The sequence below is a fragment of the Acinetobacter sp. AOR12_HL genome (assembly GCF_027855275.1).
In the GTDB taxonomy this organism is placed as follows: Bacteria; Pseudomonadota; Gammaproteobacteria; order Pseudomonadales; family Moraxellaceae; genus Acinetobacter; species Acinetobacter baumannii.
The window spans coordinates 1-52317 of sequence record NZ_JAKTIJ010000008.1; the positions used below are offsets into that span (position 1 = coordinate 1).

The 52317-nt window shown below is 38.5% G+C and carries 47 protein-coding genes and 3 pseudogenes; 33 read left to right on the forward strand and 17 right to left on the reverse strand.

Annotated elements, in window-relative coordinates; translation table 11 throughout:
* The 3 genes from MKL36_RS02630 to MKL36_RS02640 form a co-directional block, all read right to left on the reverse strand.
* Positions 1 to 944: aldehyde dehydrogenase family protein (locus MKL36_RS02630; protein ID WP_270908973.1), on the reverse strand; the 944-nt coding region annotated here is incomplete at its 3' end.
* 16 nt (positions 945 to 960) lie between these two features.
* Entirely contained in the window at positions 961 to 2748 is a 1788-nt protein-coding gene (locus tag MKL36_RS02635; RefSeq protein ID WP_270908974.1) for an IlvD/Edd family dehydratase, read from the reverse strand.
* Positions 2749 to 2835: 87 nt separating this feature from the next.
* Complete coding sequence (locus MKL36_RS02640; RefSeq protein ID WP_021510694.1) at positions 2836 to 4011, reverse strand: fumarylacetoacetate hydrolase family protein; 1176 nt, start codon at positions 4009 to 4011, stop codon at positions 2836 to 2838.
* Between the two features lie 111 nt (positions 4012 to 4122).
* Between MKL36_RS02640 and MKL36_RS02645 the strand changes: the two genes are divergently transcribed.
* The 4 genes from MKL36_RS02645 (at position 4123) to MKL36_RS02660 (ending at position 8522) form a co-directional block, all read left to right on the forward strand.
* Positions 4123 to 5058, forward strand: a complete 936-nt coding sequence (locus MKL36_RS02645) for a LysR family transcriptional regulator (protein WP_000774594.1) — start codon at positions 4123 to 4125, stop codon at positions 5056 to 5058.
* 210 nt (positions 5059 to 5268) lie between these two features.
* On the forward strand, positions 5269 to 6240 hold the full coding sequence (gene denD, locus MKL36_RS02650; RefSeq protein WP_021510693.1) for a D-erythronate dehydrogenase: 972 nt from the start codon (positions 5269 to 5271) through the stop codon (positions 6238 to 6240).
* 33 nt (positions 6241 to 6273) lie between these two features.
* Positions 6274 to 7650 (forward strand): MFS transporter, encoded by a 1377-nt coding sequence (locus tag MKL36_RS02655; RefSeq protein WP_005131779.1) that lies wholly within the window; start codon positions 6274 to 6276, stop codon positions 7648 to 7650.
* Positions 7650 to 8522: an NAD(P)-dependent oxidoreductase gene (locus MKL36_RS02660; RefSeq protein ID WP_270908975.1), complete on the forward strand. Its 873-nt coding sequence runs from the start codon at positions 7650 to 7652 to the stop codon at positions 8520 to 8522. The genes MKL36_RS02655 and MKL36_RS02660 overlap by 1 nt, the downstream gene beginning before the upstream one ends.
* A gap of 95 nt (positions 8523 to 8617) precedes the next feature.
* Here the strand turns inward: MKL36_RS02660 and MKL36_RS02665 are convergent, their stop codons facing one another.
* Positions 8618 to 9502 carry an AraC family transcriptional regulator gene (locus MKL36_RS02665; RefSeq protein ID WP_000013628.1) on the reverse strand — a complete coding sequence of 295 codons (885 nt, stop codon included), beginning with the start codon at positions 9500 to 9502 and terminating at the stop codon, positions 8618 to 8620.
* Between the two features lie 208 nt (positions 9503 to 9710).
* Between MKL36_RS02665 and MKL36_RS02670 the strand changes: the two genes are divergently transcribed.
* The 3 genes from MKL36_RS02670 (at position 9711) to MKL36_RS02680 (ending at position 12064) form a co-directional block, all read left to right on the forward strand.
* Complete coding sequence (locus MKL36_RS02670) at positions 9711 to 10205, forward strand: (R)-mandelonitrile lyase (protein ID WP_001989396.1); 495 nt, start codon at positions 9711 to 9713, stop codon at positions 10203 to 10205.
* A 112-nt stretch (positions 10206 to 10317) separates the two neighbouring features.
* Positions 10318 to 10947: a carboxymuconolactone decarboxylase family protein gene (locus tag MKL36_RS02675; RefSeq protein ID WP_021510692.1), complete on the forward strand. Its 630-nt coding sequence runs from the start codon at positions 10318 to 10320 to the stop codon at positions 10945 to 10947.
* Positions 10948 to 11011: 64 nt separating this feature from the next.
* A complete protein-coding gene (locus MKL36_RS02680) occupies positions 11012 to 12064 on the forward strand; it encodes an NAD(P)-dependent alcohol dehydrogenase (protein WP_021510691.1) in 1053 nt (350 codons plus the stop codon).
* 71 nt (positions 12065 to 12135) lie between these two features.
* Here MKL36_RS02680 and MKL36_RS19035 read toward each other — a convergent pair.
* Positions 12136 to 12237, reverse strand: a pseudogene (locus MKL36_RS19035) (hypothetical protein); the annotation flags it as partial.
* A gap of 256 nt (positions 12238 to 12493) precedes the next feature.
* Here MKL36_RS19035 and MKL36_RS02685 point away from each other — a divergent pair.
* Genes MKL36_RS02685 through MKL36_RS02700 form a run of 4 tightly spaced genes read left to right on the forward strand, consistent with a single transcriptional unit; the run spans position 12494 to position 15775 of the window.
* Positions 12494 to 13513: an ABC transporter substrate-binding protein gene (locus tag MKL36_RS02685; RefSeq protein ID WP_021510690.1), complete on the forward strand. Its 1020-nt coding sequence runs from the start codon at positions 12494 to 12496 to the stop codon at positions 13511 to 13513.
* A gap of 2 nt (positions 13514 to 13515) precedes the next feature.
* Positions 13516 to 14526 (forward strand): FecCD family ABC transporter permease, encoded by a 1011-nt coding sequence (locus MKL36_RS02690; RefSeq protein ID WP_086374104.1) that lies wholly within the window; start codon positions 13516 to 13518, stop codon positions 14524 to 14526.
* Entirely contained in the window at positions 14523 to 15287 is a 765-nt protein-coding gene (locus MKL36_RS02695) for an ABC transporter ATP-binding protein (protein WP_016654058.1), read from the forward strand. The genes MKL36_RS02690 and MKL36_RS02695 overlap by 4 nt, the downstream gene beginning before the upstream one ends.
* The gene (locus MKL36_RS02700) at positions 15284 to 15775 is read left to right on the forward strand and encodes a GNAT family N-acetyltransferase (protein ID WP_031945552.1); all 492 of its coding nucleotides are present in this window, start codon (positions 15284 to 15286) and stop codon (positions 15773 to 15775) included. The genes MKL36_RS02695 and MKL36_RS02700 overlap by 4 nt, the downstream gene beginning before the upstream one ends.
* Here MKL36_RS02700 and MKL36_RS02705 read toward each other — a convergent pair.
* A complete protein-coding gene (locus tag MKL36_RS02705; protein ID WP_016654060.1) occupies positions 15770 to 16558 on the reverse strand; it encodes an AraC family transcriptional regulator in 789 nt (262 codons plus the stop codon). The two genes, MKL36_RS02700 and MKL36_RS02705, sit on opposite strands and share 6 nt — an antisense overlap.
* A 98-nt stretch (positions 16559 to 16656) precedes the next feature.
* On the opposite strand from MKL36_RS02705, the gene MKL36_RS02710 reads away from it, so the two are divergent.
* The 14 genes from MKL36_RS02710 to MKL36_RS02775 all read left to right on the forward strand — a co-directional run bounded on the left by MKL36_RS02710 (position 16657) and on the right by MKL36_RS02775 (position 32804).
* Complete coding sequence (locus tag MKL36_RS02710) at positions 16657 to 17460, forward strand: sulfite exporter TauE/SafE family protein (RefSeq protein ID WP_021510687.1); 804 nt, start codon at positions 16657 to 16659, stop codon at positions 17458 to 17460.
* 181 nt (positions 17461 to 17641) lie between these two features.
* Complete coding sequence (locus tag MKL36_RS02715) at positions 17642 to 18526, forward strand: phosphoribosyltransferase family protein (RefSeq protein WP_021510686.1); 885 nt, start codon at positions 17642 to 17644, stop codon at positions 18524 to 18526.
* 11 nt (positions 18527 to 18537) lie between these two features.
* Positions 18538 to 20031, forward strand: coding sequence for a nicotinate phosphoribosyltransferase (locus MKL36_RS02720; RefSeq protein ID WP_021510685.1), 1494 nt, complete (start codon positions 18538 to 18540; stop codon positions 20029 to 20031).
* Positions 20032 to 20091: 60 nt separating this feature from the next.
* A complete protein-coding gene (ntrR, locus tag MKL36_RS02725) occupies positions 20092 to 20859 on the forward strand; it encodes an ADPR responsive transcriptional repressor NtrR (protein WP_021510684.1) in 768 nt (255 codons plus the stop codon).
* A gap of 73 nt (positions 20860 to 20932) precedes the next feature.
* Complete coding sequence (locus MKL36_RS02730) at positions 20933 to 22327, forward strand: methylenetetrahydrofolate reductase C-terminal domain-containing protein (RefSeq protein ID WP_021510683.1); 1395 nt, start codon at positions 20933 to 20935, stop codon at positions 22325 to 22327.
* A gap of 167 nt (positions 22328 to 22494) precedes the next feature.
* Positions 22495 to 22617 carry a hypothetical protein gene (locus MKL36_RS02735; protein ID WP_000737386.1) on the forward strand — a complete coding sequence of 41 codons (123 nt, stop codon included), beginning with the start codon at positions 22495 to 22497 and terminating at the stop codon, positions 22615 to 22617.
* A 759-nt stretch (positions 22618 to 23376) separates the two neighbouring features.
* Positions 23377 to 24438: an HlyD family secretion protein gene (locus MKL36_RS02740; protein WP_021510682.1), complete on the forward strand. Its 1062-nt coding sequence runs from the start codon at positions 23377 to 23379 to the stop codon at positions 24436 to 24438.
* Between the two features lie 24 nt (positions 24439 to 24462).
* Positions 24463 to 26010 (forward strand): DHA2 family efflux MFS transporter permease subunit, encoded by a 1548-nt coding sequence (locus MKL36_RS02745; protein WP_021510681.1) that lies wholly within the window; start codon positions 24463 to 24465, stop codon positions 26008 to 26010.
* A 187-nt stretch (positions 26011 to 26197) separates the two neighbouring features.
* Positions 26198 to 26986 (forward strand): hypothetical protein, encoded by a 789-nt coding sequence (locus tag MKL36_RS02750; RefSeq protein ID WP_075874782.1) that lies wholly within the window; start codon positions 26198 to 26200, stop codon positions 26984 to 26986.
* Positions 26983 to 28569, forward strand: a complete 1587-nt coding sequence (locus MKL36_RS02755) for a GH3 family domain-containing protein (RefSeq protein WP_021510680.1) — start codon at positions 26983 to 26985, stop codon at positions 28567 to 28569. The genes MKL36_RS02750 and MKL36_RS02755 overlap by 4 nt, the downstream gene beginning before the upstream one ends.
* On the forward strand, positions 28566 to 29894 hold the full coding sequence (locus MKL36_RS02760) for a TolC family protein (RefSeq protein WP_021510679.1): 1329 nt from the start codon (positions 28566 to 28568) through the stop codon (positions 29892 to 29894). The genes MKL36_RS02755 and MKL36_RS02760 overlap by 4 nt, the downstream gene beginning before the upstream one ends.
* Positions 29887 to 31050, forward strand: a complete 1164-nt coding sequence (locus MKL36_RS02765) for a hypothetical protein (protein WP_021510678.1) — start codon at positions 29887 to 29889, stop codon at positions 31048 to 31050. Before MKL36_RS02760 ends, MKL36_RS02765 begins: the two co-directional genes overlap by 8 nt.
* Positions 31051 to 31176: 126 nt before the next feature.
* Positions 31177 to 32148, forward strand: coding sequence for a 5'/3'-nucleotidase SurE (gene surE / locus MKL36_RS02770; RefSeq protein WP_086374105.1), 972 nt, complete (start codon positions 31177 to 31179; stop codon positions 32146 to 32148).
* An 11-nt stretch (positions 32149 to 32159) separates the two neighbouring features.
* Entirely contained in the window at positions 32160 to 32804 is a 645-nt protein-coding gene (locus MKL36_RS02775; RefSeq protein WP_021510676.1) for a hypothetical protein, read from the forward strand.
* A 34-nt stretch (positions 32805 to 32838) separates the two neighbouring features.
* Here the strand turns inward: MKL36_RS02775 and MKL36_RS02780 are convergent, their stop codons facing one another.
* Positions 32839 to 33279: an HD domain-containing protein gene (locus MKL36_RS02780; protein ID WP_086374106.1), complete on the reverse strand. Its 441-nt coding sequence runs from the start codon at positions 33277 to 33279 to the stop codon at positions 32839 to 32841.
* Between the two features lie 295 nt (positions 33280 to 33574).
* On the opposite strand from MKL36_RS02780, the gene MKL36_RS02785 reads away from it, so the two are divergent.
* The 3 genes from MKL36_RS02785 (at position 33575) to MKL36_RS02795 (ending at position 36488) form a co-directional block, all read left to right on the forward strand.
* Complete coding sequence (locus MKL36_RS02785; RefSeq protein WP_021510674.1) at positions 33575 to 34906, forward strand: type II toxin-antitoxin system HipA family toxin; 1332 nt, start codon at positions 33575 to 33577, stop codon at positions 34904 to 34906.
* A complete protein-coding gene (locus tag MKL36_RS02790) occupies positions 34903 to 35211 on the forward strand; it encodes a helix-turn-helix domain-containing protein (protein WP_001101308.1) in 309 nt (102 codons plus the stop codon). The genes MKL36_RS02785 and MKL36_RS02790 overlap by 4 nt, the downstream gene beginning before the upstream one ends.
* Positions 35212 to 35939: 728 nt before the next feature.
* Positions 35940 to 36488: a TetR/AcrR family transcriptional regulator gene (locus MKL36_RS02795; RefSeq protein WP_021510673.1), complete on the forward strand. Its 549-nt coding sequence runs from the start codon at positions 35940 to 35942 to the stop codon at positions 36486 to 36488.
* A gap of 67 nt (positions 36489 to 36555) precedes the next feature.
* On the opposite strand, the gene MKL36_RS02800 is transcribed toward MKL36_RS02795, so the two are convergent.
* Positions 36556 to 41169, reverse strand: a complete 4614-nt coding sequence (locus tag MKL36_RS02800) for a hypothetical protein (RefSeq protein ID WP_086374107.1) — start codon at positions 41167 to 41169, stop codon at positions 36556 to 36558.
* A 164-nt stretch (positions 41170 to 41333) separates the two neighbouring features.
* Here MKL36_RS02800 and MKL36_RS02805 point away from each other — a divergent pair, with 164 nt between their 5' ends.
* Positions 41334 to 41858, forward strand: coding sequence for a GNAT family N-acetyltransferase (locus MKL36_RS02805; RefSeq protein WP_000651608.1), 525 nt, complete (start codon positions 41334 to 41336; stop codon positions 41856 to 41858).
* A 9-nt stretch (positions 41859 to 41867) separates the two neighbouring features.
* Positions 41868 to 41942 (forward strand): annotated as a pseudogene (locus tag MKL36_RS02810) (TetR/AcrR family transcriptional regulator); the annotation flags it as partial.
* Positions 41943 to 42038: 96 nt separating this feature from the next.
* On the opposite strand, the gene MKL36_RS02815 reads toward MKL36_RS02810, so the two are convergent.
* The 6 genes from MKL36_RS02815 to MKL36_RS02840 form a co-directional block, all read right to left on the reverse strand.
* The gene (locus MKL36_RS02815) at positions 42039 to 42713 is read right to left on the reverse strand and encodes a hypothetical protein (protein WP_021510671.1); all 675 of its coding nucleotides are present in this window, start codon (positions 42711 to 42713) and stop codon (positions 42039 to 42041) included.
* Positions 42714 to 42720: 7 nt separating this feature from the next.
* Positions 42721 to 43536, reverse strand: coding sequence for a PAAR domain-containing protein (locus MKL36_RS02820; protein WP_021510670.1), 816 nt, complete (start codon positions 43534 to 43536; stop codon positions 42721 to 42723).
* 176 nt (positions 43537 to 43712) lie between these two features.
* Positions 43713 to 44414 (reverse strand): hypothetical protein, encoded by a 702-nt coding sequence (locus MKL36_RS02825; RefSeq protein ID WP_021510669.1) that lies wholly within the window; start codon positions 44412 to 44414, stop codon positions 43713 to 43715.
* The gene (locus MKL36_RS02830; RefSeq protein ID WP_000410751.1) at positions 44411 to 44623 is read right to left on the reverse strand and encodes a hypothetical protein; all 213 of its coding nucleotides are present in this window, start codon (positions 44621 to 44623) and stop codon (positions 44411 to 44413) included. The genes MKL36_RS02825 and MKL36_RS02830 overlap by 4 nt, the downstream gene beginning before the upstream one ends.
* A 124-nt stretch (positions 44624 to 44747) precedes the next feature.
* Positions 44748 to 45551 carry an SDR family NAD(P)-dependent oxidoreductase gene (locus tag MKL36_RS02835; RefSeq protein ID WP_031222611.1) on the reverse strand — a complete coding sequence of 268 codons (804 nt, stop codon included), beginning with the start codon at positions 45549 to 45551 and terminating at the stop codon, positions 44748 to 44750.
* Between the two features lie 17 nt (positions 45552 to 45568).
* Positions 45569 to 46489, reverse strand: coding sequence for an alpha/beta hydrolase (locus MKL36_RS02840; protein WP_005131840.1), 921 nt, complete (start codon positions 46487 to 46489; stop codon positions 45569 to 45571).
* A 190-nt stretch (positions 46490 to 46679) separates the two neighbouring features.
* Between MKL36_RS02840 and MKL36_RS02845 the strand changes: the two genes are divergently transcribed.
* Positions 46680 to 47708 (forward strand): AraC family transcriptional regulator, encoded by a 1029-nt coding sequence (locus MKL36_RS02845; protein ID WP_031222609.1) that lies wholly within the window; start codon positions 46680 to 46682, stop codon positions 47706 to 47708.
* Between the two features lie 73 nt (positions 47709 to 47781).
* Here the strand turns inward: MKL36_RS02845 and adeT1 are convergent, their stop codons facing one another.
* Positions 47782 to 48777, reverse strand: coding sequence for a putative multidrug efflux protein AdeT1 (gene adeT1 / locus MKL36_RS02850; protein ID WP_000373596.1), 996 nt, complete (start codon positions 48775 to 48777; stop codon positions 47782 to 47784).
* A gap of 231 nt (positions 48778 to 49008) precedes the next feature.
* Between adeT1 and MKL36_RS02855 the strand changes: the two genes are divergently transcribed.
* Positions 49009 to 49422, forward strand: coding sequence for a hypothetical protein (locus MKL36_RS02855; protein ID WP_021510667.1), 414 nt, complete (start codon positions 49009 to 49011; stop codon positions 49420 to 49422).
* A 25-nt stretch (positions 49423 to 49447) separates the two neighbouring features.
* Here MKL36_RS02855 and adeS read toward each other — a convergent pair whose 3' ends face one another.
* Positions 49448 to 50533 (reverse strand): two-component sensor histidine kinase AdeS, encoded by a 1086-nt coding sequence (gene adeS / locus MKL36_RS02860; RefSeq protein WP_021510666.1) that lies wholly within the window; start codon positions 50531 to 50533, stop codon positions 49448 to 49450.
* A 31-nt stretch (positions 50534 to 50564) separates the two neighbouring features.
* Positions 50565 to 51041: pseudogene (locus tag MKL36_RS02865) on the reverse strand (winged helix-turn-helix domain-containing protein); the annotation flags it as partial.
* A 70-nt stretch (positions 51042 to 51111) separates the two neighbouring features.
* Here MKL36_RS02865 and MKL36_RS02870 point away from each other — a divergent pair.
* A protein-coding gene (locus MKL36_RS02870) for an IS3 family transposase (protein WP_085944219.1) occupies positions 51112 to 52256 on the forward strand; the annotation gives its coding sequence in 2 pieces (ribosomal slippage) (positions 51112 to 51376 and positions 51376 to 52256; 1146 coding nt in all).
* The last annotated feature ends 61 nt before the right edge of the window (positions 52257 to 52317 follow it).

A 52317-nucleotide genomic window follows, 5' to 3' on the forward strand; every position in this document is an offset into this window, starting at 1 on the left:
CTAAATTCAGCTGATTTAATTCCCAAGATTAAACCCGGATTGGTACAGAACTGACCACAGCCTAAAACTACTGAATCAGCCAAGTCCTGTGCAATTTTTTCACCACGGTTTTTTAAGGCTTCGGGCAACATCAACATCGGGTTAATACTACTCATTTCAGCAAACACCGGAATCGGTTGTGGTCGGGCTGCGGCCATATCACATAAAGCACGACCACCACGCAGTGAACCGGTAAAACCAACTGCCTGAATTAAAGGATGCTTAACCAGTGGTTCACCCACACCATTACCGTAGATCATATTAAACACACCTTTTGGCATATTTGATTTTTCTACGGCACGTTCAATTGCCTGCGCTACAAAGTCTGCTGTCGCCATATGTCCACTATGGGCTTTCACCACTACAGAGCAACCTGCTGCCAGTGCCGAAGCAGTGTCACCACCCGCAGTTGAGAATGCTAAAGGAAAGTTACTTGCCCCAAAGACTGCAACAGGGCCAACACCGATTTTAATCTGGCGCAGGTCTGAGCGAGGTAAAGGCTGACGCTCAGGTAAAGCAGTATCAATACGGGCACCTAAAAAATCACCACGGCGCAATACTTTGGCAAACAAACGCATTTGCCCACTGGTACGGGCACGTTCACCTTGTAGGCGTGCAATTGGCAAAGCGGTTTCCTGTGAGACAATTTCAAGAAAATCTGTACCCAAAGCATCGAGCTCATCGGCAATATTTTCTAAAAAAACTGCACGCTGTTCAGGTGAGGTATGGCGGTAAGTCTTAAAGGCTTGACTGGCTGCTTCACAGGCCTGATTAATCTCTTGCTCGGTTGCATGGTGAAACTCATAAGGCAAAGTTTCACCAGTCGTAGCATGAATACTTTTTAATAAAGTTGTACTTTGTGCGCTGCGTGAACCGCCAATAAAGTTGTGTCCGATAATGGTCATAACAAATATCCTGAAATTAATGAGAGTGTCTTGGAAGGTTGTCTTGGTTTACGACTCGCATATATAAAGTTGCGGGTTCCAAACAACCACCAGTAGATAATTGACCTACCATGTTGCGATACATTTCTTGCCAAGGTGTTTGAGATGGAGATACCGTCGGTTTCCATTCACGGCGGCGTTGTTCTAACTCTTCGTCAGAAATGAGTACGTTCACAGAACGTTTATTTAAATCAATACGTAAACGGTCATTGGTTTTAAGTAAGGCAATTCCACCGCCTACAGCCGCTTCGGGTGACATATTGAGAATAGATGGGCTGGCAGAAGTTCCACTTTGGCGGCCATCTCCTAAGCAAGGCAGTGAATCAATCCCTTTTTTAATTAACTCTGCTGGTGGAGCCATATTGACGACTTCAGCACTGCCCGGATAACCCACTGTACCTGCGCCACGAATGACTAAAATACAATGTTCATCAATGTTTAAGGCAGGGTCATTGATACGTGCGTGATAGTCTTCGGGACCTTCAAAAACGATTGCACGTGCTTCGAAACTATTTTCATTGTTTGGATCTGATAAATAGGTTTTTTTAAATGCTTCGCCCACTACAGACATTTTCATAATGGCACTGTCAAAAAAATTGCCGCTGAGCACAATGAAACCAGCACCGTGTTTAAGAGGTTGTTCATAAGGGAAAATGACATCTGCATTTGAGGTTTTTGCATTTTTGGCAATTTCCCCAATTGTTTTACCGCTAACCGATGCACAATCTTCGTGTAATACACCAGCTTTTTGTAATTCGTGTAAAACGGCAGGAACACCACCCGCACGGTGGAAACCTTCACCCAAATATTTACCCGCCGGCATACAGTTCACAATGAGCGGAATGTTTTCACCCACACGTTGCCAGTCTTCTAAACTCAGCTCAATACCCATATGACGGGCAATTGCAATGAGGTGAGGAGGACAGTTACTCGATGCACCTAAAGCTGAGGCTACTGCGATTGCATTTTCAAAAGATTGTTTGGTCATAATTTTAGAAGGACGTAAATCTTCTAAAATCATTTCACATATTCTTTTGCCGGTCATATAGGCCATTTGCCCACGTTCACGATATGGCGCCGGAATACTTGCACATGTTGGTAAAGACATACCCAATGCTTCTGCCAAAGCATTCATGGAAAGTGCAGTGCCCATGGTGTTGCAATGCCCGACCGAAGGTGAAGCAGAAGTGGTCATTTCCATGAACCCTTCATAGTCAATTTCACCAGTGGCAAGTAAGTTTCTTGCATGCCAAAGCACAGTGCCGGAACCAATTAACTCACCTTTAAAATGACCATCTAGCATTGGCCCACCAGACAACACAATTGCAGGTATATCTGTTGTGGCTGCTGCCATTAAACATGCAGGGGTAGTTTTGTCACAGCCAGTAGTCAGCACTACACCATCAAGCGGATAACCATGCAAGATTTCAACCAAACCTAAATAGGCCAAGTTGCGGTCAAGTGCAGCAGTTGGACGACGGGTTTGTTCTGCAATTGGGTGGACGGGGAATTCCATTGGAATACCACCCGCGTCTCGAATACCCGCTTTAACGCGTTCAGCAAGTTCTTTGTGATGACGGTTACATGGGGTCAAATCACTACCGGTTTGTGCAATTCCAATAATCGGGCGACCTGATTGTAACTCGGCGCGGGTCAAACCATAATTCATGTAGCGCTCAACATATAAAGCGGTCATGTCGGCATGTTCAGGATCATCAAACCATTCTTGGCTACGTAAAAAAATCCGTTTATTTTGATCATTCATTTTTTGATCCTTTCACTCATACTTTTTGAAATTTAGTTTATTTACGGGATGAATCTTGCAATTCAACCGATCGATAATACGTGAAAATTATAGTAATTCACGCTGCTTCAAATTACGCATCAAAGCATTTATTCCAAAATTCCACGGCGTTGCTTTATCACTGGTCATAACCGTGTTGTACAAAGTACCAAGTTTAGGTGAATGAATACGGACGACATCTCCGACTTTATGGGTAAAGCCAGCCCCAGCTTGTTCTCGATCTTGAGTCGGTGCAAATAAAGTACCTAAGAACAAAACAAAACCGTCTGGATATTGATGGTTTTCATTAAGAGTTTGTTGAATTAAATCTTCAGGATCTCGGCTAATTTGCGACATAGAACTTACCCCATTTAACACAAAGTTATCGGTGCCTTGAATTTGCAGTTCAACATCGCAAGTACGAATATCATTTAAAGTAAAAGTATGGTCAAAAAGGCGAATAAATGGGCCAATCGCACAAGATGCGTTGTTATCTTTCGCTTTGCTTAACAAGAGGGCGCTACGTCCTTCAAAGTCCCGTAAATTCACATCGTTACCTAAAGTCGCGCCTAAAATTTTACCTTGGCTGTTGGCAACTAATACGACTTCCGGCTCTGGATTATTCCACTCAGACTTTGGGTGAATACCAATATTTTGTCCTGTGCCTACAGCTGCTAAAACAGGGGCTTTAGTAAAAATCTCGGCATCTGTACCAATACCCACCTCAAGATATTGAGACCACATTTTTTGTTCGATTAAATATTCTTTGAGTTGTAGCGCTTTTTCAGAGCCGGGTTCGATTGTTTTTAAATTATCACCGATTACACCTTGTACAACTTCACGAATCGATTGAGCTTTTTGTGCATCGCCACCGGCTTGTTCTTCAATCACACGTTCTAACATACTTGCAGCAAAGGTAACACCTGCTGCTTTAATTACTTGTAAATCAATAGGGGCTAAAAAATATGCCTTGTTGGTATCTGGCTCGGCGACAGTATTACCAAATAATTCATCAATTGAACCAACTGGTCTTCCTTCAATTTCAGATAAAGCTTTTAAAGGATCTGAACTCTCAAGTAACTCGGAAATAGTATAAAATTTTTCCGAGATATCAAAAACTTGATTGCCTCTTAAAATAATAGGGGATGGACCCGAAATTTGACTTGGAATCCACGCACGGCCAATTAAGCATCCTTGAGTTGCATCATCTGGTAATGAGTTCTGGGAATTTAACGTAAAGTTCATTTAAAGCTTCCTTCTTTTATTTGAAATCATGATATGTTTCTTATTTAATAAACACCAATCGTAATAATTTAATTATTAATAACCAGTGGTTATCAAAAAGGAATTTTAAAAATGGCAGATTTGACTTACTCAAGTTTAAATAACTGGCTTAAATTCAAGCACTTGGTTTTGTTAGAGACGTTAGCTCGAACCAATAACATGCATTTGGCTGCCGAGCAGATGAATTTAAGTCAACCTGCCGTAAGTAAAATGCTAAAGGAAATTGAGGGCCTTCTTGGGTTTCAGGTCTTTGAGCGATTGCCCCGAAATATGCCCGTAACGGCATTGGGTGAACATGTCATTCGTTATGCCCAGCGGGTTTTGAATGACGCAAAGCATTTTGTCGAAGACATCGAGATTTTACGGTTGGGTGGACATGGGTTTTTAAAAGTAGGAGGAATATTTGCAGCAACCGCCGTGGTAATTCCAAACTCAATTATCGAAATTAAGAAACAATGGCCGCTACTTTCTATCGATGTTGTTGAACAGACCAGTGACCATTTAATGGAAATGTTGAGTGAACATACTCTAGATTTAGCCATAGGGCGTTTTACTGATGTTACGCAAAGCCAGTTTTTCGATTTCCAGCCGTTAGGCCCTGAACCGTTCTGCATTGTTGTCAATAATGCGCACCCATGTGCCCAGAAAAAGTTTTGTACATTAGAAGAATTATTAAAATGGCCGTGGGTACTTTATCCTAAAGGCACCCCCATTCGGGAGCGCATGGAAGGTGCATTCGCCCGAGCTAAAGTCAAAATTCCTTTAAATACGGTAAATACCATGTCGATGCAGACCTTTTTACAGATCTTAAAAGGGGCACCTATGGTGGGCATGTTGCCAGAAGCAATGGTGATTGATCAGGTGAAAGAAGGACAACTACAGATTTTAGAAACAGACCTGATTTTAGATGCCCAAGATTATGGAATTTTGACACGTAAAGATGAACCAGTGTCTGATATAGCCGCAGCATTTATTAATATTTTACTTAAAAATGCAAAACGTAAGTAAAGTCCTCAGCCTCAAGTCATAGAAGACTTGGGGCTTTTAAATTAAAAGAAAGCCTATTTAATTTAGTCAAAGTTTCATCATAAAACTGATATTAAAAAGTTATCAATATTTAGAAATTATTCATTGGAAATTATTGCAGGGACTCCTTATCGTTTAATTCATGATGATTAAAAATCTTTAAGTGAATAAGAATTAGGAAAGGATCCCTGTATGAATGTGTTAATTACTGGCGGCACGGGTTTTATTGGAAAGCAAATCGCCAAAGAGATTTTAAAAACCGGAAGCCTGACTTTAGACGGTAAACAAGCTAAGCCCATCGATAAAATTATTTTGTTTGATGCGTTTGCTGGTGATGATTTACCGCAAGACCCAAAAATTGAAGTGGTGATTGGCGATATTACCGACAAAACCACAGTGGCAAATATTACAGAAAAAATTGATGTTGTTTGGCACTTAGCCGCCGTGGTGAGTTCGGCAGCAGAGGCCGATTTTGACTTGGGAATGGATGTAAACCTTTATGGCCTTTTAAATTTATTAGAAGAATTAAGAAAAAAACAAACAATGCCTCGAGTCATTTTTGCGAGTGGCTGTGCTGTATTTGGTGGTCAATTACCAGAAGTTGTAACAGATGATACGGTGGTTACACCAAAATCCTCTTACGGTATGCAAAAAGCAATAGGAGAATTGCTCGTTTCAGATTATTCGCGTAAAGGCTTTATTGATGGCCGTGTTTTAAGATTACCGACTATTGTGGTTCGTCCGGGTAAGCCTAATAAAGCCGCCTCTACATTTTTTAGCTCAATTATCCGCGAGCCTTTAAAAGGGGAAACGGCAGTTTGTCCAGTCCCGCCAGATACCCCGGTTTTCATTACTTCACCACGACGCTGTGTTGAGTCAATGATTAAGGCTGCGTCAATTTCTTCAGATGCACTCCAAGATAACCGAATTATTCCTTTACCGGGATTGACCGTTACCGTTAAGCAAATGCTTGAGGCTCTTGAAAAAGTTGCCGGTAAACAAGCAACTGATTTAGTGCAGTGGCAAGAAGATAAAACGATTCAAAGGATTGTTCAAAGTTGGCCGGTTCAAGTGAAAGCTGAATATGCCGAATCTTTAGGTTTCCAAGCAGATGAGAATTTTGAAAGCATCATTCAGGCACATATAGAAGATACCCAAAATTAATGGCAGTGATCGCCAATTCATGTGAGAGTTATTATGGAAGATATCAAAAATGTCACAGCTCTCGAAGAGCAGACAATTAAGCGTATTTCGAGTCGAATCATCCCGTTTCTTATTATTTTATTCATTATGGCCTTTCTAGACAGAACCAATATTGGTTTTGCTGCGCTACATATGAATGATGCAATTGGAATTACCCAAACTATTTTTGGCTTAGGTGCGGGTGTATTTTTCTTGGGATACTTTATTGCAGAAGTACCGAGTAATGTTTTACTTCATCGGTTTGGTGCACGGATCTGGATTGCCCGAATCATGATTACTTGGGGAATTATTGCCGGACTTATGGGATTTATCCATAGTGGGACTCAATTTATTATTTTACGGTTTTTACTGGGTATTGCAGAAGCGGGTTTCTTCCCGGGGGTTATTTTTTATTTAACCTTATGGTTTCCTGCAAAATATCGTGCCCGAGTTTTTGCCACATTTTATCTTGGATTGCCAATTGCTCAAATTATTGGAGCACCAATTTCAGTCGGCCTTATGCAATGGGGCAATACCATTGGCTATGAAGGTTGGCGTTTAATGTATATTTTAGAAGGGATTCCTTCCATTATTTTAGGACTGGTTTGCCTAAAATATTTAACCAATAACCCGAAAGAAGCACAGTGGTTAACAGCTGAGCAGCGCCAATGGCTTATGAATACGCTTGAACGTGAAGAAAGAGAAAAAGAGCAATCTACCGATGCTGCTTTAACTAAAGGTGAACTCATTAAACAAGTATTTAAAAATCCTTTAGTTTGGATTATGGCGGTTGTTTATTTTGGAATTACTTCCGGTTCAAATGCAATGTTCTTCTTCTTACCAAGTGTTTTAGAGTCATTCCGTAACACATTTGGTATGCAGATTAGCCTTATTCAAAATGGTTTACTTACAGCAATTCCATATGCATTTGCAGCTGTTGGAATGGTTTTATGGAGCCGCCGTTCTGACCGTAAACAAGAACGTTATAAACACGGTGCTTGTGCTGCACTTATGGCGGCGTTAGCCATTGCGATTGCACTTATTGTGAATCAGCCTTGGGCAATTATTGTCGGCTTTATTCTGCTCGCAATTGGTGTATTTAGCGCAATTAACATTTTCTGGACTATTCCTGGGCAAACATTAACAGGAGTGGGTGCCGCAGCCGGTATTGGCTTAATTAACTCTGTAGGTAATTTAAGTGGTTTTACTGGTCCATATTTAACAGGCTATTTATATACCACCACGGGCACCTATACAGTAGCGTTCCTTGCTATTGCAGGATTTGTCGCCATGGGCGGTTTAGGGTTACTGCTTTTGGCAAAGTTAAAGTCTGATAGCCTAAAAGTAGAACAACAGCGACTTAAAGTGCGGACTGCTACGGAGATGAAATAATGGCTCGGATTGGTTTTGTTGGAACTGGCATTATGGGAATGCCAATGGCCATGAACTTATTAAAAGCTGGTCATCAAGTTAAGGTCTGGAATCGAACTTCATCTAAAGCAGAAAGTTTAAAAGAGGCGGGTGCTCATGTTTGTAGTGAACTTGAACAAGTCGGAAAAGATGTAGAGTTTCTGATTTGTATGCTCAGTGATGGAAAAACCTGTAATGAAATTTTATTTCAAGAACGTGGTGCAATTTCACAGCTAAAACCCGAAAGCACGGTCATAGTGATGAGTTCGATACCTGTTGAATTTGCAAAGACACAAAGTGAAAAATGTAAAGAAAGAGGACTTAGATATTTAGATGCACCTGTTTCTGGCGGTGAAAAAGGTGCTCAAAATGCAAGTCTGGCAATTATGGTTGGCGGCGATGCTCAAACATTTTCACATGCTGAACATGTTCTATCTGCCATGGGGCGACCAGTTTTAGTCGGAGATGCCGGCTGTGGAATGTTGGCAAAACTCGTCAATCAAATGATAGTCGCATCTACCATCGCAACCGTGAGTGAGGGTTTATTGCTTGCCAGTAAAGCAGGAGCAGATCCGATAAAACTCAAACAAGCATTAACAGGCGGTTTTGCAGATTCTACGATTTTGCAACAGCATGGCGAACGCATGTTAAATAGAGATTTTAAACCAGGAGGTACAGCTCGAAACCAGCATAAAGATATTCATACAGCCGTTAGCTATGCTAAATCGCTTGAGTTGAATTTACCTATAGCCCAAAAAGTCAGTCAATTATTTGAAAATATGCTTGCTGCCGGAGATGGTGAGCTTGATCATTCTGGTTTAATTCGTGAGCTTGAACGAATGAATCATGTGTAATATTGCTTTAATTTTAGCGGTACTTGATGAATAGACATAATCAAGTACCGCTTTTTTTCTGGTATTAATTTTTTAATAGTCCACGTTTATTGCTTTTATATATTCTTAATATCTACTGACGGAGAAACCCCAAAAAAGCGTTTATATTCTCTGGAAAATTGGGACAAGCTTTCATAACCGACTTGCATGCTGGTAGATGAAATATCGTATTCTTCGGTCATTAGCAAACGCCGTGCTTCGGTCAATCTCATTCTCTTTTGATACTGTAAGGGACTCATTGAGGTTATATCCCTAAAATGTTGATGAAAACTTGATGCACTCATCCCCATTGTGCTTGCCAGTTCTTCAATACTAAATGGTTTCGCAAAATTTGTTTTCAGCCATTCAATCGCCTTCACAATTCGATGGCCTGTAGTGCCTGCCGCTACAATACGTTTAAGACGATCGCCTTGCGGGCTCATCAATAAACGATAAAAAATTTCCTTAATAATAAGAGGAGACAAGATGGGGATGTCTTGTGGCGTATCTAGTAATTTTATTAACCGTATAAACGCATCATTCAGCTCTGAATTGACTACTCCAACAGCCATTCCTTTTTTCTCAGTATTTACATCTTTAAAGGGAATATGGGCCTCAAGCATGATTTGAGCAAGTAAATATGGGTCTAGCCTTAGCACAATTGAGAGATAAGGTTGTTCAACAGAAGCTTCAAGCACTTGAGCAATTACAGGCAGGTCAATTGCAGTAAAAAGGAAATGGTTAGAGTCATAAGTATAAGTCTCTTCGCTAAGAATCACCTGTTTTTTGCCTTGAGCAATCATACATAGACTCGCATCCATCATGCTGCTATTTGGTTTGGTCAATGTCTCTGCACGATATAAAGTCAGTCCTGTAATAGCAGTTTCGAATGTGCCTTTTTCTCGTGTCCATTGATCGACAAGTTGAGCCAATTCTTGATTATGGTTAGACCTATTCGCCATTCAGATTCTACCGATTACCCTCTGTATTTTTATTGTAGGCATTTCAAATAAGAAAAATAGTGAGAAGTGCAACAATTCGGAGGATTAGGCAAATCTGTGAGAGGAATAGAACAACACCTTACAACTTTCATTTTTATACTGTTTGAAAAACGCTTAATCCTGCATCCCTCATTAAATTGAGGGCATTGGTATCAATCTAGGAAAAAAGATGAATGTTAAGGCAGTCACGTTTGTGACCAGTTTATTTATCTCAATGGGAGTACCCGCAATGGATAAAAAATCAGTCACAGCATTTCAAACCGTTAAAAAAGCCAACCAACAACAGGTAATTACCGGCCTAGATAATATTTTCACGGGTCAAGTTGCAATTAAACCATTAACTGATGTTACTGACAGTATAAATGCTTCCAGTGCTTATGTAAGTTTTAATGCCAATGCCCGTTCATTTTGGCATACCCATCCTAAAGGGCAATATCTCATTGTTACAGAAGGAGAGGGACTGGTGCAAGAATGGGGTAAACCTGCGGAAAAAATTTCTGTAGGAGATGTGATTTATTGTCCACCTGGAGTGAAACATTGGCATGGTGCAAGTGGAAATTCTGCGATGACACATCTTGCTTTAACTGCAACTGATGAACATGGCAAAAATGTGGACTGGTTAGAGCCTGTATCAGATGAGCAATATAAAGAGGCGGGCCACTGAAATTATAAAGTTCCTATTTCTAGCCATCAGTTTGTTGGCGCTGAATCAACAGATTTATGCAGCTACCCATATGGTCCAGCTTCCTTTATCTCAAAAGAAGGAAATAACACAAATGCAAAATTCTTTATCCGAACAGCAACAGGCAATCATACCGATTGCTGCCTATGCTGCAAATGGTGACCTAGCTAAACTCAGTCAATCATTAAAAGATGGTTTAGATTTAGGGTTAACCATTGCAGAAATTAAGGAAGTTTTAGTTCAAACCTATGCCTATGCAGGTTTTCCTCGAAGTTTGAATGCCCTTACAACATTTATGCAGGTGCTAGAGCAGCGTAAAGAAAGCGGTATTCGTGACATAGAGGGTAAGACTAACAGCACTCTACCGAAAGATTATCAGGCACTTTTACAAGGTACTCAGAATCAAACTCAGTTGGTGGGTCAACCTGTAAAAGGTGCACTTTTTGAGTTTGCTCCAGCTATAGATGAGTATTTAAAGGCTCATCTTTTTGGCGATATTTTTTCAAGGGATGTGCTGAATTGGCAAGATCGTGAGATTGCTACTTTGAGCATGCTTTCGGCTCTAGAAGGTGTAGATAGCCAACTTCAATCCCATCTTAATATTGCAAAGACTCAAGGTGTTAGTTCTCATCAATTTGAAAATATACAGAAAATACTTGCTGAAAAAGTAAGTCTGCAAGTGGGTCAAAGGTTCCAAAATGTATTGACCAGTTTTCACAATTAATCGCTCTAAATGAGCTCCCAGCGAAAAAATCGTCTTCATTTACATTAAGCATGAGAGAAAAAATATGACAACTGAAATTTTAGGTTATGCCGCGCTGTCATCAGAAACTCCTTTAGTTCCGTTTAAATTTGAACGTAGAACCCCACGTGAAGATGATGTTGTCATTCAAATTGAGTATTGTGGTGTTTGTCACTCTGATCTACATCAAGCTAAAAACGATTGGGGATTTAGTGCTTATCCATTAGTTCCGGGCCATGAAATTGTTGGACGTGTTACCTCAATTGGTCCTAAAGTCACAAAGTATAAAGTTGGTGATTTAGTGGGCATTGGCTGTATGGTTGATTCGTGCCGTACTTGTTCTGCTTGTCATTCAGGACTCGAGCAATATTGTGAAGAAGGTAACATCCAGACTTATGGCGGCGTAGATCGCCATGACCAACGCCCAACTTATGGTGGATATTCACAAAGCATTACCTGTAGTCAAGATTTTGTATTAAAAGTACCTGAAAATCTGGATGCTCAAGCTGTACCACCACTACTTTGTGCGGGTATTACCACATGGTCGCCGCTACGTCACTGGAATGTTGGAAAGGGCAGTAAAGTTGCTGTCGTTGGTTTAGGTGGTTTAGGACACATGGCGATTAAACTTGCCAATGCTCTAGGCGCTGAAGTGACACTATTTACTCGCTCAGCAAACAAAGAACAAGATGCAAAACAACTTGGCGCACATCATGTAGTCTTATCAACAGATGAGAATCAAATGAAGTCGGTATTAAATCAATTTGATTTAATTGTTGATACTGTGCCTTATAACCATGATTTGAAGCCTTATATTCCAACTTTAGCTTTAAATGGAACCATTGTATTAGTTGGATATTTAGGTGAAATTAGCGCAAATTCAGTACCTATGATTTTAGGTAGAAAATCAATTGCAGGCTCGGTTATTGGTGGAATTAAAGAAACACAAGAACTACTCGATTTTTGTGGTGAGCATAATATCGTTTCTGAAGTAGAGATGATTAATATGCAAAACATTAATGAAGCTTTTGAACGTATGCTAAAGAGCGACGTGAAGTATCGTTTTGTGATTGATATGAAAACTCTATCTGAAGATTAATTCAGACATTATTTGAGCTGTGCATACTATAGCTATGTGTGCACAGCCCATCAGGTTAATTGATGCGAGCGCTATGATTTAGAAGGTATATATTTACGCATAGCAAAGATAAGTAGCTTAAATAAAATACTAAATCCAAAAACAGGTAAGCTGAGTCCTAACACGAGACTCACCGCTATAAACATGATTAAATTATTTGACTCGCTTTTATAGACTTTTTGCCCAATCATTAAATAGTTTTTATTAGTTGGTAAATTTGGCGTTTTTTTTGCTTACTATCTAAGGCGTTATCTAACATACTTAATTTGATTGTTGTATAAATGATGATTCAAACCGTCTTGCTCTCTTATGGTGTTTTTTTCACATGAAAAATGCACTAAATAAACACATCTTTTTATTTTGCACTTTATTTGTGCACGGGGTGTCATAATGAAGTTATTGGCTTCATTACTCACTTTACTCATTCTATGTGGATGTTCCTCATCTGAGCACCATAGAAAAACTCAAGAAAACTCAACCTCTCCTTCAATATGTGTCTTTGATAGTACAAATACAAAAGTCTGTGTAGCCAAACCTGCCCAAAGAATTGTCTCTTTGTTTGAGTCGGGTTTAGATGGCCTCTATATGCTAGGGCAAGGCGACAAAGTAATTGGTATACCTGCCGAAGTATACATTCAACCTTTATTATTTAATGCCTATTCAAAAATAGATAAACGCATTGCTAATAAGCATCTTGCAGCACCTTCGCAAGGAGCCAATGCAACCAATATTGAAAGTCTGGTGCTGTTAAAGCCTGATCTGGTAATTGTAGGAAGCGGGCAGACTCAAACGATTGAACTGTTACGGCAGTTTGGCATCGCTGTATATGTAATGGAGTCAGGCACCTATAAACAAGTGAAAGAAGAACTGTCTGAAATTGCTATTCTGAGCGGCGCCCAAAAGCGAGCTCAGGAAATTTTAAATTTCTCTGATGAAATTGTGGCAGAAGTCGCAGCCAAAACGGCCCGTCAGCCAAATAAACAATCGATTTACTATGCTTGGTCTGGTGGACGAATTTTTTCTACCTCGGGACGAGAGTCGATTACCAATGACTTTATTGAACTCGCTGGTGCGTACAACATTGTTCAGACCGCTGCTAACCAACCTAACGTAAACCCCGAGACATTAATTGAATGGAACCCTGACAATATTGTGCTTTGGAATACCAATCCTAAACTGATTTATGAACGAAAAGAATTACAGGGTTTAAGCGCTGTACAAAACCGAAAGGTATTTAATTTGAGTCCTGCATTTATATATAACCCGCACACCATCAAAATCATTATTACGGCGATTTATCTAAATCACGGTATTTATCCTGAACAGTCTGATTTACCAGTAAGTACTTTACAACAGCGTATTTTAACCAAGTTGTATGGTGAGCAGCTTGCTAAAGCGTTGGTGCAATGAATATGGAAAAGCTGAAATATTATTGGTTTTACCCGTTACCTTTCATCATGATTTTTATCTCATTGCTTATTGGGCCAACTCAAACATTGAGTGCATGGGATTATTTGCTTTGGGGTGTACAAGCAGTTTTTGGTACACCTTATTTTGATGCAGAACAATTTAGACTGATGCAAAACATTTTAGTAAATGTCAGGCTGCCTAGAATTTTACTGACCTTTATGGTGGGAGCTGCATTGGCAACCGCAGGTAATGGCCTGCAGGCCTTGTTTCGTAATCCATTGGTTGATTCTTATGTACTTGGTATTTCATCTGGCGCCGCGTTTGGTGCAGCCTTGGCACTTTCTTTAAGTTGGCTTTCACCCAATCTATCAGCCTTTATTTTTGGCGTTTGTGCTGTTGGCTTAACGTATTTATTTGCACATCAAAAACATGAAAGCCAGACGTCTTTAGTGATGGTAATTTTATCGGGCATGATTGTTTCGGGACTGTTTTTAGCAGGACTTACGGTTATTCAATACCTAAGTGATCCATTTAAATTACAAGCGATTGTGCAATGGACGATGGGCAACTTACATCAGGTTTCTTGGCAAAAGGTTCAATACGCCGTGCTTCCGATTTGTATTGGTCTTGCCGGATTATTTGCGATGCGTTGGCGCTTAAACTTAATGGCACTCGGTGCTGAAGAAGCACAGGCGGTGGGTGTTAACCCAAGGTGGGAACAACTTCTTTTAATTGCTCTGGTGACTGTATGTACGTCAACTTCTGTGGCTGCGGCAGGCATTATTAGTCTATATGGGCTGTTTATGCCACATATTGTGAGAATGTTGGTTGGGCCAGATCATCGCTACAGTATTCCTGCCAATATGGTGTTAGGTGGCAGTTTTCTACTGTTGATTGATAACTTTTCTCGGGTTTTACTGACGTTTGAAATACCGATTGGTATTTTTACTATGCTACTTGGTGCGCCATTTTTCTTATTATTAATGAAAACACAGAGGACTCATTGGGCATGATACAAATTGATCAGTTAAATTATGCCTATGGGCACAAACAGGTTCTCAAAAACATTCATCTGGAGTTTCCTGAAAATCAATTTTCCGTAATTTTAGGGCGTAATGGTTGCGGAAAATCGACACTTTTTAAATTGATGGCTGGCCTAGAACCTGTAAAAGATGGCTTGATTCGTTACTCTGGAAAAGCACTATCGGACTTTAAAGGGAAAGATCGGGCTGCATTACTCGGTTTTTTACCGCAGTTTCATAAAACCGTATTTCCATTTTTGGTTAAAGATGTCGTGATTACGGGGCGTGCTGCTTTTAGCCGATATCGTCCTTCAAAATCAGACTGGGAACGTGTAGACCAAGCTTTGCTTGATTTAGATATTGAGCATTTGCGTGATCGTCCTTATACCGAGTTATCGGGTGGTGAACGGCAATTGGTTATGATTGCGCGTATTTTAGTGCAAGCACCGAAAGTCATTTTGCTCGATGAGCCAACCAATCATCTCGATGTTTATTACCAGTCTTATTTAATGAAAAGATTGCGTCAGTTGTCGCGGCAAAATTTTACGGTGATTGCGATTATGCATGATCCTAATTTAGCTTTTTTATTTGCAGACCATTTGTTTTTTATGCGCCAACATGAGGTGGTTAAGCCTGAGTCTAAAACACGTATCACCGATCCGAAGTTTTTAAAAAGTGTCTACGATGTTGAGTTCCATGAAGCCATGATTCAAGACAAAACCATTGTGATTCCTGATCATTCTTGGCTATGAATATGTTGAATTATCAGTTAGTAGACAAATCAGACTATGTGTCTGCGGTAGAGTTTGCGCTTTATACAAGAGAGCTGTTATTCCCAGAAATTTATCATGGGCAAGTCCCCAAAGATTTACAAAATTTTGAGCAGCATTATGTCCATGATCCACTGGGCTGCTTCATTACAGTAAAAGACCAAAACCGCATTATTGGCACGATTGCATATCGGGCTTATGACCATCGTTTTGATTTAAATTTACCGTCTAATACGGTTGAGGTGGTTAAGTTATTTGTATTGCCTGAATACCGCCGTAAGGGCATCGCGACCCAGCTATGTGACATGTTGTTTAGCCATGCCAAAAACAGTGAAATTACGACTTTGTATTTGCATACTCATCCATTTTTACCGGCGGCTGAAGAGTTTTGGACTCTACAAGGTTTTGAGGTTATTCAACGCGAATGGATCGATACGTATGACACGATTCATATGAGTAAATCTTTATAGCGTCTTATTATACGCATGAAATCTTTTTTGAAAATGGGTAGGCGGATAACCCATAATTTTACTGAACATTGCGGTAAAAGCTGTCGAGTGTTCATAGCCCAAATTAAAAGCAATTTCCGTAATTGAGATATTCTCTTTTAAGGCATTTAAAGCATAAATAATGCAGACTCGATTACGCCAAGCCTGAAAGGACATACCTGTTTCTGACTTAAACCAACGATGAAAAGTTCGTTCACTTTTATTGTGGTCATTTGCCCAATCTTTAGGGCTGCTATGAATATCAGGATGCTCCATAAACTCAGCACATTGTTTAGATAACAATGTGTTGTGAGGCAAAGGAATAAACAGAGGTAGGGCTGGTGCAGCTTCTAGCTCATATAACAATAAATCGATAAGAGCACCATCACGGCCTGCACGTTGGTAGTCTATAGGCAGTTGATTTGCCTGAATGAGCAATTGATGTAACAAAGGCGAGACTTGTATAACCTCGCAATATGTTGCCTGTCTTGGTGCACTATTCGCTTCTATGTACAAACTATAAGTACTGACTTTAGATAGCCATACCCGATGTGGTTTACCTGCGGGTATCCATACACCGCTGTACGGTAACACGAGCCATTGTCCATCTTCAGTTTCAACTTTCATGAGGCCTTCGGGTGCATATAAGAACTGTGCACGGCGATGGCTATGCGTATCTAATAAGGTATCAGCAGGATAATCTGACCCTAACGCTAGAACTGCTTGTGGTAGATGGTCTACCTCGTTAATTGGAATATTACGCATATATTTTTGGCTGAAACAAATAAAAAAATGGCTTTTCTACGTTAGTTTGCCATAGAGCTATTTTATATCATGCCTCTATAAACGTGAGGAAGATGATGATGCTATATGAGCTATTTTTATTTGGACTACTTTCAGGCATAACCACTTGGTTATTTGGTTTTGGCGGCGGTTTTGTGGCTGTACCTTTGCTTTATACAGTCATTATTCAAAAGTGGAGTAATGAAAGTAATATCGGCATACATGCCATGCAAATCGCCGTAGCTACATCAGCTTTTGTCATGCTCTGCTCGGCAAGTTTTGCAACCTTTCGGCACTATCGTTCTGGACATATAGATTGGCAAAAAATCCGCTTTTTAGGGGGTGGTATTGCACATGGTGGAATTGTCGGTGCGGTAATGGCCTCATTGTTTAATGGAAATTGGCTTCGCTGGATATTTATGGGCTATGTGTTCATAACCATTCTAGATTGTTATTACCGACCAGGGTTTATAGTGACCTCAAGGCAAAAGCAACACTATGGTCAAAACAGTGAACTCATTAAAGGGGGCATTATTGGTTGGGTTGCAGCACTTTTAGGTGTTGGAGGAAGTGTAATGACGGTTCCTTTATTACGGCGGCGGGGCAGTTCTATGGCAGAGGCTGCCGCTATTGCAAATATTCTCACGCTGCCTTTGTCTTTAACTGCAACGCTGACCTATTGCGTATTGTCACTTTGGCAATCTACACCCAACGGATTTATCGGTCTCATCTGGTTTGAAGCTGCTTTATTCTTGGTTGCTGGAACATGGATTGGGCTATATTTTTCAGAAAAATTTATTTCAAAACTACCTGATTTATGGCGGGCAAAGTTATATCCGCTACTTTTAATAATAGTTCTACTCGTCATGCTTTTTGTAAATTAAATTTTTATTTCAATTAATTGAAGAATCATCTCTCTTAAATATCGAATTTCTAAATGCTCTAAAACTGCAAATTTTATGTCTTAAAGGGCTTTGAAAAAAGTTTAAAAATTAGACTTGAAATATATAGTGGCTTTGTGCCACTATATATTCATCGAAGGTCATCAGACAAAAAGAGGATGATATGGCTATCCAGCTTTTAGATGCGGCAAGAAATGAGATTCCAGTGAAATTTACGCAGTTTTCTGGTGGAGAGCGTCATGTTCAAATTGATGAGACAACCTTAGGTTCACTATCTGGCAGAGTACTCGTTCGCGCAAAGATGGCCTCAAGTCATGATGTGATGGACTATTTGTTACTTGAAAATATATTGCTGACTCAGGGTTTAACCATTGACCTAGAAGTTCCGTATTTTCCATACGCCCGTCAGGACCGTATTTGTGCAGTAGGCCAAGCGTTTTCGCTTGATGTGATGACCAAGTTACTCAACATCAATGATGACAAAAAGGCGGGCAAACAAGGCAAGATCACTGTTTGGGACTGCCATAGTGAAGTAACGACAGCATTACTTGCTGCCAATACTTCTTTTAGTGAAGTTGTAAACATCAGTTCAGTAGACATCATCGCAAAGAGTGAAGCGCTAAGCACACTGTTAAAAGATGAAAAAACAGTACTGATTTGCCCAGACAAAGGCGCAAAAGCACGCACACAAATGGTTGCAGACGCTTTTAATCTGGAGCGCAAACTACCAATCACTATTGTTCAGTGTGATAAAAAACGTGACCCAGTAACTGGCAAAATTTTAGGTACGCATGTACATGCGACTGATTTATCAGGCCTAACAGCGGTCATTACCGATGATATTTGTGACGGCGGTGCAACCTTTATTGGTATTGCCAAAGAACTACGTCGTCTCAATTGCACTAAGGTCGTTCTATATGTGACCCACGGTATTTTTAGTAAAGGAATAGAGGTTTTTGATGGGCTGCTTGACCAGCTATTTACCTCGGACAGCTTTCCACAACAACCATCAGACAAAATTTCAGTAATTGCTTTTGCAGCAGAATAAAGAGAACAAAGATGACGATTAAACTTAATCCATTAAACGCTATCGATTTTTATAAAGCGGATCACAGACGTCAGTATCCAGCAGGTACAGAGTACGTGTACGCAAACTTTACACCGCGTTCATCTCGACTTGCTAAAATGTTGCCTGACTTTGACGATAAAGTTGTGTTCTTTGGTCTTCAGGGTTTTATCAAACACTTTTTAATCGATACATGGAATGAAGGCTTTTTCAAACAGCCTAAAGACAAGGTAGTGGCTGCTTATAAACGCCGTATGGATACTTCACTAGGTGAAGGTGCTGTACCAGTCGATCACATTGAAGCATTACACGACTTGGGCTATTTACCATTACGCATTAAAGCTTTGCCAGAAGGCAGCCGCGTCAATATGCGTGTACCCGTGCTCACCGTTATTAATACCGACCCGCGTTTCTTTTGGTTAACGAATTATATTGAAACGGTGTTAAGTGCTGAGCTTTGGAAAAGCTGTACAACCGCCACTATTGCTTATGAGTACAAACGTTTATTAACTCAATATGCTGTAAAAACTGGCGCACCGCTTGATTTTGTACCTGTGCAAGGGCACGATTTTAGTAGCCGTGGCATGAGTGGAATTTATGATGCAGCTCAGTCTGGTGTGGGCCACTTAACCAGTTTTATTGGAACAGACTCGGTTGCTTCAATTGACTACGCGGAAGAATATTACAATGCCACAGGTGTGATTGGTGTATCTGTACCAGCGACCGAACACAGTGTGATGTGTATGGGTACAGAAGACAGTGAGCTAGAAACATTTAAACGTTTAATTTGCGAGCTTTATCCGTCTGGTGTTGTCAGCATCGTGTCTGATACTTGGGACTTTTGGCGAGTCATTACAGAATTTACAGTAGCGTTAAAACCTGAAATTCTGGCAAGACAACCCAATGCTTTAGGTTTGGCTAAATTGGTTTTCCGTCCAGACTCTGGTGACCCAGTTAAAATTATTTGTGGTGACCCAGACGCCGAAGTCGGCAGCCCAGCATATAAAGGCGCAGTTGAATGTTTATGGGAAGTGTTTGGTGGTACAACAACTGACCAAGGTTATAAAGTACTAAATGAGCGTGTCGGTTTAATTTATGGTGACTCGATTACTCTAGACCGTGCACAGCGTATTTTAGAAGGGTTAGAAGCCAAAGGTTTTGCTTCAAACAACTTGGTGTTTGGTATAGGCAGCTTTACCTATAACTATTTAACTCGTGATACCTTTGGGTTTGCTGTAAAAGCGACTTGGGGACAGGTGAATGGTGTAGGCCGCGAGCTGTTTAAAGACCCCATTACTGATTCAGGCGTTAAAAAATCTGCGAAAGGTCTGTTACGCATTGAAGAAAGTGAAAATGGCTTTACTTTGTTTGATGAGCAAACAGCCGAACAAGAACAAGGTGGAGCACTTAAAACCGTCTTTGAAAATGGTAAACTTCAATATGAGTGTACTTTGGATCAAATACGTGAGCGTTTATCCATCGCATAACTGAGTTTAGATGAGCCGTTGCATGAGTATCGGCTCATCATTTTCACTGAGAGACTGAACGTGACTATTCAAACTGAACAAGAATTCCTTGCCAGTTATGATCGCCGAGATTATGACGCACCTTTACTCACTGTAGATATGGCTATTTTCTCGGTATTTAATGGTCAGTTGCAGGTATTACTCATTAAGCGACCAAACTTTCCAGCGAAAGACCAATGGGCTTTACCCGGCGGTTTTGCCGATTTAAAGCACGATCAAGATTTGATGGCTACGGCTTATCGTAAGCTGGTCGAAAAAACAGGAATTAGTTCACCTTACTTGGAACAAGTTGCTTCTATCGGTAACGCGAAACGTGACCCGCGTGGCTGGGCAGTAACCATTTTGTATTTTGCATTAATCGATTTTAATGCCTATCAACACCAAGCTTTGGCTGAGTACAGCGAATGGGTGCCTGTAGCAAAAGCACAAGATTTAGCATTGGCGTTTGATCATAATGAATTGCTCAGCTTAGCTTTAGAGCGTTTAACCAATAAAACTCGCTATACCGCTTTGCCAGCTAGTCTCATGCCCGAGTTATTTACACTGACCGAGCTACAGACTATTTATGAAATTATTCTTGGGCAATCTTTAGATAAAAAAGCGTTTAGACGCCGTATGATAGAAGCAGGCGCAGTTGAAGAAACCAGCCACAGTAAAATTGTAGGCAAACGACCAGCTCAGCTTTACCGCTATGCACTCGATTCTTTTGATTTTATATTTCCTCGTTCACTCGAATTACCTAGAAATAAAGAGGGTGAAGGCAAGCAAAACAATGAGCTTTCTGACTAGCGCATCTTAATGCACTTTTGATTTATAATGCCGCGCTTATGATTGATGTCATGTTTTGATAAGCGCTTTGCCTATGTCACACGTTTCTCCCTGCTTCCAGCAAAACCAGTTTTTTGTGTTGGTGGAGTATCTCACTTCACTACATGAAATTTATCCTGTAAGACATGAGTTTGCAGGATATCCAGCTGCAATGACATTGGCAGATCGTGTACATTCAGATCATGATATCGCGCCGCTGGAAGCCAGCAAAAGTTATCCTGACTCAATAGAGAAAGTCTTACACTTTTCAGGTAAGGCCCGAGACATACAAGATTTTGAACGCTTTTTAGAACAAGCCAAGTCTGTCAATATTCAAAACTTGTTATTGCTTACAGGCGACAAACTTAAAGAGCATCATAATGGACGAGATGGGCAGCCTCGTAGTCGTTACCTAGAGTCGGTAAACGCCGTAATGGCAGCTAAGCAACATGGTGGTTTTCGTATTGGGGTTGCTTTTAATCCGTTTAAATATGTCGAAGCTGAGCGTGATGCACAGTATTTAAAACTGCATAAGAAGATTAAAGCAGGTGCTGACTTTATCATTACCCAATTGGGCTATGACATTGGAGCCTTAAAGCAAGCCAAATCATTTTTAACCAAGCATAATTATTCGCAGCAAATACTGGCTTGTGTGATGCCTCTGACTTTAGGCCGTGCCAATTTTATGGTGAAGCATAAAGTCGCAGGTATTGTGATTACTCCACACATGCTAAAAGTCTTGGCAGGGGAAAAACAGGCAGGGCATACAGACCGTATTTATTTGCGCTGCGCTTTACAGATTTTAATATGTAAACACTTAGGATTTGCGGGTATTCATTTATCTGCTTGTCATAAGCCAGAAGAGCAAGTGCTGCTTGAAAGTTACATCGAGCAATACAGACATCTTAACCTTAAGGCCTTAGAAGAGCTTTGGAGTTCACTTTGGCAAGTCAAGACAGGCAAAGAGTTTTCACCTGAAATTACGCATTTTTCATGTCAGCCAACATCTAAACAATTAATTAAATATCGTCAGCTACATGTTATGCATGAAGCAATGTTTGGATCAAAAATTGCAAAAGGCGTCGGACGTTTTATTTTCAAAGCATCTTTTTGGGAAAACGCTTTGATCGCCAAACTCTTACTTAAAACGGAAGTACTGAGTAAACATAGCCTAGTGGGATGTGAAAGCTGTGGTCAGTGCCGCTTAGGCGACACTTTATATATTTGCCCTGAAACATGTCCAAAAGGCTTAGCCAATGGTCCTTGCGGTGGAACAACTTTAGACCGCTGTGAATTTGGTGATCGTGAATGTATTCATTCAGTCAAAGCAAGACTAGCCAAAGCGGTTAAACAAACCGAAATATTAAGAGAGAAACTGATCCCAACGGTGCCTCTTGAAACGAGAGGAACCAGTTCTTGGAAAAACTGGTATTTAGCGACTGAGGCTTAAGTTTTGTATTAACCCTTGATTTGAACTTGTTAAACAATCAAATGATAGGCTAAAGAACAGCAATAATTTAAAAATAACAATTAGTTGCCTTAATTATGTCCAGTCAAAATGGCTACCGAGGAGTATACTTAAAGCAAATCTTTTGCGTTAAAAGAAAGGCTGTCTCAATGAAAAAGTTGGTTGCTGTACTTACTGTAATTGTTGTTTTAACTGGATGTGTTTATGACCCTGTTAATTACGACAAAATACACGACCAAGAGTTCCAAGATCACCTCAGGCAAAACGGTTAGCAATAAAAAAGCCCACTCAATGAGTGGGTTTTATTTGGAATAACTTTAGAAGAACTTTGTAAGGATTTAAATCAATAAACAAAACCTCCTAAATCACTATTTTTAAAGGTTTGTTCACCTTTTAATAGTAGGTTTAAACTTATTTGTAAGATTGTTTTATCTAAAAATAATAAGCTATTTTACTTATTGTAATAGCTTATTTATTAAACAATCATTACTTATAAGATCAAATATTCTGTCAGTTTTACTGTTGTTAATTTAAAGAAATATAATATTTATAACTTATATATCTTATTCGTATAACTATAACAATTTAGATTGTTAACCAATTTTGGAATTACATATTATTTTAATTAATAATACTTAAATATTACATAATTAAACTTATATTTAATAATACTGCAATAAAAGAAGGTTATTTAATAACTTTGAAAAACTATGTCAAATATATGAAATTTGATTATAAAACAATAACTTGTATTTGGATTTTTAAAGTAGATTTATATCGAAAATTTAGACAAATTCGAATTACATAATTTTTAAACATAGTTTATATAATATGATTAATTGACATAAATAGAAAAAATATATGTCAAAGAGGTCAATGATATTTAATTCACTTAAGAACCATAATTTGCACCAAATTTTACGCTGTAACGATTCATTGAATAAAACCAAGTGAAAAGTTACGTAAAAAAGAAACCAATAATTTTATTGGCTTAAATAAAAAATCGAATATTACAAATAAGCGGAATGATTATGGATAACGTAGCTCAGCTAGAAACTGATACTAATTTCCAAAGCCGAAAGAAAATAACTTGGGGTGTTTTTAGTGTCCTGCTGTTATTTTTAGTTGCTGGCATCTTATATTATTTTTTTGTATACCGATTTTATCAATCTACTGATAATGCTTATGTACAAGCCGATGTCACTTGGGTGATGCCAAAGATTTCAGGCGAAGTAATGGAGTTATTAATTAACGATAATCAGTTTGTAAAAAAAGGGGAAACTTTAGCGGTATTAGACCATCGTGACTACCAAGCTCGTTATGACCAAGCCCGTTCTGTGGTCAGCTTAAAAGAAGCAGCGCTTGGTGTACAACAACAAAATGAAAAGTCTGCCAAGTCTTCAATTATTGAAGCAAATAGTGGTGTAGTGGCAGCGCAAGCAGACCTAGCGCGTTTGAAAAAAGAGTTCGAGCGTTATCAAGATCTATTAAAAGATGGCGTAATTACCCGACAAAATTTTGAAGGGATCCAGTCTCAATATTTAACCGCTCAGGCACAGCTCAGCAAAGCGCAAGCCGCCGTAAATGCAGCAGAAGCTCAGTTGGGGAGTTTACAAGCGAGTCGAGCGCAGCTTTTAGCAGATATTCAAAGTGCCCATGCAAATTTAAACCTGTATCAAGTCGATTTGGCTTCATCAAAAGTGGTTAGTCCTGTAAGCGGTAAAATCGGTAGTCTGGCAATTCAAAAAGGCTCACGTGTTTCTCCACAAACCCGCTTAATGGCGATCATTCCTGAAAATAGTTTGTATGTACAGGCGAACTTCAAAGAAACTCAAATTGAAAAAATGCATATTGGTCAGAAAGTTAAATTAAAACTTGATGCCTATCCGAGCCTCAACTTTACCGGAAAAATTGAAAGCTTTTCACCAGCTTCAGGTGCGACTTTCTCACTTATGCCACCAGACAATGCCACAGGCAACTTTAACAAGGTTGTACAGCGTATTCCTGTACGTATTGCTATAGATTCAAGCCCACATGTTGATTTGATAAAACCTGGAATGTCGGTGAATGCCACCGTTGACCTAAGAACTTAATAATAAAATTTTAGGTAATCATAGATGAATAAGCATGTTGAAGCCGAGTGGAGGTTTCCCGCAAAAACTGCATGGGCAATTTTTGCTGCCATGATTTTTGGCAACTTCATGGCGATTCTTGATATTCAGATCGTGGCAAGTTCTCTAAACGAAGTTCAAGCTGGTATGAGTGCAAGCCGTTATGAAGTCACTTGGGTACAAACGGTTTATTTAATTGCCGAGATTATTGCGATTCCAATGTCGAGTATTGTCTCGCGAGTGCTTTCAACACGGGTGTATTACACCATGTGTGCAATCGGCTTTACGGTCAGTTCTTTACTTTGTGCTTTGTCATGGAACTTGGAAAGTTTACTGGTGTTCCGTGGCATTCAAGGCTTTATGGGCGGCGGCATGATTCCGACTTCCATGACCGCATTGTACTTACTGTTTCCAGAAGCAAAACGCTCTTTGCCTTTGGTCATGTTTGGCATGATCAGTACTTTAGGTCCAGCCATTGGCCCAACCATTGGCGGTTGGCTCACCAATAACTTTTCGTGGCACTGGATGTTCCTGATCAATATTATTCCGGGCATTATCATTGCTACGGTCATCTACTCAGGTCCAAATATTGACCGTGCCAACTATTCACTCATCAAAAGCATGGACTGGTTTAGCCTCGTTGGTATGGCGATGTTTTTGGGTGGGCTTGAATATTTCCTTGATGAAGGTGCACGGCATGACTGGCTTGCAGACACAGGCGTTCGGATTGCTTTTATGGTCTGCGTTGTAGGCGGCATGATTTTCTTCTCTCGAAGTTTTACCCAGCCTAAGCCTTTGCTCGATTTATCGGTATTTAAAAATAAAAACTTTACCCTAAGTGCTATTACAACGTTTGTGATTGGTATGGCGCTGTATGGCTTGGGTTACATGATTCCTGTCTTTCTTGGACAAGTCCGTGAAATGAACAGTAGCCAAATTGGTCACGTCATGATGGTGACAGGTATTGTCATGTTCTGCTTTGCACCGTTTCTTGCGTGGCTCATTCCCAATTTTGATACGCGCAAAACTGTATTTGTCGGAATGATTCTGGCGGGCTTTGGTGTCTGGCTCAATTCACATTTGAGCATTCATAGTGATTATGACTTTATGTTTTGGCCGCAAATTTACCGTGGTATTGGCCTCATGATTTGCCTGATTGTGGTCTCGCATTTGGCTATGAGTACATTGCCACTCAGTAAAGTTGCCGATGCCAGCGGTATTTATAACCTGATGCGTAATATCGGCGGCGCAGTGGGGTTAGCACTTATCAATTCATCCTTAGATTGGCTCACTGCAATGCATGTTACCCAGATTAATCAGTCGATGACACCGCAAAACTGGATATTTACAGAACGGCTTGACCAGCTTACGGCGCAATATCAGGAAGTTGGTACAAATGCCCAGCAAATCGCACTGAGTGTGATTTATCGTGACATTCACTTTCAAGCACTGACATTAAGTTTCAATGACTTATTACGCATGCTCTCAATCATTATGTTTGTGACCGCCTTTTTAACCATATTTATGGATCGGGGGAAGAAAATGAATATGTAGCGATTTAGAAATAAAAGGCAGCTTTCAAAGAATGAAAACAATAGGGCATATCAAAACATATCCCTTCATAGAAAAAGAACATTGATATGAGTTTCGAATATCGTTGTACGAGATAGGGGAACTCACAGATCTGGATGTGGGAGATTAAAGTATTATGATTAATACAACATATAAACTGATTTCAAAATTGAACCTGAAAAACGCAACTTATGGGCAATATTTTGAAAAAGAGCAAATCGATACTGAACGATTAAAAGTGATGTATTCCATTTACGAGCAGTATTATGAAAATACCAGATTTTCTATTTTCGTAGATGATTTTAAAAATAAAAGCGGTGCGATCTTAATTTTTGACTCAGAAACAGATGAGATTGTCGGTTTCTCGACGGTAGTTGTGCAGCATTTCTACTTAAACGGTAAAGACTACACTGTGCTCTTTAGTGGTGATACGGTCATTTTGAAAAAGTTTTGGGGCACGCGTACATTGCAAAGTACCATGCTCAAACTCATGATCAAGCTTCGAATTAAATATCCTTTTAATGAACTTTATTGGCTTCTCATTTCTAAAGGCTATAAGACTTATCTCTTACTTGCCAATAACTATTATGTGTATTACCCAAACATTAAAGATGAAAACCAACATCTTTCGGAAGTTGTTGAACATTACTGTGAAAAATTCTTTGGCGAATACTACGACAAAGAAGCCGGCTTACTCAACTTTGGCGATGATTATCAACCATTAAAAGGCGAAGTCGCACCGATTACTGCCGAAATGAGAGAAAAGAACCCAAATATTCATTTCTTTGAACAGAAAAATCCAACTTGGAGAGCCGGTACAGAACTGCCATGTATTGGTCGACTTGGTTGGAAAGATATTGCCCGTTTCCCTGTAAAACTGATGACTAAACCGACAAGCAAAGGAAAATTTGAAGCGCAGTTAAGCCATAAAACAAAACGTAGAGAGGCTATCCAATGAAATCTAATCAATGGTTGACTCTCGGTTCGCATCTTATTTTAAAAAAATGGTGTGATGCATCTGACCGTAACTTCCAAAAACAGTTTAATGCTCTAGAGACCACACAACGTCAAATTTTGCATTCGATTTTACAGACCTCTACTTTGGCTAAAGATAAACAGATTCAAAACTATGAGCAGTTTGTAAAAGCATTTCCTGCAACTCGCTATAGTGCTTGGCGAGAAGACATTCAGCGCTACCGTGAACAAAAGCTTTCACTCTCGAGCAGTAAACTGGTTCGTTTCCAGCCGACCAGTGGTTCGAGTGAACAAATCAAGTTTATTCCATACACGAAGCTGTTTTTAGATGAACTTGACCATGCAATTGCACCGTGGATGGCAAGTTTATACCGCAAATGCCCACAGTTGAGTTCGGGTACACATTATTGGTCTGTGTCATGGTTGCCTGAAAGTCAGCGTGAAGTTTTAAAAGACAAAAATCTAAATGATGACAGTGCGCTACTCGGTATAGGTAAGCGAATTTTATCTAAGTTTACCCAAGCAGTTCCAAGTAACGTTGCATTTGCGGCCAATGCTGATGATGCACTGTTTGCCACCATTTGTTATTTGGTCGCAAACCGTAACTTAGCCATGATTTCGGTGTGGAGTCCAACGTTTGCTTTGCAATTACTTGAACGTTTAGAGGCATTGCAAAAAGACGTGATTGAGGTGCTTAACAGTGGCAAATGGGGCAACCGTCAGGCTTCCTTAAAAGAAGTGACGGCACCGCATAGCCCTGAAAGTGCTCAAGCCTTAATTGCAAGTTCAAACGGCGAACAGATCGACTTTAAAAAGCTCTGGCCAAAGTTAAGTTTGGTGTCGAGTTGGGATACCGCAGGTTCAAAAGCTTGGGCCGAAAAATTAAAAGAGAAATTGGCCAATGTTCAGTTTGAAGGTAAAGGCTTATGGGCGACGGAAGGTGTAGTGACTATTCCCTACAATGACCAATACCCATTGGCTTACCAAAGTCACTTCTATGAATTTGAATATTTAGAAGGTGAAAAACAAGGTCAAATCGTTCCTTCATGGCAGCTTAAACAAGGTGACGTGGTCAGCCCGCTGATTACTTCGGGTAATGGCTTACTGCGTTACTGTCTGGATGACTGTTTAAAAGTGACTGGCTTTATAGAGCAAATTCCGTGTTTTGAGTTCCAAGGCCGCCGTTTTGGTGTAGATCTGGTCGGTGAGAAGTTAGCACCTGAAACTGCTCAACAATTGTTGTCTCAGTTAAACGAAACGGAATCGAAAGCGATTTCTTTACTGGCGATTGATACCCAACAACAAGTAAAACCATTTTATTGCGTACTTTTTGAAGGCGACATTCATCACAGTATTAACAATGAATATATCGACAGTATCTTACGTCAAAACTTCCATTATGAACTTGCACGAAACTTGGGACAGCTCGATCAACCTCAAATTCGCCAAGCCAATAATGGTTGGAATGCGTACAAGAAGCTAGTCATGTTTGATGGCATTATCGAAGGCAATATCAAGCCTGAGCCACTCAAGAAAGTCACCCTGAATAGTTTGGAACAACTATGAAAGGGATGAAGCCATTTAATACGCGGTTTTTAACACTTCGACACGTCTTATATCTAGGCGTGTTGTTGGTGTCGAATACACATGCTATGACTTTAGATGAAGCTTTGTCAGCTAGTTTAAGGCATGAAAGCCAGCTTGAAGTGAGCCGTTTAAGTGTGAACCAGTCCACCGCTATGCTTGAACAGGCCAAGCAACGTGATGGACTCAAAGTTAATTTAGTCGGGCAACTTGACTATGAAAGAATAAATACGCCTTCACACGTCTTGTTTCCAACCGAAGGAAACCGTAAAGGCCGAAGTTTGCAATTGCAGGCAGATTATCCGATTTATACCTCTGGACGGCACCGTTTAGGGATAGATATTGCCGAAAGTCAGCTTTCTGCCCAGCACCAAGGCTTATCAGACCAGAGATCGGAAACCATTTTAAATACCGTGATGGTCTATACCGATGTATTAAAGAAGAAAGCCATTTTAGAGCTTAGACAAAAGACTATGGCAAATCTGCAACGGTCTTTATATGAATCAAAGCGCCGTTTTGATGTCGGTATGATTACCCGTGCAGACTTGGCTCAGGTTTTAGCTCAAGTCGCACAAGGTCAAGCCGATATTACACAGGCGCAATCTAACTTGACCGTAAGCGAAGCACAGTTTTATCAAGTGACAGGTACAACACCTGACAACCTTGTTCCAATCAATCAATTACCTACTATTCCAGCTAACCTAGATGAAATATTGGCTAAAACCAAGAACCACCCGGCGTTAATGCGGGCTAAATATGAAAAGCAAGCCGCCGAAAAACAATATGCTTTAACCAAACGAGAACTCTGGCCAACGGTTATGCTGACCAGCCGTGCCGGAAAGCAAGATGAAGCGAGCTATATTGGCTCTGAAAGTAATAACTATATGGTTGGGGTGCAGCTCAATGTACCGCTTTATGACGATGGCTTAAATCGGGCCAACGTCAGAAAAGCACAGGCCGATATTGATTTGGCTACGCAAAAAATTCGAAGTCTTGAGCTAGACTTGAACAAGCGTACCCGTACCACCTATGCGCAGCTTCAAACCATTCGACAAAATAAAGATGCATTGGCAAATGCCATAGAGGCAGCGTCTATTGCTTTTGTCTATACCCGTAAAGAGTTCGATGTCGGCACCAAAACCACCTTTGATTTGCTCAATACCGAGCAAAAGCTACTCGATGCCCAAACCCAAAAAACCGTGAATGATCAAGACGAAGTGGTGTTTGTCTATCAGCTACTCGACCAAATGGGACGTTTAAACAATTTGGTTCCTATGCAGACCGCACAACAGGTGAATAATGAATAAAACAAATCCACCACTTACTGATAATACGCTTATTACCCGTGAAGCGACTTTGGCAGATGACAAGGCTTTACGAGAGTTAATTGCGGTACCGATGACCACCAAAGGTATACAAATCAGCTTTCAGCGTGAACCGAGTTATTTTAAGGCGTCCGACATCGTCTATCGGCATAAACTACATGTCGTGATTGAAGATACCGAGAGCCAAAAGAAAGTGGCCTGTTATAGTAATGGTTATCGTCCGTGTTATATCAATCGGAACATTCAAAACTTACGCTATGCTGGAGATTTACGGGTAGATCACAGCTATCGGGGTAAATCACTGGTGAAGGTCTTAGGCAAGCATGTGAAAGATACCATGCATGAACCGAACTTTAGCCAAATGATTATTTTTGATGATAACCACGCGGCGCGTGCTGCTATACAAACAGGCAAAACGGGAATGCCCGATTATTATGATGAAGGGCTTATAGAGACACTCAGTCTGACGAGCACTGGCGCAAAACGAAAAATCACGGCATTTCTAAAGCAGAATTCTCAGCAGAGTAACCTTCAAGAGATTCGTAGCTGTGTCGCTGAAGCTCAGCATGTACCAGCCATGAACCAGTTTATTAGCGACATGGCAGAATACTATAACTTTATTCCAGCCTATAACTTTGAAGAACTTGCCCAAGGTCATCAGTACTTTTCAGGCATAAAACTTTCAGACTTTTCACTTTACTTTAAAGGTGAAAAACTGGTGGGCATGTTTGGCTTATGGGATCAGCACAGTATTAAACAAACCAAGATTCTAAATTACAGCTCGGCCATAGCTGTGCTTAGACCCGTCTATAACTTATTAACGCCAATTACCAAAGGCATGCGTTTGCCTAAGCTGGGTGATTCAATTCAGTACCATGTGCTACATACGCTTATGTGCCATCCCGAAGATTTGGCTTTACACCATAAAATGCTCGAAGATGCCTATAACAAGTCAAAACAGCAGGGCGTTGGTGTGGTGAGTTTTACACTTTCACATAAAGACCCGCGATATCAGTTAAACCAGTTTTATAAAGGTGAACGTTTAACGGGTATGCATGGTTTTATTAGCTTTGAAGGTGACCCTCGGCCAAGTTTTGATAAAAAGCTGATTCCATACTTAGAGGTTGGACGTATTTAACTTAAAACTTGAAGTAATTTTAATGAAGCCCACGAAAGTGGGTTTTTGATATATTTATACTTAGTCACTAAACATACATATACCACCACTACCATACAAACCGAAATTTAATAACATGGTAGTTAAGTGATGAAAAAGAGTTTATTGGGCGGCCTTATTCTGTCTTTGTGTACGACTCCAGCTTTTGCATTAAATATTTTATTGGTTAACGATGACGGCCTAACCAGCAATATCAAAGCACTTTATGACGAATTAAAAGCAAATGGGCATAACGTGGTTGTGTCTGTACCGTGTTCACCACAAAGTGGTCGTGGTGGTGCAATTGTGATGTACAGCTCAACAACGATTACTGCGGATAACGATAAGCAAATTGCGGCTGAAAACGGTTGTCACAATGGCGCAGCACCCATTGGTGCACCTGCGGCTGGAACTTTTACCAAAGCGGGTTATACCAATGGCGACTGGAATTACACGCATGGCACACCAGTCATGGCAACAGTTTATGGACTAGACGTGGTTGCATCAAAACGCTGGGGTAAAGCACCAGACCTAGTTTTATCTGGCCCGAATGAAGGCCAAAATGTCGGAAAAGTCGTTGTACACTCTGGCACCATTGGCAATGTACAGTTTTCGGCAGGACGCGGGATTCCGTCTATTGCATTAAGCGCCGATACAAACACGGTAGATGACAAAACTTTAAACAACCCTAACTCTGCAATTGTGGCAAAGCAAACTGTAGTGTTATTAAAAGAATTACAAGCTAAGGCAGGCAAGGGCCAATTGTTGCCAAAAGGCATTACGCTAAATGTGAATTTTCCTAAAAATTTAACAACCAGCACGCCGTTTGCTTTTTCAAAGATTGGGACTTATGACTTATATAAATTGAAGTTCCAAGTGACCAAAGATAGTAAAGGCAACAATCAATTTGGCTTAGGAATCGATGCGGCACCATCGGCCCCAACTGCCGCTCAAATGTCGGATGAAAGCGCTGTAATGCAAAGTAAGATTGCTGTGACTGCAATGCAAGTGGCGTATGACCAACGACTAGCAGGTCAAGAATGGCTTAAAATCCGTTTAAAAAGCTTATTTAACAAGTAAGGAGAAAGACCATGAAACGTTGTTTATTGGTTTTATTCCTTGGGCTTGGATTGGCGGCTTGTAATGACAATGATCATGATGACCAAGTCTCGACTGAAAAACCTGCCTTAGCACCGAGCTTAGATGTCGGAACTTATATTATTAGTACCGAAACTGATCAAGAATTACCTATGGCAGGTAAATACTATTCTGGTGCAGATGGGACTAAATTATTGGTTTTAGATGATGACGAAAACCGCGCCAAGATTGTGATGAGCTATGATGCAAAAACAAAAGCTTGGCGAAGCAACCAGTCTAATCAAGCGATGACAGTCGAATTAGCGCATTATGAAAAAATTGCTGATCAAAAACTTTTGCTTAATCAACTGGTCGGCACCTACGATTTATCGTTTCCAGATGGAACGACGGTAAATGCCGAGGTGAATGCACAAGGTAAAATTGTTTCGAAAGACCCGAATTGTGTATTTACGGGTGTTATTACTGAAAGTGCATTAGCGAATACCGCAAACTATCAACTGACCGATAACAAGTGTGATGCGCTAAAAAATAATTCGAAAGGTTATGTTGTGGTAGATGAAGACTTAGAACCTATGAGTTTTAGACTTGTATCTGACACGGTTGCATCAAAAGATATTTGGGCATTTGCACAATCTTAAAAATAAAAAGGCAACGGATTTATTTCGTTGTCTTTTATCTCAACTTATCTTGCGCCGTTGAAACAATTAACATGGTTTGAAGGTAATAATCGACACGTGATTGATTACTTTCTTTATGTGAGTTGTGCGCATTAAAGGCTGCATCATGAAGTTTCACGACTCGAGCGATCGGATTTGAACTACAACGAATTAAATATTCTTCGCGTGTTTCAGTTTCTCGTTTAGTTAATGCATCAACCGCATCACGAACTTCTTTTCCAAATAAGCTTTCGATTTTGGCTAGGGTAAGAGGGGTGTCTTCAACACTATCGTGGAGAAGGGCTGTAATAATATAGACTTCTGAAAATCGGTGCTCAATTAATGAATTGACCACACCTTTAATATGGTAATCAAAGTAATCATGAGAACCATACTTTTGACCTTGATGAGATTGTTTTGACAATTTCTCTGCTAATTCAACTTTATTTTGAGTCATTTTTTGCTCTTATTACTTTAAGTATATGACATGGCCTAATGGGTGAGATGGGGCGCTTAAGTCATAATTTTATACTGGATAAGCTACTTTGTTGTGAATACTCTCGTTTGTTTGGTGAATCTCCAGAATGTAATATTCAACATATGAAAACGGATAAATAAATTATTGCTATCTATAAATATGAGATGCGCAAAAATTTGCTCACTTTTATCTAAAATAAATCAAATTGAGCAAATATATTCACAAAAACTTATTTTTATAGTATTTTTGAGAAAATAATTGCTCATTTGTACTAATGAAAAAATTAACGATACAGGCTTTACTAAATAAAAACTGGATAGATATAGCAGAACTAAAACTGCTGGAACCTAAGTTGGGTTCGGCTAGCGCCAGTGAACTAGAATATGAATTGGATTATGCAATTCAATATTTAGACAGACGAGATGAGCACGCCTGTAGTTTATCACTTCCTGTACAAATTCTTATCAAACACGAATCGGACACATGGTTTGGCTTTTTAGATGATATTGTTCCATCTGGCGCTGCACGCCGTTATTGGGTGAATTATCTAGATTTACAACGCTTAACCTATGCGGAACAAGAAAGTATTCTATTAGAAAAAGGTGGGATGGCACCTGTTGGTAATTTACGAATTAAAGAAGCATTGCCTCCACTAAACCCAGAGTCAACCTTGCACTTACGTTATTTTAGTAAGGAAGATGTGGCTGAGCGTAATATTGATTTTCTGGAATATGCTCAACAAATGGGAGCAATTAGTGGTGGTGCAACTGGTGCAGGCGGTGAAGCTCCCAAGTTGCTTATTCGTGTTTCACCGGAACAAAAAGTCTGGATTGATACCTACCAAGAACAATTTGATCAGCCAGATCAGCATTATTTAGTTAAATTTCCGCGAAATAAACGTAGCGAGATTGATTGCGATATTCTCAGAGCTGAATATTATTATTATCAGATACTCAATGAGTTAGGTTTCAACACAATTGAAACAACCCAAATGAAGCTCATTGAAGGTACAAAATATCCGTCATTGTGGCTTCCAAGATTCGATACAGAATGGTGTGATCAATATTGGCACCGCTATGGTCTAGAGTCTGTGTATTCTGTACTAAATAAGTCTTCTGGTAGTCATCTTAATCATTTCGAAGTCATTGAAGATCTATGTAGATTACTCACAAGCATTGACTCAGATTTTGATGTACCACAATTTGTTTGTGAGTGGTTACAACGAGATTTACTCAATATCATTTTTGGTAATTCAGATAACCATGGGCGTAATACATCGTTTATAAAAAAATCTGGAAAAATTTATCTTTCGCCTATTTATGACTTTGCACCTATGAAAGCCGATCCGGAAGTTGTGACCAGATCGACGACTTGGGGAAGTCCGTACGAGGAAGGTGGTGAATACCGGTGGGCGCAAATTACACAAAAACTTGCTCCTTGGTGCGATCCCGATTTATCTCTAGCGACATTAAGGACTTTGGCGAATAACCTGCTTGGCTTAAAGCAACGATTAGTTGATAAAGGTGTACCAAAACAAATTATTGAAATGCCAGCGCTGTCATTTGATTACATAGAAGCTAAATTGAAAAGATGGGAACTGCTATGAATGTAAAAAATCAACCCCAAGACCGTCAGCAGATTCTTATAGATTTATATAAACAATATTTGTTGAGTGAGATTACTTTGGGGCAATTGCTATCGTATTTACGCAAAAATGTGTTGGGTTTATCGCAAGAACAATATGCTAATTTGGTGGGTATAAGCCGTCGGACTTTAACGGACATTGAGCAGGATAAAGGTAAACTCACTCAGTCTGTGTTAGATAAAGTGTTTAAGCCACTTGGTTTAAAAGCAGGGCTTGTACCTACGCATGAACATATTGTTAGCAAAATTATAAAGCCAAACGAGTAAGAAACTATTTAAATGTTCACAAGGGAACGCTTGTGAACACTAAAATGATAATTTTTGAACCAATCTAATATATAAATTTTTGCAACTTTAAAATTTAACTTAATGATATAAAAGCAGATTGTAAATATTACTTAAGAATATCCTTAATTATGTAATTAAATGAAAAATAATAATTATTTAAATATTTTCTAGCCAATTTCACATTGACACTTCAAATATTGGAGATTACCATTTGCGGGCTGGCCTACATTGCCAGACGGTTGTCGCAGACCGTATTAAGACCGCATCAGGATTATTTCTTCTGAGGAATAGTTTTGTGCGTAAACTCCCAGTTCCCTCCCGTAGCGGTAGGACGGGAGAGGGACACCTGCGGGTGTGCTGGTTGTCGTACCAGTCTGCTAACCCTTTCTCGTTCTGCCACCATAAATCTTATGCTCTGGCAGAACTCCATAAATAAGGAGTTGGCTTTGCGCATCCATCATTTCTTGGTAACCCTTGCCAAAAGCTATAACAACACAGCTTAAAACATTTAACGCAGCTTGATCGCCGTAAGGCTTTTTCAGGCTTTAGCTCGTTATTATTTAAAACTTTCATCAACAACTAAAACTTGAGATGTGCTAGGCACAGTCTTTACGGCTTTGTTACGCCTTTTTTTCACCTTTAGAAAAGTGAAAGGCTTTTATATCTCATTTATATACAACAAAAATTTAATTTATAACGGTAAAAATATGCCAAATTTAACTCTCCCAACACGTGCATTAAAAGTTGTAAATACATCAATTGAGTTATTTCACCGCCGCGGTTTTCATATTGTGGGCGTCGATAGACTTGTAAAAGAATCCGAAATTACCAAAGCAACTTTTTATAACTACTTTCACTCTAAAGAACGGTTAATTGAAATCTGCATGATGGTGCAAAAAGAACGGCTGCAAGAAAAAGTGGTTGCTATGGTCGAATACGACCAAGACATAAGCACAATCGATAAACTCAAGAAACTCTATGTTTTACATACCGATGTAGACGGGCTGTATTACCTATTATTTAAAGCCATTTTTGAAATCAAAAATACCTACCCAAATGCATATATAACTGCCATAAGATATAGAACATGGTTAATGAATGAAATCTATAGCCAACTTAGAGTACTTAAACCCGATGCTTCCTTTACCGATGCCAAACTATTTTTATATATGATCGAAGGCGCCATTATTCAGTGTTTAAGTTCCGATGAAGTTGATGAAAGGGTGGTTGAGGTGTTTTTGAGGGGGATGGGGTGAAGAAAAGCACCGTACCCTTAATTAGAGTTTAATTATTGTGGTACGGTTTTCAGATATTTTAAATTATTTATGCCAGAAGTCCGAAATCAAGCTTGTCTGTCATATTCCTTGTAAATGAATGATTACTAGCTAACAATTCGTCCCACATATCTAAACAATAATCTAGTGTTTCATCATCTTTATCATTTTCTGCTTGATCATATAATCGTTGAATGACTCTCGTGATAGCATTTGTATCCATACGGCTTACTAATTCTTGAGTATTTAACTTAAGAATATTTTGAATCATGATAATAATAAGGTCACTAAATTGAGCCATATTCATAGAACTTTTTTCTATTGAGCGTAAAACGTTATAAATATTATGATTTAAGGCTTTTGAGTGAACATATATTTTGAAAAACTCCCGAGCGTATCTTTTCGACCAAAACTTTTGATTAAAAAAACGCCCTATATTTTTAAGAATTTCCTCGTTTTCTGAATTAACTAAGATCTCAAAGATCTGTTTCATTTTTGAGTGATCATATCCTTTTGTATCATCACCAAGAAGTTGGCTAATTACTGAAGCATAACCCAAAAGACTTTCATGATTTTTGCACTGGAGGCCTTGTTTCAGCTCTTCTTCAAATAAACCATTGAATAACCATCGAGCAATAACTTGTTTATGACCTTCTTTTCTAACATCTTGATATGGAGAACCCACCATCATTTGTACAAGAGCTATAAATGACTCTTTAAATTCACTACTAAATGCATTATTGAAATAGTAGTAATAGCCATGACTTAAGGTATTTCTAATGTCTTTTTGGCATAATTTTATAAACTTTTGAAAAGCATAATTACGTTCATAATTATACATGGGTAGAAGTAAATCAGCAGTTGCCATTCTTACAGCCGCATGTTCATCATTTAAAGCATTTTCAATAAGATATTTGTGAGAAAGAGCATATTCTTGATCATCCCAAAATTTTTCAGCCAATCCTTTGTATGCGCTTCCTCTTGTACAGTTAAGAATATTTCCAGATAAATCATGGCTTGAAATTTCATCTATTTGATTAGGTTGACCTCCTCTATGAATATTTAATTTATTTGGTAATGGATCATCCGCTGATAAAGCAATATCTTCCAGTAGTTTTAAGTATTTTGGAGATAGTAATTTAACTCTTCCAGAAAGTAGTTTTTGGAGTGCTCTAGAATAATTTATAGATGAAAAATGATCGATAACTTGTTCAATCAAATCAATAGGACAGGGGGTCCATTGTTCTTTTAGATGCTCTGGAACTTGATCAAGACTATTTTCACTTAATCCTGCATATAAAGCATTAATATAATCTTGATGAATATTTTTCGGTAAGGTCAAAGCAAATTCTGCAAAACGTTTAGGTTCATCATTCACAGCACTTCTAAAATTACTTGAAAACTGCTGAATACTACATTCGGTGCTTTCCTGATCAAATTTAAAGCCTTTAAATTCTTTGGGATCTGTCAGTATTAGTTTTTTCCAAGCCTTATTGGATAATTTTCCAGCATCTTTAATTGGCGATTTAATAGTATTGACTAGACTATTACTTCGATGGCAAAAATCATCATCTGTATATTTTGAAAATTTACGATTGAGTACACTAATTATTTGTGTAGATTTATTGGAAATACGTGAGGTATCCAATTTAGGCAGTAAATGATATTGAGTTTTACCCCAATAAAGTTTGTAGTAGTTTTTACGTGTAGCTTCTAAGCACCATCTAATTTCTTCTAACTCATAATCAGGGGGAAAATAATAAATTGTATTTTCAAGTTGCTCAAAGTTTTTTTGATTACAATGAGGTGAAAATTTTTCTATGAGTTTACCCGCTGATATCCAAACGGGTTCTTCATAATCATTTCCTAATTTGAACCTATGATTTGGGTTGTCTAACAGCCATTCAATTACAAAATCAGCATGATCTATCTCAAGATTTAAAAGAGCATTACCATATATACGATTAAATATTAGATTGGGATTATTTTTTAATGGGACTAATATTTGAAAAAGTTCAATAGATTGTAAAGCCACATTCTGAGAAGCTTTAATGATGAGAGTGAACAAGGCTTTGTATATAAAAGTCTCAAATGATGTTCTTGTAGCATATTCTTCAGACCATTTAAAAGCATCAAAATCCTTAATTAGAGGCTCAGCAAAATACTGATCTAAAAAAGGTAAAAAAATCCTTAGCACATCTTGTGAATGGCTTTCAGCAAGTTTCTCAATACACTCTGTGTCGTAATCAGACCATTCTTCTGTTGAGCTTAGTCTTGTATATAATTCTTCATTACACATGAGCTTTAATAGATGCAAAGCTCTCAATGGATATTCTTTGGTTAAGTCATCCCAAAAAATATAGCGACTGCTGACTCCATTTTGAGTTAGCTCAATGCGAAGATTAAATAATTCCTCTGAATCATCACTCATTTTCCAACATAAACAGTTGTATATCTTTTGATTCCACTCAGGTGATCGATTCACAAACTTAGATAATTCATTAATTAACAAGTTTGGAGCTTTATCAGAAACTGAGCTTAAAAGCTCTAGAGCTTTAGATTGCATATCACTATTCTCATCTAACCAATCACTTAAATAATGATTTTCAGAAAGATATTGAACGAGTGTAGGGCAACCGCTACAACTTAATCTTATAAAATGAGGTGCTAGATCAGAATCTGAAATGATCTTATTTATAAGCTTTTTAAGGGGAGCTTTAAAGTTCTCTATATGCCGTAATGTACTAAATACCAATGATTTTAAGTGGAAACGAATCTCAGAATGAAAAAGAACTGCTTCAATACAATTACAGAAAGCTCTTTCATCTGCTTCATATAACATTGCGAGTGCATATCTGAGATGCTCTCGTTTTAAAAGGGTTTGTTGATTTTTGGGACCTAATTCATGTAAGAAATCTTCAGGTGAACTAAGACCTTGCGAATATAACTTTTTTCCTATTGCATAATCATGGATTGCTTGATGTCTAAAACTAATTTCTCTATTTTGCTCAGTGAGTAATCCGACAGAAATCATAGCTTTCTTAATTTCTGATGAACCAATTGATAACTGAGTTGATGAAACACTTAATTTGTTAGCTTGATTCATTAAATTTATAACTTCATTGAAGAAGTTTTCACTATTTGCTGTGGAAATACTATGACTATCAGTGAGTTGTTTAAATCTATCATCGATGAAAGATCTGATTAAATCTAATTTTGTTGTAAATTTAGGAGCGAACCCTAAATCATTGGCTAAATCCATATAAATACCTAGCCATAAAGGAATTTTTAAAATATTCTGTTGCTCATTACTCAACTGATCATAGTCTTCAAATTGGCTAACATATGGCTTAATCTGATCTGGCTCAAACAGTTTTAATTCCATCTGTTTGACCTCACTATTGAGTTCACTGATCCAATTTCTTAGGCGTACATCATCTTCAAGCTCAAAGTTTCTTGTTGCCATAATAATTTTTATATTGGTATTGCTATATTGGCGTAGTAAAAGAATCTCTTTAACCATTTTAATGCATATATCTAATGCATTTGATGAGTGAAGAGCAGTCCAACGAAGAGCATCTAATTGATCAAGCAAGATGATAATTTCTTGACTCTGTCCATATTTTTCTAAGCAAGCAATAGGCGAATACGGAAATCCTAAATCTTTTCCAAATTGATCGAGATTTTTTTTAGGAACTCGTCTATCTAGTCGAATAGGAAGAACAATAGCCCCAGATCGAACAAAATGTTTTTTCAAATCTAATAAGAAAGCGCTCTTGCCAACCCCTGCATCAGCTTTAATTATTGTGATTGGGTTATTATTAACAGTATCTAATGTAGTACTAAACTCGGCACGTTGAATGTTTTGTTGTGATATTAAATAAGGCTCGATTGAGTGATCAAACTCATCATTTAGCGTTGCTATTACATCGGATATATGAGGATGACCCGGATAGGTTTTAAAAGAAAAGTGGTGGACTTCTAAATCTGTTTTAAGAATATGAGATGTAATATGTGTTCTTAACTTACCGCATTTAACAGGGTAACTTTGAAGGAAATGAACAAGCTGACTAGGAGGTTGATAAACCAGTTTTTCAGCTAATAATATACACAGTTCATTATCTATATCATCTTCATTAAATTTCTTTATTTCAAAACTCTTTAGAAAGTGAACAGCTTTATCTAAATCATCAGGATTTGATAGATTTAATTCTAATTTTGTACACAATTCACTAAATAATTTACGTCGTTCTTCACTAATATTTTGAATTTGATAATTGTAAAAATCAGAACTTGAACCTGTACTGTGTCTAGCACTTTCACAAATATCTTCTAGTATTCTAAATCCAATTCTTGAAACTACCTTGTAAGACTTTGAGCCAGATAGAATGTGCTGAAAACCCTTTGTTAGAAGTTCTTTAGATTGAAGAGTAGAAAGAGACCAAGCATCATCAGAAACATTTCCAATTTTGCATTGATGATGTTCTTTATATCCATCCAAATTACCAATAATAACATCTACAGCATCTTCATCTGGACCAATAGGTTCTACTTGTACATAAGAAATTTTTTCATCTAATAATCTTAAAAGCTGAAATGCGACCCAAGAGGATTCATAACGATTGCCAATTTTTTCTGCAAGGCCACCTGGTTCTAAAGACACAAATATTCCTCAATTTTAAAATATTTTTATTATTATAATTTATATATTTTTTTCTAGTTTTCCAATAAGTAACGTTGATAATATATTGGAAATTCAATATTTTTAAATTTAATAGGTAAAGATTAAAAATTAGTAAATTTTATTCAAATAAATTTGAGAAAAATATGAAAGATATCGAAATTTTAGAAATAAAAGAAATTGGCGATTATGAAGAAGGTTTATCGCTATTGTTAGAAGATTCTATCAATAGCGGAGCTTCAATAGGTTTCTTAGCTCCCCTAGAAAAGAATGAAGTCGTGAGTTATTGGCGTGAGGTCAACTATAAATTAGCACAAGGTAATAGCCGCCTATGGATTGCCACACAACAAGGAAAGATTGTGGGTAGTGTTCAATTATCCTTGGTAAGTAAAAAGAACGGCGTTCATAGGGCCGAAGTTGAAAAACTCATGGTTCTGACAACAGCAAGAAAACAAGGAATAGCAACATTACTAATGAATGAACTAGAAAATTTTGCGCGAGAAAAAGATTTACGCTTACTCGTTTTAGATACTCGTGAAGGCGATGTGTCCGAACTTTTATATAGCAAGATTGGATTTGTTCGTGTGGGTGTCATTCCAAATTTTGCATTAAGTTCAAATGGGAACTACGACGGCACAGCGATTTATTATAAAAAGCTTGTTGGAAACTAGAAATAACTTCCAAACGCATATACAACCGCCGTGAGATATAGAACATGGTTAATGAATGAAATATATAGTCAGCTTAGAGTCTTAAGTCAGATGCTTCGATTTTTGTAAAAGCAATAAAAAAGCCCTAAATAATTAGGGCTATTCAATACATATCTATATAAGAAATGATCTTCAATCAGGTTATTTCTTATATAGCATAGATTCAAGAATTTCTTTAATAACAGCTGGGTCCACTACGTTTTCATACATAGTGTTGAAAGTATGTTTCTCATCTTCAGTGGTTTGAGCATTAACAATAGCTTTCAACTTTTGCTTATATTCAGTATGACCAGCTTGGTACATGGCAGCATAACTTGACCAGAGAGCATATTGCTTTTGTGGATTATCATTACTTAATTTTTCGTATTGTGCCTGATATAGCTTAGCTGCTTTTTCATAACAGCTATTAATTTGGTTTTCTGGCTTTTGCAATTTTCTTTGAATTAGACACTGAGTTTCTTGAATGCTTGCCGTGCTATCTAAAGCGAGAATTTTTGTTGCCAAAATATTGGCTTCATTTAAATAACCTAGTTGCAGTAGTACTTTTAATTTCAACTTTTGCACTTGTATGCTTGAATCATTGTCATTTGGAAATTTCTTTAAAAGTTTTTCCAACTTTGCTTGTGTGGATGTAATGTCAGCTTCTGTCTGAAGAGAGTTCATAATTTCATTGAACTCTGCCACAAGTGGTTTTAACGCTTCTTTTTGGTTATTAGATTGTTCACTCTGCACTTGGGTGATTTTGGTTGTGCTATTAGGGTTATTACATGCAGCAACCAAGGCACTTAATAATAGAATCGTTAATAATTTATTCATAACTTTTTTACACCTTGTGCGCCGCAGAGTTTAAGGAAAACTTATATTTTTTAATAGGAGGCATGGGATGTACAGAACCCACGGTATCCGAAATTACTGCGGTATATCCTAATTCAAGTTCTACATCAACGAGCTGTAAATTTGGTTCTGGCAACTTGATAGTACAACTTCCCAAAGGGGCCTTATTTTTATCTGTTGGCCAATATCCTTGATCACTTTTTAACTTGGTTCTGGCAATCTCTTTACCTTCCCGTGAAACAATTGCGGTCCCAAAAGGGTAAACAGTTCCCTTGTGGCTTAATGGAGCTGCATTAATAACTACACTTAAAAATAGTTCCTTGCCTTGAACTTTGTAGTTTAGAAAATAGCTTACAGCTCCATCCAGAGGTGTTACACCTTCATCACCTAAAAGAACAGCCTTATGGCTAATGTAGACATCAGTTTTATACTGCTCAATGTAATAGTTTTCATATTTTTCTTCTCTAAAACTATCAGTAGTCTGCTGTTTTTGTGACATTGGAGCTGATGAGGATTTTGCACCCGATGATGCTGCACCACCATTGTCTTGAACAACTAAGTTTTGTTGAGGCAGTAATTTGCAACCACAAGAGAGTGAATCATTAACACGAGCAGCAGCTTTCCCAAAGATTTGCATGTTTGGATCACCGGAGACAATAGTTGCAACGACTTTATGAGTTGGGCAAGTTGCTTTGTCGCCAACACAGGCAACGGGAATTCCGTCAATCAGGAACATACTATTCCCTGAGATTACTTGACCACCGCCAGTAGTAGGGCAGCCTATAGTTATATATGGTGTCGCCAAAACTATTCCTTCTTATTTTCATGAAGTGGTGGAATGATAGCAAAGAGGGGTAGACAGTGCTGTATAGTTTTATTTATCAGAATGCACAGCCCATACGACCAATAATAATGTAAATATCTCGATCTTTGTAAAGCAATTTAAAAAGCCCTGAGTATTCGGGGCTTTTCATTTAAGTTTTACTTTAATGATTCTGGTACATAATTTGATAAATCAGTACCATAAAATGACTCAATATCTGCATCATACAAAGACTTATATCTATCTTTTGATGCGACATCTTTAGTCTCATCAATAAATTTCTGTATTTTAGCTTTATAGTCAGTGTGACCAGCTTTATACATTTCAGTTAAATATACAAATTCGGCGTCTCTGTACTGGGGATCATTTTTGCTAGTCGATTTACTCAATTCGGTTTGTATGAGTTGGGCAGAAGCTTCGTGACACTGTTGAATTTTTACTTTGGCCTCATTTAATTTTTCAAGCAATGTACATCTAAACATTATCCGTTGAGGCAAGGGTTTCTCTTTGATTTGTTGCTCATTTAACTCATAAGCCTCTTTATACATACCAGACAGCATATAAATATTCATCAATGACATTTCTCTTTGTTTCTTGGCAGTAACTTTCTTAATTTCAGGTATTAAAGGTGCTAAAGCTTGTTTTATCTTTTCATCTTCACCAGAAGTCATAACTTCATTTGTGATTGTTTCATATCTATCTAAAATCGCTTTATCACTTGCGGACAATTTCGTTTTTACGTTTTGAGAGCTGCTTTTCTCAGTAGTATCTACCTTTGCTTGTTCATTTGATGCCTTGCTACAAGCAGTAACTCCAAATACAGAAATGAGAACAATAGTACTGATTAATTTTCTATTCATGATTTACGTCTTGATGCTGAATTTAAAGTAAAAGAGAAGCGAGTGTGAGGTGGGTTTGGTCGAACAGTACCGCCATCAAATTTTGCGGTGTAACCCATAGTTAAAGTTGCTTCTATAGTTGCTAAATCAGGTTTAGGTAGAGTTACCTTACACTGACCTACAGGCTTCTTAGAGTTATCTGTTGACCAAACGCCTTTTCCCTTTTCCAAACGTGTTTTTCCTAAACTTTGATTGTTATGCACAAGATCAAGTGTTGCGTATGGAAAAATTGTAGCATCACCGCTCTTAAAAGACCTAAAATGAATTATGGTTTTTCTTTGCCAAGAGCATAGTCTATTTAAGCTGTTTACGGTTAAAACCTAAAAACTCAATCACATTTCTAAACAGTGCGGGTGCTTTAGCAATCGGAGTATTTATTTTAGGTACAACAGTCATATCTTTACGCCGTTCTATACTTTCAACTACACCCGAGATAACTTCCTCAATAGAGATATATTTCCAAATACCCGAGTTACCTTTCCACACAGCTTTACCTGCTGGGTCATTTTGAATATTGTCCATTAATGGTGTTTTAAAGAAAGTTGGATGAAGGCTACCAACACCTATATTTAAATATTTTAATTCTAGACGAAGGCTATCACATAAAGCCCAAACGCCTGCTTTACTCGAAGTATAGTGAGTGTTTAATGGGGAGTGGACGAAAGCTGCCATTGAAGATACAGCCAGTAAGTATCCCTGAGTTTGTTTTACATACTGTATAGCTGCGCGAAAAGTACGAAATACTCCAGTAAGGTTAATATCAATCGTTCTTTCAAAAGTTTCTGGTGCCATATGTTCTAGTGCTTCGGTTGAAGCTATGCCTGCATTTGCAATTACCACATCAATTTTACCGAAGTGTTTAGCTGCATTTGCCATAGCAGTTTCTAGGCTTTCCAAAGAACGGACATCGGCAACCCAACCTGCGGCAATGCTTTTTCCACCTAGCTGTTTTGCCTGACTTTCAACTTTGCTCAGGTCTAAATCTAGTAGTGCTAGTTTTGCACCTTTGGCTTGTAATGCCTGAGCAATCGCAAGACCAAGACCACCTGTTGAGCCTGTAATCACCACAACTTTATCTTTTAATTCATACTTCGCCATTTAAAAACTCCTTTAACTTAAGCTTGAGCTACTGGAACAGTACGGTTAAGAAAATCAATTTGATCTTTCACCACATGTTCAAAGGCTTGACCTGTGTAAATGTCAAAATGACCGTATGAATAGGTTTTTATTTCTTTGTGAGGTGTACGCTTGGCATGACGTAGCGTGACTTTTGCAGGAGCAACAGTATCCGTTTCACAAATACAAAATAGAACTGGAGCTTTAATTTTTGGAGTCTTACGTCCCGGATAATAACGGATAATGTCCAACGCAAAACGTGCTGCCACGTAGTTTTTGTAGTTAGGTTCATCTTTAATTATGGACATAATTCCCGAATAAGCGTCTGAAGCAGTCATTAACGCCGTTTCATGCTCTAGTCCTGCAAGTTTAACCATAAGTGGATCTTTATTCAGCGCAGCTCCTATATGGTCACGTACAGCCAAAGCCGTAAGTTTTGCTGAAGTTATAGGACTCATGGCTAAACTAGAAGAAAGGCCATCGGTAAATGGACATTGTGAAACTACTGCGCAAATGTGGGCATTCTGAGCGGCAGTAGCTAATACATGACCGCCAGAAAAAGAACTTCCCCATAAAATAATCTTGTTTCTATCAACATTGGGTAGGCTACGAGCATATGCAATAGCGGCTTTCCAGTCTTCGAGCTGACTTTTTATATCTAGTAATTGTCGAGGTTGACCTTCGCTATCCCCAAAATAGCGATAATCAAACACTAAACAAGCATAACCCTCTGCCACGAAACGTTCGGCAAAAGCTGTTAAACGCATTCTTCGAGTACCACCCAGCCCATGTGCCATCACAATAATTGGTGTAGTGGCCTCTGTCGCTGGACGATATAAATAGGCGCTGCATTTCATGCCATTTGAATTAAACTGAACATCCAGTGGCGCTTGGGGCACATTATTTAGACTTTTACCCATCGTATTTTTCTCAATATTGGCTATAACACTATCTTCTAAAAAATAATGAGATAGGGCTTGATGAAAGCCGCCATATTGCTTGACACTTTGCGCCAAAATTTGGATTGAGCAGGTGTTTTAGTCATTTGCTTTTGCTTAAAAGCTTTAAGTACACTATTTGATATTTGACGCCAAATTAGAACTATACGAAATGAATGGATTGAATAAGCCGTTGTATAGAAGAAGGATTCCTGAAACCTATGTTCAGTTATTATTTGAATATCTCGAAAAGCTAGGACATGACCCAGAAAAGGTTCTTGGTGAACCATGGCCTAAAACAGATTCAAACCATTTAGAAGGCGTAGACGTTGATCATTGGGAAAGTCTTCTTGTTATCGCTAAAGATTATTTAAATGACCCTTTCATTGGCTTACATGTGGGCCAAACCATTACAGCTCAGCATCTGGGTGTTTTAGGTTCTGTATTTCTTGCGTGTGAAAATTTGGGAGCGGTTTTAGAAAGATTTGAGCGATACCAAAGGCTCGTATATGACGTGGTGCCAGCATCTGTACATATTTACCCTGAATATGTAGAGCTTTCATGGGATACCACAGACGATCAAACAGTCGGAGGCTTATCTGATGAAACGGGTCGTACCGTTATAGTTCAATTTTGCCGTAGCCTCATTAGAGGAAAAGAAAAACTAAAAGAAATACATTTTATTCATGAACAGCCTGAAAATGTTCAGCCTTACGAGGAGTATTTCGGTTGTCCTGTGCTTTTTGAACAGCCCGTGGCACTTATGCGTTTTGATAAGGACATGTTAAGTCTACCACTTAAAAATTCCGATGCAGCCTTAGTTGCCATACTAGAAAAGCATGCCGACAAGTTACTGGCAAGCCTGCCACATAGTGATGAAATTACAGATCAAGTCCGTAGACAGATTGCTTACTTACTTCATCAAGGCGAACCCACTATTGAACAGCTAGCAGAGCGATTAAATTATTCACGTAGAACCTTGCAACGCCGTTTAACCGAGGCAGGTACGAATTTTCGGAAAGAATTAAATACTGTCCGTTACGAATTAGCAAAATCGTATTTAAAAGATCTAAGGCTACAAATTGTAGAAATAGCCTTACTGTTAGGTTATGCCGAACACAGCCCATTTACACGGGCTTATAAAGAGTGGTCGGGTAAAACACCACAACAAGCTAGAGAAGAAATGAATGAATTAAGGTAGAACTTATACTATAGGTTCTACCTTTTAAGTCTATACAAATGCTTTAAAAAAGATATGCAGATGTTTTGAGTGTTCATTCATCGTTTAATGCACATTCAAAATTACTTGGGTTCTCTTTACATCTTACCTTTTTAAGAAAATTCATCATTTTAGGGTCATAAATACCTGCTTTGGTTAGCTGTATGCGTGCCTCGCGCATCATTTTCATATAGTTTAATTGTTCATTTTTAGGAATATCCATCCAATATTTTGAAGGAATATCACTTTCATATTTGGCAATAATACCAAATGTTCTATTGAGTTGGCTGGCTACCCAAGTTCGAGACTTTTGCCCAAAACCTGCTGGAAACTGATCTTTACGAATAATGAAATTTGCTGAAATTTGAGTCAAAGGAAAACGAACAATTGCTCCTTTCTCACCTAAACCTTTGTAGAGTTCAAAAGGTTTAAACGCCACAATAGGAGCGGGCACAATATCAATTTCATGGTTATTAAATTTTGCACCAGCATTGGTAACGTCTACCGATACAGCCTGACCACCAACATGTTGAACAAGCTTTGGTTGAGCTTCGTCGTATTTAAATACTCCAATTTTTTTACCGGCAGCCTTCGCGAGAGTATTTATACTTCTATCATTTACAAATAAATAGGCAGGACCAATTGTGCCTAAACCTGCAATTTCATAAGGACCTACCACCATGTTTTTTGCGGCCATGGGTGAGGACAACAGCTTATAGGCATTAATTGCCGTTTTCATATTTGTTAATGCACCAACCGCATCTAAAGATCCTGTGTATTTATTAAATTGACGGCCACGTAAACCGCTAATAATAGCGCCATCACATTTTCCAACTTTCAAATCTTCAGCTGCAACGCGTTCATCAACATATGCTTTTAAAGATAGATCAGCTCCCCAATTTTTTGCTTCAAGTGCATAATCTTTGGCTAAAGCGAAAGCGTCTCCCGATTTACCAATTGGGTCAAACACACAGACGACTTGTTGTTTGGCATAAAGAGTTGTTGTTAAACATGTACTTGTAATAAGTAAAATAGCTTTAAAACGATCCATATCTAGTTATCCATTATTTAAATTATAAAAATTATTTTATAAATCTGGTTAAGGTTAGATATGGCATTTCAATAAAAATTTTAAGGTAAAAAGTCAAAAGACAGCTTGGGATTAGGAAGCCTTTATAACGTTTAAAAAAGTACTTAAAGTCTAGAGCTCTTAAAAACAGTTACTCCCTAAAGAAAAAGTGAGTAACATTAAACATTAGAATACTTATTACGCATCACAGCTATGAAGAAAAATACAAAGCTTGATCAAGACAAGCTATTTATTAAATTATTATTTAAATCTACCTCTGAAGTAACAGATGAGGAAATTGAGTACTATCGAAAGTATCCCGACCAAATTGACCAAGTCACTGCACCCCTAAACATTCATAAAATATTCTTGTGGGCGGGCGCCTTATTGGGAGTTGTGGTGGTAGCTGTAGCTAAATTTCTTAAATTTTCAGGCTCATTAGATTTTTTGTCGGAGGGAGTGCTCGAGTTTGTTATAGATATTATTTATGAAACCGGTATAGCCTTAATTGGCGCTGCAGTTACAGCTTATATGTTAGGTGTCCTATTAAACAAACAACAAGAAAATGCCACAAAGTGGCGAGAAGAAATTCGTAGAAGAGTAAAAGAGAGTGAGGGGGCACTTTAACTCTAAGATTTTTTAATTTAGCGAATTACCCTATCTCTTCATGACCCATAGAAATTTTTATAGTGAAAACACTTTTCGAGCCTTGATTGCTATATTGAATAGTGCCTTTCAGTGCCACAATAATTGCATGTACAACAGCAAGACCTAAACCTGTGCCTCCAAATTCTTTATTCCTTGATTCTTCTAATCTGAAGAAAGGCTTAAATAAATCGTCTTGGAACTCGGTTGCAATGCCGGGGCCTTCATCTTCAATTTTTAATATCCAGTTTTGTGATGCTACTTCCGAGGAAATTTTAAGTTTACCTGCATTTGAATAGCGAATCGCATTATCAATTAAAGCAATTAAAACTTGCTCAATACGACGGCGGTCGCAATATACAGGAGTGGAAGTTAGGTCAAGTTCTGGTACTAGCTTAGCTTGATCCAAACGATCTTCAAATGCTTTAAGAACTTTTTCAACTACCGCCTTAAAGTCAAACAATTCATAATTTAACCGGAGTTGCTGGTTCTCTACTAAGCTTAAAGTCCGTAAGTCTTCGACTAAGTGAGATAAACCTTCAACTTGATTTAAAAGGCTTTTAAATAGGACTTCATCAGGTTTAAAAACGCCGTCGATGATGCCTTGTAAACGACCTTGTAATATCGTTATAGGCGTTCTTAACTCATGTGCAATGGCTGCATTCCAAACCTGCGCATTTTTAACGGAAACCTCTAGCTTTTGAGCCATATCATTAAAATTATATAAAAGCTCCGACATTTCGGCGGAGTGAATTCGGTTATCGTAAGCTCTAGCAGAGAGGTCGCCGTGACTAATTTTTTTTGCTGCTTCGGCTAAGAAGTTAATTGGCACAATAAAACGCTTTGCGAGGCGCATGCCAATCACTAATGAAATAATACAGCCGCAAAAGATAACAGTGGCTAACCAGATCCAGTCTACAAAATGAAAACTGGTCCAATCTTCTTGTTGAAATGAGCTTAAACTAATCCAGCCTTTTTCAATCGCATAGTTATAAATGACATAACCCAGTACTACTGAAAATAGCGTAACGCTTAAATTTACAATAGTTAAGGCAATAAAAAGTTGCTTACTAATTCCTAACTTACTTTTCATAAAATATTCCCTAGCTATTTTTTAATATTATTTAGGCATCATCTTTTACAGCTAGGGGATTATCTAGCCTATATCCCACGCCACGCACATTAATTAACATTTGAAATATGCCTTGTTCTTCTAGTTTTTTTCTCAGCTTACTTACATGGCTATCTACGGTTCGCTCTAGTGCATCGCTATCATTCATGCAGTGATTCATAAGTTCTCCGCGCGTAAAAACTTTATGAGGCTGGTCAATCATGAATGAAATAATTTTATATTCAGTCAGCGTCAGATTAAGCAAGATCTTCTTATTCTCAGAGTGTATATAAACGCTATGAGTGTCGGTATCAATTTCAATATTTTTATAGAGTTTATTTTTATTAGCTGCTTTGTTTGCAAACTGAGTACGTCTTAAGACTGCCTGAACTCTAGCGATGACTTCATTTGGGTTAAAAGGCTTCACCACAAAGTCATCTGCACCTATGCGTAATGCCATAACTTTATCAATATCTTGATCTAGAGAGGTGGATCAGGAAATTTGAACAACACTTATAAGTGATATTTTGCTCCCCAAATGATGTTATAAACATCAATATATGGAGTATTTTATGGCACGTAGACCAAGAAGAAATCATTCAAATGATTTTAAAGCTAAGGTAGCACTTGCTGCGATTAAAGCAGAAAAAACACTTGCTGAATTGAGTGCTGAATTTGATGTTCATCAAAACCAAATTATCGACTGGAAAAATCAACTGATTTCAGCTTCCTCGCAAGCTTTCGATCAATCAAAAGCTCCAACAGAACCACCCATCGATCTAAAAAAACTACATGCAAAAATCGGTGAGCAGGCATTAGAAATTGATTTTTTAGAAGGTGTGTTGAAGAAACTGGGCCGCTTCAACCACAAAAGTTAATCGATGACTCACTTCAGATTTCAGTATCTAAGCAAGCTCAGCTGCTGAAAGTCTCCCGTGGTTGTTATTACTATCGCCCAAAACCTGTGAGTGCATCAGATCTGAAGCTGATGCGGTGTATGGATGAGTTACATATGCAATACCCTTTTGCAGGTAGCCGTATGATGCGTGATTTGTTGAATCGTCAAGGACATCATATAGGACGACGTCATACACGTACTTTAATGAAGAAAATGGGCATTAATGCGTTATATTGCAAACCAAATTTAAGCCAGGCTAATCAAGCTCACCGCAAATATCCATATCTGCTCAAAGGATTGGCTATTCAGCGCAGTAATCAAGTGTGGTCTACGGATATAACGTATATCCCTATGGCAAAAGGCTTTGTTTATTTATGTGCTGTGATTGATTGGCATAGCCGCAAGGTACTTGCGCATAGAGTATCGATTAGTATGGAGGTTACATTTTGCATAGAAACATTAAATGAAGCTATTGAAAAATATGGTCGACCTGAAATATTTAATACAGACCAAGGCAGTCAGTTTACCAGTGATGCATTTATTGATGTATTGAAATCAAATGACATCCAAATCAGCATGGATGGTAAAGGTCGATGGGTTGATAATGTGATGGTTGAACGATTATGGCGGAGCGTTAAATATGAAGAGGTGTATCTCAAAGCCTACAGCAATGTTTTGGATGCGAAGAAGCAATTAAACGCATATTTTGAATTTTATAATTTGAAACGACCTCATTCGAGTCTGGACAAAATGACTCCAGATGAGTTTTACTATGACCAGCTACCACAACAAAATAAGGTAGCTTAACTAGAGCAGAGTATCACTTATAAATAAGCTTTTAGTTGTTCAAACATGTGGGACCACCTCT

Coding starts and splice junctions, on each gene's coding strand:
- MKL36_RS02670 (WP_001989396.1), top strand. CDS start 9,711: ATGAATGTTAAGGCAGTCACGTTTGTGACCAGTTTATTTATCTCAATG.
- MKL36_RS02845 (WP_031222609.1), top strand. CDS start 46,680: ATGAATGGATTGAATAAGCCGTTGTATAGAAGAAGGATTCCTGAAACC.
- MKL36_RS02760 (WP_021510679.1), top strand. CDS start 28,566: ATGAAAGGGATGAAGCCATTTAATACGCGGTTTTTAACACTTCGACAC.
- MKL36_RS02700 (WP_031945552.1), top strand. CDS start 15,284: ATGAATATGTTGAATTATCAGTTAGTAGACAAATCAGACTATGTGTCT.
- MKL36_RS02635 (WP_270908974.1), bottom strand. CDS start 2,748: ATGAATGATCAAAATAAACGGATTTTTTTACGTAGCCAAGAATGGTTT.
- MKL36_RS02745 (WP_021510681.1), top strand. CDS start 24,463: ATGAATAAGCATGTTGAAGCCGAGTGGAGGTTTCCCGCAAAAACTGCA.
- MKL36_RS02695 (WP_016654058.1), top strand. CDS start 14,523: ATGATACAAATTGATCAGTTAAATTATGCCTATGGGCACAAACAGGTT.
- denD (WP_021510693.1), top strand. CDS start 5,269: ATGAATGTGTTAATTACTGGCGGCACGGGTTTTATTGGAAAGCAAATC.
- MKL36_RS02840 (WP_005131840.1), bottom strand. CDS start 46,489: ATGGGTAAAAGTCTAAATAATGTGCCCCAAGCGCCACTGGATGTTCAG.
- MKL36_RS02660 (WP_270908975.1), top strand. CDS start 7,650: ATGGCTCGGATTGGTTTTGTTGGAACTGGCATTATGGGAATGCCAATG.
- MKL36_RS02785 (WP_021510674.1), top strand. CDS start 33,575: ATGAAAAAATTAACGATACAGGCTTTACTAAATAAAAACTGGATAGAT.
- MKL36_RS02665 (WP_000013628.1), bottom strand. CDS start 9,502: ATGGCGAATAGGTCTAACCATAATCAAGAATTGGCTCAACTTGTCGAT.
- adeT1 (WP_000373596.1), bottom strand. CDS start 48,777: ATGGATCGTTTTAAAGCTATTTTACTTATTACAAGTACATGTTTAACA.
- MKL36_RS02690 (WP_086374104.1), top strand. CDS start 13,516: ATGGAAAAGCTGAAATATTATTGGTTTTACCCGTTACCTTTCATCATG.
- MKL36_RS02765 (WP_021510678.1), top strand. CDS start 29,887: ATGAATAAAACAAATCCACCACTTACTGATAATACGCTTATTACCCGT.
- MKL36_RS02815 (WP_021510671.1), bottom strand. CDS start 42,713: ATGAATAAATTATTAACGATTCTATTATTAAGTGCCTTGGTTGCTGCA.
- MKL36_RS02675 (WP_021510692.1), top strand. CDS start 10,318: ATGCAAAATTCTTTATCCGAACAGCAACAGGCAATCATACCGATTGCT.
- MKL36_RS02740 (WP_021510682.1), top strand. CDS start 23,377: ATGGATAACGTAGCTCAGCTAGAAACTGATACTAATTTCCAAAGCCGA.
- MKL36_RS02855 (WP_021510667.1), top strand. CDS start 49,009: ATGAAGAAAAATACAAAGCTTGATCAAGACAAGCTATTTATTAAATTA.
- MKL36_RS02685 (WP_021510690.1), top strand. CDS start 12,494: ATGAAGTTATTGGCTTCATTACTCACTTTACTCATTCTATGTGGATGT.
- MKL36_RS02720 (WP_021510685.1), top strand. CDS start 18,538: ATGACGATTAAACTTAATCCATTAAACGCTATCGATTTTTATAAAGCG.
- MKL36_RS02655 (WP_005131779.1), top strand. CDS start 6,274: ATGGAAGATATCAAAAATGTCACAGCTCTCGAAGAGCAGACAATTAAG.
- MKL36_RS02715 (WP_021510686.1), top strand. CDS start 17,642: ATGGCTATCCAGCTTTTAGATGCGGCAAGAAATGAGATTCCAGTGAAA.
- MKL36_RS02775 (WP_021510676.1), top strand. CDS start 32,160: ATGAAACGTTGTTTATTGGTTTTATTCCTTGGGCTTGGATTGGCGGCT.
- MKL36_RS02705 (WP_016654060.1), bottom strand. CDS start 16,558: ATGCGTAATATTCCAATTAACGAGGTAGACCATCTACCACAAGCAGTT.
- MKL36_RS02710 (WP_021510687.1), top strand. CDS start 16,657: ATGCTATATGAGCTATTTTTATTTGGACTACTTTCAGGCATAACCACT.
- MKL36_RS02640 (WP_021510694.1), bottom strand. CDS start 4,011: ATGAACTTTACGTTAAATTCCCAGAACTCATTACCAGATGATGCAACT.
- MKL36_RS02825 (WP_021510669.1), bottom strand. CDS start 44,414: ATGAATAGAAAATTAATCAGTACTATTGTTCTCATTTCTGTATTTGGA.
- MKL36_RS02645 (WP_000774594.1), top strand. CDS start 4,123: ATGGCAGATTTGACTTACTCAAGTTTAAATAACTGGCTTAAATTCAAG.
- MKL36_RS02730 (WP_021510683.1), top strand. CDS start 20,933: ATGTCACACGTTTCTCCCTGCTTCCAGCAAAACCAGTTTTTTGTGTTG.
- MKL36_RS02680 (WP_021510691.1), top strand. CDS start 11,012: ATGACAACTGAAATTTTAGGTTATGCCGCGCTGTCATCAGAAACTCCT.
- MKL36_RS02835 (WP_031222611.1), bottom strand. CDS start 45,551: ATGGCGAAGTATGAATTAAAAGATAAAGTTGTGGTGATTACAGGCTCA.
- MKL36_RS02735 (WP_000737386.1), top strand. CDS start 22,495: ATGAAAAAGTTGGTTGCTGTACTTACTGTAATTGTTGTTTTAACTGGA.
- MKL36_RS02805 (WP_000651608.1), top strand. CDS start 41,334: ATGAAAGATATCGAAATTTTAGAAATAAAAGAAATTGGCGATTATGAA.
- adeS (WP_021510666.1), bottom strand. CDS start 50,533: ATGAAAAGTAAGTTAGGAATTAGTAAGCAACTTTTTATTGCCTTAACT.
- MKL36_RS02755 (WP_021510680.1), top strand. CDS start 26,983: ATGAAATCTAATCAATGGTTGACTCTCGGTTCGCATCTTATTTTAAAA.
- MKL36_RS02795 (WP_021510673.1), top strand. CDS start 35,940: ATGCCAAATTTAACTCTCCCAACACGTGCATTAAAAGTTGTAAATACA.
- MKL36_RS02790 (WP_001101308.1), top strand. CDS start 34,903: ATGAATGTAAAAAATCAACCCCAAGACCGTCAGCAGATTCTTATAGAT.
- MKL36_RS02780 (WP_086374106.1), bottom strand. CDS start 33,279: ATGACTCAAAATAAAGTTGAATTAGCAGAGAAATTGTCAAAACAATCT.